Annotated in this window: 46 protein-coding genes and 3 pseudogenes (1 of these 49 running past the window's edge); 40 read left to right on the forward strand and 9 right to left on the reverse strand. The window is 63.1% G+C overall.

All coding sequences use genetic code 11. From position 1 onward, the window contains the following. The 9 genes from atpB to CQ019_RS16110 all read left to right on the forward strand — a co-directional run. A protein-coding gene (gene atpB / locus CQ019_RS16070) for a F0F1 ATP synthase subunit A (RefSeq protein WP_105554267.1) crosses the window boundary here: on the forward strand, positions 1-10 show its final stretch. Its footprint begins 782 nt before the window's first position; the window shows 10 of its 792 coding nt (coding positions 783-792); the start codon falls outside the window, past its left edge; it ends in the stop codon at positions 8-10. Positions 11-113: 103 nt separating this feature from the next. Continuing rightward, positions 114-326 carry an ATP synthase subunit C gene (locus CQ019_RS16075; RefSeq protein ID WP_013348621.1) on the forward strand — a complete coding sequence of 71 codons (213 nt, stop codon included), beginning with the start codon at positions 114-116 and terminating at the stop codon, positions 324-326. Between the two features lie 82 nt (positions 327-408). Next, positions 409-963: a F0F1 ATP synthase subunit B gene (locus CQ019_RS16080; RefSeq protein ID WP_096283894.1), complete on the forward strand. Its 555-nt coding sequence runs from the start codon at positions 409-411 to the stop codon at positions 961-963. Further along, a complete protein-coding gene (locus tag CQ019_RS16085) occupies positions 963-1,775 on the forward strand; it encodes a F0F1 ATP synthase subunit delta (protein WP_105554266.1) in 813 nt (270 codons plus the stop codon). Before CQ019_RS16080 ends, CQ019_RS16085 begins: the two co-directional genes overlap by 1 nt. 126 nt (positions 1,776-1,901) lie before the next feature. Then, positions 1,902-3,539, forward strand: a complete 1,638-nt coding sequence (gene atpA / locus CQ019_RS16090; protein ID WP_105554265.1) for a F0F1 ATP synthase subunit alpha — start codon at positions 1,902-1,904, stop codon at positions 3,537-3,539. Positions 3,540-3,614: 75 nt separating this feature from the next. Beyond that, positions 3,615-4,508: a F0F1 ATP synthase subunit gamma gene (locus CQ019_RS16095; RefSeq protein ID WP_096283888.1), complete on the forward strand. Its 894-nt coding sequence runs from the start codon at positions 3,615-3,617 to the stop codon at positions 4,506-4,508. Between the two features lie 35 nt (positions 4,509-4,543). Continuing rightward, positions 4,544-5,989, forward strand: a complete 1,446-nt coding sequence (gene atpD / locus CQ019_RS16100) for a F0F1 ATP synthase subunit beta (RefSeq protein WP_096283886.1) — start codon at positions 4,544-4,546, stop codon at positions 5,987-5,989. A gap of 2 nt (positions 5,990-5,991) precedes the next feature. Further along, positions 5,992-6,261, forward strand: a complete 270-nt coding sequence (locus CQ019_RS16105; RefSeq protein WP_096283884.1) for a F0F1 ATP synthase subunit epsilon — start codon at positions 5,992-5,994, stop codon at positions 6,259-6,261. An 8-nt stretch (positions 6,262-6,269) separates the two neighbouring features. Continuing rightward, the gene (locus CQ019_RS16110; RefSeq protein WP_105554264.1) at positions 6,270-6,698 is read left to right on the forward strand and encodes a DUF2550 domain-containing protein; all 429 of its coding nucleotides are present in this window, start codon (positions 6,270-6,272) and stop codon (positions 6,696-6,698) included. Between the two features lie 81 nt (positions 6,699-6,779). Here CQ019_RS16110 and CQ019_RS16115 read toward each other — a convergent pair whose 3' ends face one another. Then, the gene (locus CQ019_RS16115) at positions 6,780-7,988 is read right to left on the reverse strand and encodes an N-acetylglucosamine-6-phosphate deacetylase (RefSeq protein WP_105554263.1); all 1,209 of its coding nucleotides are present in this window, start codon (positions 7,986-7,988) and stop codon (positions 6,780-6,782) included. A gap of 9 nt (positions 7,989-7,997) precedes the next feature. Next, positions 7,998-8,693 carry an endonuclease NucS gene (nucS, locus tag CQ019_RS16120; RefSeq protein WP_105554262.1) on the reverse strand — a complete coding sequence of 232 codons (696 nt, stop codon included), beginning with the start codon at positions 8,691-8,693 and terminating at the stop codon, positions 7,998-8,000. 55 nt (positions 8,694-8,748) lie between these two features. On the opposite strand from nucS, the gene CQ019_RS16125 reads away from it, so the two are divergent. After that, positions 8,749-9,090, forward strand: coding sequence for an ATP/GTP-binding protein (locus CQ019_RS16125; protein ID WP_105554261.1), 342 nt, complete (start codon positions 8,749-8,751; stop codon positions 9,088-9,090). Here the strand turns inward: CQ019_RS16125 and CQ019_RS16130 are convergent. Beyond that, a complete protein-coding gene (locus tag CQ019_RS16130; protein WP_258133691.1) occupies positions 9,087-10,361 on the reverse strand; it encodes an AI-2E family transporter in 1,275 nt (424 codons plus the stop codon). The two genes, CQ019_RS16125 and CQ019_RS16130, sit on opposite strands and share 4 nt — an antisense overlap. Positions 10,362-10,520: 159 nt before the next feature. Between CQ019_RS16130 and CQ019_RS16135 the strand changes: the two genes are divergently transcribed. The 4 genes from CQ019_RS16135 (at position 10,521) to CQ019_RS16150 (ending at position 15,653) form a co-directional block, all read left to right on the forward strand. Next, entirely contained in the window at positions 10,521-12,287 is a 1,767-nt protein-coding gene (locus tag CQ019_RS16135) for a hypothetical protein (protein ID WP_105554259.1), read from the forward strand. After that, positions 12,287-13,195, forward strand: coding sequence for a tetratricopeptide repeat protein (locus CQ019_RS16140; RefSeq protein WP_105554258.1), 909 nt, complete (start codon positions 12,287-12,289; stop codon positions 13,193-13,195). The genes CQ019_RS16135 and CQ019_RS16140 overlap by 1 nt, the downstream gene beginning before the upstream one ends. Positions 13,196-13,347: 152 nt before the next feature. Next, on the forward strand, positions 13,348-14,106 hold the full coding sequence (locus CQ019_RS16145) for an ABC transporter ATP-binding protein (RefSeq protein ID WP_096283870.1): 759 nt from the start codon (positions 13,348-13,350) through the stop codon (positions 14,104-14,106). Further along, a complete protein-coding gene (locus tag CQ019_RS16150) occupies positions 14,088-15,653 on the forward strand; it encodes a transporter (RefSeq protein WP_105570116.1) in 1,566 nt (521 codons plus the stop codon). Before CQ019_RS16145 ends, CQ019_RS16150 begins: the two co-directional genes overlap by 19 nt. Before the next feature lie 159 nt (positions 15,654-15,812). Here CQ019_RS16150 and CQ019_RS18955 read toward each other — a convergent pair whose 3' ends face one another. Next, positions 15,813-16,796, reverse strand: coding sequence for a DUF222 domain-containing protein (locus CQ019_RS18955; protein WP_374954810.1), 984 nt, complete (start codon positions 16,794-16,796; stop codon positions 15,813-15,815). Between the two features lie 1,102 nt (positions 16,797-17,898). On the opposite strand from CQ019_RS18955, the gene CQ019_RS16160 reads away from it, so the two are divergent. From CQ019_RS16160 to CQ019_RS16190, 7 genes are all read left to right on the forward strand, one after another. Continuing rightward, positions 17,899-18,150, forward strand: a complete 252-nt coding sequence (locus CQ019_RS16160) for a DUF3039 domain-containing protein (RefSeq protein ID WP_105554255.1) — start codon at positions 17,899-17,901, stop codon at positions 18,148-18,150. 39 nt (positions 18,151-18,189) lie between these two features. Further along, positions 18,190-19,956: a DEAD/DEAH box helicase gene (locus tag CQ019_RS16165; RefSeq protein ID WP_105554254.1), complete on the forward strand. Its 1,767-nt coding sequence runs from the start codon at positions 18,190-18,192 to the stop codon at positions 19,954-19,956. Positions 19,957-20,483: 527 nt separating this feature from the next. Next, a complete protein-coding gene (locus tag CQ019_RS16170) occupies positions 20,484-21,377 on the forward strand; it encodes a TetR family transcriptional regulator C-terminal domain-containing protein (protein WP_258134038.1) in 894 nt (297 codons plus the stop codon). A 40-nt stretch (positions 21,378-21,417) separates the two neighbouring features. Next, positions 21,418-22,317: a 3-keto-5-aminohexanoate cleavage protein gene (locus tag CQ019_RS16175; protein WP_105570118.1), complete on the forward strand. Its 900-nt coding sequence runs from the start codon at positions 21,418-21,420 to the stop codon at positions 22,315-22,317. Positions 22,318-22,319: 2 nt separating this feature from the next. Next, positions 22,320-23,267, forward strand: coding sequence for a 3-hydroxyacyl-CoA dehydrogenase NAD-binding domain-containing protein (locus CQ019_RS16180; protein WP_105570119.1), 948 nt, complete (start codon positions 22,320-22,322; stop codon positions 23,265-23,267). Beyond that, positions 23,264-23,719, forward strand: a complete 456-nt coding sequence (locus CQ019_RS16185) for a thioesterase family protein (protein ID WP_105570120.1) — start codon at positions 23,264-23,266, stop codon at positions 23,717-23,719. The genes CQ019_RS16180 and CQ019_RS16185 overlap by 4 nt, the downstream gene beginning before the upstream one ends. 61 nt (positions 23,720-23,780) lie before the next feature. Further along, positions 23,781-25,721 carry a BCCT family transporter gene (locus CQ019_RS16190; protein ID WP_105570121.1) on the forward strand — a complete coding sequence of 647 codons (1,941 nt, stop codon included), beginning with the start codon at positions 23,781-23,783 and terminating at the stop codon, positions 25,719-25,721. A 116-nt stretch (positions 25,722-25,837) separates the two neighbouring features. Here the strand turns inward: CQ019_RS16190 and CQ019_RS16195 are convergent, their stop codons facing one another. Both CQ019_RS16195 and CQ019_RS16200 read right to left on the reverse strand, forming a co-directional pair. Next, positions 25,838-26,455: an isochorismatase family protein gene (locus tag CQ019_RS16195; RefSeq protein WP_105570122.1), complete on the reverse strand. Its 618-nt coding sequence runs from the start codon at positions 26,453-26,455 to the stop codon at positions 25,838-25,840. A 58-nt stretch (positions 26,456-26,513) separates the two neighbouring features. Beyond that, positions 26,514-27,812 carry a nicotinate phosphoribosyltransferase gene (locus CQ019_RS16200; protein ID WP_105570123.1) on the reverse strand — a complete coding sequence of 433 codons (1,299 nt, stop codon included), beginning with the start codon at positions 27,810-27,812 and terminating at the stop codon, positions 26,514-26,516. A gap of 117 nt (positions 27,813-27,929) precedes the next feature. Between CQ019_RS16200 and clpS the strand changes: the two genes are divergently transcribed. The 11 genes and pseudogenes from clpS to CQ019_RS16255 all read left to right on the forward strand — a co-directional run bounded on the left by clpS (position 27,930) and on the right by CQ019_RS16255 (position 35,524). Then, positions 27,930-28,214 carry an ATP-dependent Clp protease adapter ClpS gene (gene clpS, locus CQ019_RS16205; RefSeq protein WP_105570124.1) on the forward strand — a complete coding sequence of 95 codons (285 nt, stop codon included), beginning with the start codon at positions 27,930-27,932 and terminating at the stop codon, positions 28,212-28,214. A 5-nt stretch (positions 28,215-28,219) separates the two neighbouring features. Next, positions 28,220-28,798 carry a DUF2017 domain-containing protein gene (locus CQ019_RS16210; protein WP_105570125.1) on the forward strand — a complete coding sequence of 193 codons (579 nt, stop codon included), beginning with the start codon at positions 28,220-28,222 and terminating at the stop codon, positions 28,796-28,798. Positions 28,799-28,801: 3 nt separating this feature from the next. After that, complete coding sequence (gene murI / locus CQ019_RS16215) at positions 28,802-29,725, forward strand: glutamate racemase (protein WP_105554245.1); 924 nt, start codon at positions 28,802-28,804, stop codon at positions 29,723-29,725. After that, a pseudogene (locus CQ019_RS16220) lies at positions 29,722-30,516 on the forward strand (MBL fold metallo-hydrolase); the annotation flags it as partial. The gene murI and the pseudogene CQ019_RS16220, both read left to right, overlap by 4 nt. 223 nt (positions 30,517-30,739) lie before the next feature. After that, positions 30,740-31,192 carry a carboxymuconolactone decarboxylase family protein gene (locus CQ019_RS16225; RefSeq protein ID WP_105554243.1) on the forward strand — a complete coding sequence of 151 codons (453 nt, stop codon included), beginning with the start codon at positions 30,740-30,742 and terminating at the stop codon, positions 31,190-31,192. A 196-nt stretch (positions 31,193-31,388) separates the two neighbouring features. Continuing rightward, a complete protein-coding gene (locus CQ019_RS16230) occupies positions 31,389-31,829 on the forward strand; it encodes a PACE efflux transporter (protein ID WP_105554242.1) in 441 nt (146 codons plus the stop codon). A gap of 106 nt (positions 31,830-31,935) precedes the next feature. Beyond that, positions 31,936-32,670, forward strand: a complete 735-nt coding sequence (gene rph, locus CQ019_RS16235; RefSeq protein ID WP_105554241.1) for a ribonuclease PH — start codon at positions 31,936-31,938, stop codon at positions 32,668-32,670. Beyond that, positions 32,667-33,302 carry an RdgB/HAM1 family non-canonical purine NTP pyrophosphatase gene (gene rdgB, locus CQ019_RS16240; protein WP_105554240.1) on the forward strand — a complete coding sequence of 212 codons (636 nt, stop codon included), beginning with the start codon at positions 32,667-32,669 and terminating at the stop codon, positions 33,300-33,302. Before rph ends, rdgB begins: the two co-directional genes overlap by 4 nt. A 224-nt stretch (positions 33,303-33,526) precedes the next feature. Further along, a complete protein-coding gene (locus CQ019_RS16245) occupies positions 33,527-33,916 on the forward strand; it encodes a GntR family transcriptional regulator (RefSeq protein ID WP_258133683.1) in 390 nt (129 codons plus the stop codon). Further along, on the forward strand, positions 33,909-34,838 hold the full coding sequence (locus CQ019_RS16250; RefSeq protein ID WP_105554239.1) for an ABC transporter ATP-binding protein: 930 nt from the start codon (positions 33,909-33,911) through the stop codon (positions 34,836-34,838). Before CQ019_RS16245 ends, CQ019_RS16250 begins: the two co-directional genes overlap by 8 nt. A gap of 14 nt (positions 34,839-34,852) precedes the next feature. After that, positions 34,853-35,524: a hypothetical protein gene (locus CQ019_RS16255; protein ID WP_258134036.1), complete on the forward strand. Its 672-nt coding sequence runs from the start codon at positions 34,853-34,855 to the stop codon at positions 35,522-35,524. 87 nt (positions 35,525-35,611) lie between these two features. On the opposite strand, the gene CQ019_RS16260 is transcribed toward CQ019_RS16255, so the two are convergent. Continuing rightward, positions 35,612-36,142, reverse strand: coding sequence for a DinB family protein (locus CQ019_RS16260; protein WP_105554237.1), 531 nt, complete (start codon positions 36,140-36,142; stop codon positions 35,612-35,614). Positions 36,143-36,625: 483 nt separating this feature from the next. Here CQ019_RS16260 and CQ019_RS16265 point away from each other — a divergent pair, with 483 nt between their 5' ends. The 4 genes from CQ019_RS16265 to CQ019_RS16280 all read left to right on the forward strand — a co-directional run bounded on the left by CQ019_RS16265 (position 36,626) and on the right by CQ019_RS16280 (position 39,974). Further along, complete coding sequence (locus CQ019_RS16265) at positions 36,626-37,135, forward strand: SRPBCC domain-containing protein (protein WP_105554236.1); 510 nt, start codon at positions 36,626-36,628, stop codon at positions 37,133-37,135. A 449-nt stretch (positions 37,136-37,584) separates the two neighbouring features. Continuing rightward, positions 37,585-38,592: an exonuclease domain-containing protein gene (locus CQ019_RS16270; RefSeq protein ID WP_105554808.1), complete on the forward strand. Its 1,008-nt coding sequence runs from the start codon at positions 37,585-37,587 to the stop codon at positions 38,590-38,592. A gap of 51 nt (positions 38,593-38,643) precedes the next feature. Beyond that, a complete protein-coding gene (locus CQ019_RS16275) occupies positions 38,644-39,141 on the forward strand; it encodes a GtrA family protein (RefSeq protein ID WP_146113386.1) in 498 nt (165 codons plus the stop codon). A 101-nt stretch (positions 39,142-39,242) separates the two neighbouring features. After that, the gene (locus CQ019_RS16280; protein WP_105570127.1) at positions 39,243-39,974 is read left to right on the forward strand and encodes an SDR family NAD(P)-dependent oxidoreductase; all 732 of its coding nucleotides are present in this window, start codon (positions 39,243-39,245) and stop codon (positions 39,972-39,974) included. Between the two features lie 158 nt (positions 39,975-40,132). On the opposite strand, the gene CQ019_RS16285 is transcribed toward CQ019_RS16280, so the two are convergent. Next, the gene (locus CQ019_RS16285; RefSeq protein WP_181148561.1) at positions 40,133-41,074 is read right to left on the reverse strand and encodes an ADP-ribosylglycohydrolase family protein; all 942 of its coding nucleotides are present in this window, start codon (positions 41,072-41,074) and stop codon (positions 40,133-40,135) included. 135 nt (positions 41,075-41,209) lie between these two features. Here CQ019_RS16285 and CQ019_RS16290 point away from each other — a divergent pair. Beyond that, positions 41,210-41,449: pseudogene (locus tag CQ019_RS16290) on the forward strand (IS1380 family transposase); the annotation flags it as partial. A 370-nt stretch (positions 41,450-41,819) separates the two neighbouring features. Here the strand turns inward: CQ019_RS16290 and CQ019_RS16295 are convergent. After that, positions 41,820-42,761 carry a GlxA family transcriptional regulator gene (locus CQ019_RS16295; protein WP_062244175.1) on the reverse strand — a complete coding sequence of 314 codons (942 nt, stop codon included), beginning with the start codon at positions 42,759-42,761 and terminating at the stop codon, positions 41,820-41,822. Between the two features lie 108 nt (positions 42,762-42,869). Here CQ019_RS16295 and CQ019_RS16300 point away from each other — a divergent pair, with 108 nt between their 5' ends. From CQ019_RS16300 to CQ019_RS16310, 3 genes and pseudogenes are all read left to right on the forward strand, one after another. Beyond that, positions 42,870-43,181: a putative quinol monooxygenase gene (locus tag CQ019_RS16300; RefSeq protein WP_105570129.1), complete on the forward strand. Its 312-nt coding sequence runs from the start codon at positions 42,870-42,872 to the stop codon at positions 43,179-43,181. A 631-nt stretch (positions 43,182-43,812) separates the two neighbouring features. Then, on the forward strand, positions 43,813-45,138 hold the full coding sequence (locus CQ019_RS16305) for an ISL3-like element ISPfr2 family transposase (RefSeq protein WP_105570130.1): 1,326 nt from the start codon (positions 43,813-43,815) through the stop codon (positions 45,136-45,138). 5 nt (positions 45,139-45,143) lie between these two features. Then, positions 45,144-45,280, forward strand: a pseudogene (locus CQ019_RS16310) (IS1380 family transposase); the annotation flags it as partial.

Raw genomic sequence — 45,280 nt, forward strand, 5'->3', positions numbered from 1 at the left:
CGCCCACTAAGGCCAACACTTCTTCTAACCACTAAAGATCTTCCTTGAGTCGCTCAAGGAATACCTCACAACCTACCGGCAAAAGTTCGGTATCTTGAAAGGAACATAATCACATGTTGCATGGCTCCCTGAATATGATCGGCTACGGCCTGGCTGCAATCGGTTCGGCAATTGGCGTGGGCTTGATCTTCGCTGCTTACATCAATGGTGTTGCACGTCAGCCAGAAGCTCAGCGCATCCTGCAGCCAATCGCAATGCTTGGCTTCGCACTTGCCGAAGCACTTGCAATTTTGGGCCTGGTTTTCGCTTTCGTTATCGGCGCCTAGTCTTTTCGCGACTGTAGTAGTGGCCTCGCCACTGTTGCGAGGCGTACACACATGCGGAAACTAGTAGATAGGAATAGTGAGAATGAACAGCACTGAATTCATCCTCGCTGCGGGCGAATCGGTTAACCCGCTGTTGCCGAACCCGTGGGAGATTCTCGTCACGGGCGTTGGCTTCGCGGTATTGCTCTTCATCGTCATCAAGGTGATTGCTCCGAAGTTTGAGCAGTCCTATGAAGATCGCGTCACCGCGATCGAAGGTGGACTTGAGAAGGCTGAGGCCGCTCAGAAAGAAGCAGAGGAGACCTTGGCTCAGTACAAGGCCCAGCTTCTGGAAGCGCGCACCGAAGCTAACCGCATCCGTGAGGAAGCACGTAGTGAAGGTGCACAGATCCTTGCCGATCTGAAGACCAAAGCAACCGATGAGGCTACTCGTATCACCGAGCAGGCTCAGCGTCAGATCGAAGCAGAGCGCACCAGCGCCCTTGCTTCGCTTCGCAGCGATGTTGGCTCTTTGGCCACCGAGCTTGCAAGCAAGATTGTTGACGAAGCTCTGCAGGACGATACCCGTGCACAGCGCGTGGTTAATTCGTTCCTGACCGATTTGGAAGCTCAGCAGAATGCAGGTGCATCGAACTAATGGCAAGTGTATCGAGCGAGTCATTGGCAAAGGCCTTGGAGTTCTTGGAACCAAAGCTGGCGCAGGCATCTGTTGATCTGCCGAAGGATCTGTTCGCGGTCCTGGAAGTACTGGATGCAAATGCCGGTCTTCGCCGCGCATTGACTGATCCAGCACGTGAAGCTGCCGCTAAGGCAGGCCTTCTGGCCCAGCTGTTGCGCGGAAAGGTTTCGGCTGACGCCGAAGCAATCGTCGCAGAGTTGGCTTCGTACCGCTGGAGCTCGGAACGCGACATTAGCGATGCGCTCGAAACGCTGGCAGTCACCGCGGTCACCGCGGTGGCAGAGCAGCAGGACGGCGCTTCGGGGCTGGCCAAGCTGGAGCAGGATCTGTTCTCCTTCATCGAGGTAGTTCGTTCTAACCATGAACTACAGCGTGCGTTGGATGAGGCGCAGGCCCCAGCCGAAGCAAAGAGCGCCCTGGCGCTCAAGCTCGTGCCTAACGCGTCGCGAACCTCGAAGGTATTGATCCAGCAAGCGGTGGCAGCTCCTCGTGGGCTCAAGCCAATGGCCTTGGTGGAACGTTTCGTTGAGTTGGTGGCCAAGCGCCAGCAGCGCTGGATCGCTACGGTGACCAGCTCTGTCCAGCTTTCCGAGACTCAGCTTCAGCGACTTCAGCAGGGCTTGAACAAGTTCTACGCTCGCGAGCTGAACCTCAACACCTCCATCGACCCAAAGTTGGTCGGCGGATTGGTGGTCAAGGTTGGCGACGAAGTTGTCGACGCTTCCGTGGCATCACGCGTGGCCGATTTGCGCCGCGCACTGGCTAGCTAGGAATTTTCGGTGGGGGAGCGATCCCCGCATCGAAGTCCTAGCTAACCAGGACCACAACAGACTTCATTCATATTCGATTCGTAATCTTTTTCTACGGATCACAATTTAGGAGAGCAGGGACTGCAGATGGCCGATTTGACCATCAATGCCGACGACGTCCGTAATGCCCTAAACGAGTTCGCTACTTCCTACGAACCGGGTAAGGCAGAGCGTACCGAGGTGGGACGCGTCGTCAGCGCGAGCGACGGCATCGCCAAGGTGGAGGGTCTTCCTTCCGTCATGGCCAACGAGTTGCTCAAGTTCGAAGACGGAACTCTGGGCCTGGCCCAGAACCTTGACACCCGCGAAATCGGTGTTGTCGTGCTTGGTGACTTCACCGGCATCGAAGAGGGCCAGAAGGTTGAGCGCACCGGCGAGATCCTTTCGGTTCCAGTAGGCGACGCCTTCCTGGGCCGCGTGGTTGACCCATTGGGTGAGCCAATGGATAACCTGGGCCCAATCGAGGCCGAGAGCCGCCGTGCACTGGAACTCCAGGCACCAGGCGTCACCCAGCGCAAGAGCGTGCACGAGCCAATGCAGACCGGTCTGAAGGCTATCGACGCCATGATCCCGATCGGCCGTGGCCAGCGTCAGCTGATCATTGGTGACCGCCAGACCGGTAAGACCGCTATCGCGGTTGACACCATCTTGAACCAGCGCGCCAACTGGGCCTCCGGCGACGAGACCAAGCAGGTTCGCTGCATCTACGTAGCGGTTGGACAGAAGGCATCGACCATCGCTGCCGTACGTCAGACCCTCGAAGAGCAGGGCGCTTTGGAGTACACCACCATCGTGGCCTCCCCGGCATCCGACCCAGCTGGCTTCAAGTACCTCGCCCCATACGCAGGCTCGGCCATCGGCCAGCACTGGATGTACGGTGGCAAGCACGTGCTGGTAGTCTTTGACGATCTGTCCAAGCAGGCTGAAGCATACCGCGCCGTGTCGCTGTTGCTGCGCCGTCCACCAGGACGCGAAGCCTACCCAGGCGACGTGTTCTACCTACACTCCCGCCTGCTTGAGCGTTGTGCCAAGCTCTCCGACGAACTCGGTGCAGGTTCGATGACCGGTCTGCCGATCATCGAGACCAAGGCAAACGACGTGGGCGCGTTCATCCCGACCAACGTGATCTCGATCACCGACGGTCAGATCTTCTTGCAGTCGGACCTGTTCAACGCCAACCAGCGTCCAGCCGTCGACGTGGGTATCTCCGTATCCCGCGTGGGTGGTTCGGCACAGGTCAAGGCCATGAAGAAGGTCTCCGGTACGCTGAAGCTCGAATTGGCCCAGTACCGTGACATGGCGGCCTTCGCCATGTTCGCTTCGGACCTGGACGCCGCTTCCAAGCAGCAGCTCACCCGTGGTGCACGTCTGATGGAACTGCTCAAGCAGGGCCAGTACCAGCCGTACGCCGTGGAAGATCAGGTTGTATCGGTTTGGGCCGGCACCAACGGCTACCTGGACGATGTTCCAGTGGAAGACGTCCGCCGCTTCGAAACCGAGTTCATCGATTACCTGCGTCACCGCACTCAGGTTCTGACCGTTATCGGCCAGACTGGCAAGCTGGAGAACGAGACCGTGGAAGCCATGAAGGCTGCCGTCGTCGACTTCAAGGCTGGCTTCTTCGGTGAAGGCGATGACCAGCTGGTTGCAGCCGGCCACGAAGAGCATGACGCTCTGAACGCCGAGTCCGTCGACCAGGAAAAGATCGTCAAGCAGAAGCGCTGACATTTTCTTTACGCAGGGGTGGGGCGCTGCTAGCGGCGCCACGCCCCGATCGTAAGGATTAAGGAAAGGACACACATGGGAGCCCAGATTCGGGTCTACCGCCAGAAGATCGGTTCGACTTCGTCGATGCGCAAGATCTTCAAGGCGATGGAACTGATCGCTGCATCCCGCATCGGCAAGGCACGTGCGCGTGTTTCGGCTTCATTGCCGTATGCCAATGCGATTACCCGTGCAGTAACCGCCGTCGCGTCCCAGGCCGATGTCGATCACCCATTGACCACCGAGCCGGCGCAGGTTCGCCGCGCCGCGGTCTTGGTTATGACGTCGGACCGAGGCCTCGCCGGGTCCTACTCCGCCAGCGTTCTGAAGCAGGCAGAGCATCTCGTGGAACTCCTGCGTGAGGAAGGCAAGGAAGTCAAGACCTATTTGGTCGGCCGCAAGGCTCAGGCTTACTTCGATTTCCGTTCGCGCGAGTACGCCCGAGTGTGGACCGGGGACACCGATTCCCCGCGTTTCGAAACCGCACGCGAGCTGCGCGAAATCCTCCTAGAGGACTTCGCTACCGATTACGAGCAGGGCGGTGTGGAGGAGATCCACGTCGTATACACCCAGTTCAAGTCGATGGTCACGCAGGAACCGACGGTCATCCGTCTGTTGCCGTTGGAGGTAGTCGAGGATGAGACCGAGACGCCAACCGACGAGTTGTTGCCACTGTACGAATTTGAGCCATCGCCGGAGGAAGTGCTTGACGCGCTGCTTCCGCGGTACATCGATTCGCGATTGTTCAACGCCCAGCTGCAGTCCGCAGCCTCGGAGCTCGCTGCTCGTCAGCGTGCGATGAAGGCTGCTGGCGACAACGCTGGCGAACTAATCAAGAAGTACAAGCGATTGCTCAACAATGCCCGTCAGGCTGAAATCACCCAGGAGCTTTCGGAAATTATTGCCGGCGCAGACGCGCTGAACAGCTAAATTTCGAAACTCCGACCAGACAAGAAGTGAGAAAGATGACTGCCCAACTCAACGAGCAGGTTACCGCAGGGGCCACCGGTCGTATTGCCCGCGTGATTGGCCCGGTCGTGGACGTCGAGTTCCCTGCCGATGCACTGCCTTCAATCTACAACGCCCTCACCGCCGAGCTAACCCTCGCCGGTGTAACCAAGACCATTACCTTCGAGACCAGCCAGCACCTCGGTGACAACATGGTCCGCGCGGTATCCCTCCAGGCCACTGACGGCCTGGTACGCGGTACCCAGGTAATCGACACCGGCGCTTCGATTTCCGTCCCTGTTGGCGACGGCGTCAAGGGCCACATCTTCAACGTTTTGGGCGAAGCCCTGGACGTTGACAACTCGGAGATCCAGGTCACCGAGCGCTGGCCAATCCACCGCCAGCCACCTAAGTTCGCAGACCTTGAGGGCTCGACCGAGATGCTGGAAACCGGCATCAAGTCGATTGACCTTCTCACCCCGTACATCAAGGGTGGCAAGATTGGTCTGTTCGGTGGCGCAGGTGTGGGTAAGACCGTGCTGATCCAGGAAATGATCACCCGTGTGGCACGTAACTTCGGCGGTACCTCGGTATTCGCCGGTGTGGGCGAGCGCACCCGTGAAGGTAACGACCTCTGGGTCGAAATGGAAGAAGCCAACGTTCTGAAGGACACCGCCCTGGTGTTCGGCCAGATGGATGAGCCACCTGGAACTCGCTTGCGCGTGGCACTGTCGGCACTGACCATGGCGGAGTACTTCCGCGATGTGCAGAACCAGGACGTGCTGCTGTTCATCGACAACATCTTCCGCTTCACCCAGGCCGGTTCCGAGGTGTCGACCCTGTTGGGCCGCATGCCTTCGGCCGTGGGTTACCAGCCGAACTTGGCCGATGAGATGGGCCTGCTGCAGGAACGCATCACCTCGACGAAGGGCCGCTCGATCACCTCGATGCAGGCCGTCTACGTCCCGGCCGATGACTACACCGACCCGGCTCCAGCTGCAACCTTCGCTCACTTGGATGCAACCACCGAACTGTCGCGTGAAATCGCGTCGCGTGGTCTGTACCCGGCGATCGATCCGCTGACCTCGACCTCGCGAATCCTGGATCCGCAGTACATCGGTCAGGCGCACTACGACACTGCCATCCGCGTGAAGGCTATTCTGCAGAAGAACAAGGAACTGCAGGACATCATCGCGATCCTCGGCATTGACGAACTGGGCGAAGAGGACAAGATCGTCGTGTCGCGTGCACGCCGCATCCAGCAGTTCCTGTCGCAGAACACCTACACCGCAAAGCAGTTCACCGGTGTTGAGGGTTCGACCGTTGAAATCAAGGACACCATCGAAGGCTTCACGGCCATTTGCGATGGCGACTTGGACCACATCGCAGAGCAGGCGTTCTTCAACATCGGCGGTCTTGATGACGTCGAGCGCCAGTGGGCCGAAATCCAGAAGGCCAGCTAACCATGGCCGAACTTCAGGTCGAAATCGTTGCGGCGGACCACTTCGTGTGGTCCGGCGCTGCGAAGCTGGTCAAGGCACGTTCGGTTGACGGCGAGATCGGCGTTCTGCCCGGTCACGTTCCGATGCTGTCGGTGCTTGCCGCTGGGGATCTGGAAATCGATCCAGTTTCCGAAGCGCGCTTCTCGGTGCAGATCGACGGTGGCTTCTGCTCCGTCGATTCGGATCGCGTAGTGATCGTCGCCGATAACGCTGTGATTGGTACCGCAGCGTAGGCATTGAATTGATCGAGATAACCGCACCAGTTCTGATAGCGCTGCTGGTATTAACCTGCATCGTGTTGTTCTTCGGTGCCATGGGTGTGCGCCGCATTCAATTGCGGCGCACCCTGGGCACCTTCGACGCCTCCATCCGCACGCCCAAGGGCCGCTGGATGATGGCGATCGGCCGCTACGGCGGGGGACATCTGGACCTGTTGCGGTTTTTCTCTGTCTCCCCGGTGCCCAGCTACGTGCTGCAGCGCCGCGGATTAGAAATGAACGGTTGGCGTCGGCCCAGCGAGGATGAAGCGATGCAGATTCCTCCGGGGTTCGTCATCGTGCAGCTCACCCAATCGGGCGAAGAGCAGCTGCTTGCGATGGACTACCGCGACTACACGGGTTTCTCCGCCTGGCTTGAAGCCGGGCCGATCGCCGGCAGCTGGCAAATCTGAGCCAGCGCCGCAAAAACGCATCCCGCCGTGTCCACCCATTGGGTGGACACGGCGGGATGCGCTGTTTAAACCGGATGCGGGTTAGAGGACCTGCCCGTTGCGGATCACCTGCTGCAGCTGCAGCTTCGCGTCTAGCATCACCACGTCGGCGCAGAAGCCATAGTGCAGGCTGCCGACCTCGTCGGCCAGACCGATCAGCGCGGCGGGGATGGAGGTGGCGGACTCGATGGCCCGGGTCAGCGGGATGCCCGCGTCGACCGTGCAGCGCAGCACCTCAAGCAGGGTGCTGGTGCCGCCGGCCAGCGAACCGTCGGCCAGGCGGGCCTGCGAATCCTTGACCTCAACCTGCGCCGGGCCCAGCGAGTAGTGCCCGTCGCTCAGCCCCGTGGCGGCCATCGAATCGCTGACCAGCACCACATGGCGCCCGCCGATCAAGTTGAACACCAGGCGGACCGTATCGGGGGACAGGTGCACATCATCGGCGATGAGTTCCACGAAGGCGTTGCCGCGCGAGGCCTCCTCCAGGCAGGCGGCGACCGGACCGGGCTCACGGTGATGCAGCGGAGGCATGCCGTTGAACAGGTGGGTGACGGTGGGCTTCTCGGTGAAGCCGTCCACCCCGGCGTTGCTCAGCTGGTCGCGGGCGTAGCGCAGGGATGCGGCGGTGACCTCGGCGCTCGCGTTCGTGTGGCCCAGGGAGGGCACGACGCCGAGGATCACCAGCTGTTCGATCAGCTCCTCGCAGCCGGCCAGCTCCGGGGCGTAGGTCATGGTGCGCAGCTGGCCGCGGCTGGCGGCCACGAGCTCTTCGACAAATTCGGGGTCCGGGTCGGTGAGGTAGCGCGGATCTTGCGCCCCGCAGCGCGCCGCTGAAAGGAAGGGGCCTTCGGCGTGGATGCCGGCGATCTGGCCCGCCTCGGCGAATTCGGCCAGAATTTCGGCCGCCCGGGTCATCTCGCCCTGCTCGGCGGTGACCAGCGAGGCGAGCAGGGTGGTGGTGCCGGCGCGGTGCAGGTACTCCAGGGCGTCGGTGACCGGCCCGTGTTCCGGGGCGGCGAAATCGGCGCCGAGGGCCCCGTGGCAGTGCAGGTCGATCAGCCCGGGGATGAGGATGGTGCCTTCGGGCACCGGATAGTCGGTGAATTCTTCCGCCTCGGGCAGGGCGAGCCAGTCGTCGCGGTTGCCCGCGAAACGGATTCGATCGTCCTCGATGGCCAGCACGCCATCGCTGACTTCCTGTCCATCGGAGACGAGAGTGGCGAAAATGGCGTAACGCGAAGCGGTATTCATGTACCTAGCTTAGAAGAGTCTGCCCGCAGAGTCATCGACTCCGCGCATTGCATCGTAATCCAGGGTCAGGCAGCGGATCCCGCGGTCCTCGGCCAGGGTGCGGGCCTGCGGCTTGATCTGCTGTGCGGCGAACACTCCGGTGACCGGTTTGAGCAGCGGATCGCGGTTGAGCAGCTCCAGGTAGCGGGTGAGCTGCTCGACACCGTCGATGTCTCCGCGGCGTTTGAGTTCCACCGCCACCGCGGCGCCGGAGGAATCGCGCGCCAGGATGTCCACCGGGCCGATGGCGGTCATGTACTCGCGGCGCACCAGCCGGTGACCGTCGCCGAGCAGCCCGATCTGCTCCGCCAGCAGGCGCTGCAGATCGGCCTCCACGCCGTCCTTGATCAGCCCCGGGTCCACGCCGAGCTCATGAGCCGAATCGTGCTCGATCGAATGGAAGCTGATGGTCAACTTGTCATCGGTCTTCGCGCTGGTCACATGCCAGACGCTGAGCGCGCCGAGGGCGGCGGCGTCCTCATCGGGACTCGCCTCACGTAATACCAGCGGCGGATTCATCCAGTTCAACGGCTTGTAACTGCCGCCGTCGGAATGGATCAGCACCGAACCATCGGCCTTGACCATGATCAGCCGGGTAGCTAGGGGGAGGTGGGCTCGAAGACGGCCCTCGTAATCTACTGAACACTTTGCAACCACTAAACGCACCCGACCTACTTTACCGGTTCGTGCCGCCGGTGCGCGATACGGCATGATTAAAGGCATGCCACGTTCGAACCGCCCGCGCCGCAAACCAGGATCCGCACCGAATGCTCGTTCGCGGTCCAGCGCGCCGCAGGGCAATGACGAAGATTGGATGCAGCGCGCCCGCTATGGGGTGGTGCGCCTGCAGGATGCCCCGGACGGGCAATGGCATGTGCGCAAGGTGTCCCCGCTGAACGCGGTGAAAACCTATACCTGCCCGGGCTGCCATCGAATGATCACCCCGGGCGTGGCGCACCTGGTGACCTGGCGGGCCGATCATTGGTCCGGGGACGATGCGGCCGCGGCGAATCGCCGGCACTGGCATCCGAACTGCTGGGAATCGCGCTCCTACCGCTACTAGAGCCGGTCCTGGCGGGCGATGAACACCTCGCGCAGCAGGATCATCGCCGAGGCGGCGACCGGGATGGCCATCAGCGCCCCGGTGATCCCCACCAGCGTGCCGCCGGCGATCACCGAGATCACCGCGACGGCCCCGGGCACCGCGACGGCCTTGTTCATTATGCGCGGGGAGACGAAGTAGGCCTCCAGCTGCAGGTAGCCGAAGTAGCAGACCGCGTAGATCAGCGCCGTCTGCCAGCCCAGGGTGAGGGTGACCAGGGTGACCAGCACCCCGGCGATCACCGCGCCGACCAGCGGAATGAAGGCCAGCATCGCGACCAGCAAGGTCAGCAACGCCGCGAAGGGGACCTCCAGCAGGGTCATCAGCGCCAGCGCGACGAGCGCGTTGAGCACCGCCACCGAGGCCTGGCCCATGACGTAGTTGCCCACCGAGCGGGTGATGCGGGTAGCGATTTCGCTGGCGCGCGTCCGCTTGGAGCGCGGGACCAGGCGCATCGAAAACGACATCATGCCCGGCAGCGAGGCGAGGAAATAGATCGCCAGGACCAGCACGATCAGTACGCCGAACATCGACTGGGCCACCGTCTGGGAGACGCCCAGCACGCCGCCGAACACATTGGTGACCGCGCCGGAATCGCCGAAGAAGCGCTGCACCTCGGTATTAACGCGCGCCGAGAGCGCATACTGCGCATCGATCTGCCTGACCCACTGGCTGTTGAGGAAGTTGTCGGTGATTTCCGGGGCGCGGGAGATGAATTGGGTGATCTGCGTGACCAGCGTCGGGATGATCAGCGCCATGAACCCCGCGAAGATCGCCAGCAACCCGACCATTGTGGAGGTGACCGCCAGCGGCCGGTTCAACCCGCGGCGCATCAGGAACCGCACCACCGGGTCCAGTCCCAGGGCGATGAACAGGGCGATCGCAATCCAGGTGATCAGCGAGCCGACATTGGTCAGCAGGTAGTAGCCGGCCAGCGCCATTCCCACGCCGATGGTGCCCAAGAAGCCCATGGAGATCGGGTGCAGGGCGGGGATCGGCTCGGGGGTCCCCTGATCGGTGGCCTCCGGGAGCTCACCGAACGCGTTGGGGCGGCGCGGGGACTTCAGCAGTGCGTTCACCTTGGCGGAAAGCCGGCGCGCCCACTGCGCGGTGGGGGATTCGGGCTCGGTGGAACCCTGCTCGGGCTGCCCGGCGGACGGCTCGGTGGCGGAGGGGTGCGCGGGGTTGGTTGCCGGGTCCGGAAGTTCATTGGGCGGCTGATTACTCTCCATGGCACCGAGCATACCGCCGGAATGGGTTCTGAAAGTGCTCTATGACACTCCGACATGGTCATTTGAGCCACTTCACAGGTAGATCGCGGAACCATTGGGGCAATGGACTCGTTAGACTTGTGAAAGAACAGCTGTGACCGTTGGCGAATAGGTGAAGTCGTGCGAAAAGTTATCTCCGTGATCGCGATCCTGCTTGGGGCCGTTGCCCTGGTGGTAGGGATCGGACAGAAGACCTTTTGGGCTCCGCCCGAAACGGTCACCGCAAGCATGCCAGAATTTGAATCCGAGGCGCCGCTGACGGTTATCCAACCGTCGGTGCAGAATGCCAATGCCGAACCGGTGGAGCTGGTGATCAGCGGAGACGGCGAGTTCACCGCCTCGCTGGCGCGCAGCTACGACGTCGAGGCGTGGGTCGACAACGCCTCCCATGTCGAGCTGACCGGCGTGGACCGCGAAAACCACCAGCTGGTCGCCGAACTGATCGACGGGGAGAAGAAGACCCCGAACCCGGCTGGCGATGACCTGTTCTTCGACTCGCAGAAGGCCGATGGCACGATGACCTACCGCTGGACCGCGCCGGATAACGGCGACTGGTCGCTGCTGCTGGCCGCCGATGGCACCAAGGCGGCGCCAACCGATATTTCGGTCACCTATGCCAACGACGATGCCATGCCATGGGCGCTGCCGCTGATCATCATCGGCGCGCTGCTGCTCGTCTTCGGTGTGGCCCTGCTGCTGATGCGCGTGATCAAGCCTTCCAAGCCTGCACGCCGCGGAGAAGCTGCCTCCCCGAGCGCCAAGGGCGGCTCGACCACGCAGAACTCGCTGGCCATGGCCGCGGTGCTCGCCTTGGCCGTGGGCGGGGTCAGCGTGCCGATGGCACCGTCGGAAGACAAGCCAGCCGAATCGGCCAAGGCATCGGACTCCGCGAAATCCGAGGAATCGGAGAAAGCGGAGGAATCCAAGCCCGCCGACGACTCGAAGCCGGCCGACGAATCGACGTCCGCGGAAGCCGAACCCGATAGCTACCCGGTGCTCACCGAGGAGCAGCTGCAGCGGATCCTGGGCGACGTGGAGAAGCAGATCGGCAAGGCCGACGAGAAGAATACGAAGAAGGACCTGGATGCCCGTACCTCCGGTGCCTTCAAGGACCTGCGCACCAAGCGCTACGACATCCTGAATGACGACATCAAGATCGCCAAGCCGCTGGCGCTGAAGACCGCGGTGATTCGCTCGGCCGCCGTGCCAAATAGCTCCGAGGCGAAATTCCCGCGGGTGATCTCGGTGGTGACCGCAAAGGACTCGGATCCGGCCACCTTGCCGATGGCGTTGACCCTGAAGCAGGACAGCGCTCGCGAAAACTACAAGGTCAGCTTCGCCGCGCAGATGCTGCCGAACTCGACCTTCCCGGGCATCGCGGTGGGAGACCCCTCGATCCAGCAGCTGGGCAGCAATGCCGAAGGGCTGAAGGTCAAGCCGGAAGAGGCGCTCGATCAGCTCGCGGACGTGTTGACCAACGAGAAGTCCAAGCACAAGGGCAACTTCGCGGAATCCGAATTCATCAAGGCGATCCACTCGGGGCAGAAGAAGGAAAAGGAAGAAGCCAACGAGGCGAATGTGAAGTACTCGCGCTCGGTCAACAAGAAGGACACGCAGGTGATCTCCACCCCCGATGGCGGTGCGATCGTCACCGGCCGGCTGAACCAGAAGGCAGTATTCGAGCGCACCGAGGATGCAGATCCGCTGGAGAGCGCCGACGAGCTGACCAAGAAGTTGCTTGGATCGAGCACCTCTACCGGTAACGTAGAGATCACGTACGCCGAACCGGTGATGATGTACATCCCAGCGTCCGGCAATGACGACAAGATTCAGCTTGTCGCCAGCGAGGTAGTGTTGCTGAGCGTCAAGCAGGCGGAGGAGAACTAATGACCGAACCACATATTCCCTCGGCGCGCGGAGCCATCGATTTAGGCTCCCTGGCCGCCCACGGCCCGCAGGCCACCGAGGAGAACGCACCCGGCGCGGCGGCTAGCTGGACGCTGACCCTGGACGAGGCCGCATTCCAGCAGTTTGTCGGGCTCTCCCAGCAGGTGCCGGCGATCGTCTCCCTGGGTTCGCCTCGGGTGCAGGTCTCCGCAGACCTCGATGCCGCGCTGAAAACCCTCGTGGATCGCCGCGCCGGCAAGATGGTGCTCGGCCTGGTGGACGCGGAGAAGTACCCGAATATCGCCCAAGCGTTCAAGGCGGAGCAGATCCCGATGGTGATCGCGTTGGTCAACGGCCAGCCGGTCCCGCTCTTCCAAGGCCCGGCAGCTGCCGAGCAGATCGACCAGGTGCTCAACCAGCTGGCCGAACTGGGCGTGCAGCAGGGCTTGGCCGGGAGCGTTCCGGCGTTCTCCGGCGGAAGCGAAGAGCAGCCATTGCCGCCGCTGCACCAAAAGGCGGTGGATGCGATCGACGCCGGTGACTACGCCGCCGCCGAGGCAGCCTACCTTGAGGCGCTCAACGAAAAGCCCAACGATCAGGACGCCCAGGTCGGCGTCTACCAGGTGCGTTTGCTCTCCCGCACGCAGGCCCTGGAGCTGAACGAGGCGCGAGCCGCCGCGGCAGAAAACCCGGATGATCTCACCGCGCAGCTGAACGTTGCGGATCTGGACCTGGTCGGCGGACATGTGGAAGACGCCTTCGCCCGGCTGGTCTCGCTGATCTCGCGGTTGGCCGATGAAGACCGCGAACGGATCCGCCGCCGGCTGATCGAGCTCTACGCGGTGATCGGCAACGCGGATCCGCGTGTGGCGGCATCGCGCCAGAAGCTGGCCCGCGTGCTGTTCTAAGCACCCGCAGCCCATGACGGCCCACTTTCATTGCTCAGGCGATGAAAGTGGGCCGTTTTAATCTGCCCGGATGCTCCTACGACGGGCCTGGGCTGCGAGATTAACTCCAAAGGATGATGCGTCTTGACTTGGCAGGTTGATATTCTCGACACATGAATAGCATGGCGCTCGAAATAAGGAACCTTGCCAAGCAATTTGGTGACAAGGTGGCGGTGAACAATGTCAGCCTCCAGGTGCCCGCCAAGTCCTTCTATGGACTAGTCGGACCCAATGGTGCAGGCAAAACGACGATGCTTTCAATGGCGACCGGATTGCTGCGCCCGGATCAGGGCAGCGCGCTGGTCAACGGGGTGGACATCTGGGCGGAGCCGCACACCGCCAAGCGGACCCTGGGCGTGCTCGCCGACGGGGTGCGCCAATTCGACCGGCTGACCGGCCGGCAGCTGGTGACCTACGCCGGCCTGCTGCGCGGCATGGACCGCGAGGAGGTCACCACGCGCACCGAAGACCTGCTGCGCGTGATGGATTTGAGCGCGGACGGCGACAAACTCGTCGTGGACTACTCCGCGGGCATGACCAAGAAGATTTCGCTGGCGACCGCGATGATCCACTCGCCGAAGCTGCTGGTGCTCGATGAGCCCTTCGAAGCGGTGGACCCGGTTTCCGCGGCGAATATCCGCGACATCCTCAACGACTACGTCGCCTTCGGCGGCACCGTGATCGTTTCTTCGCACGTGATGGACCTGGTCCAGCGTATGTGCTCGCATGTGGCGGTCATCGACGGCGGCGTGCTCAAGGCCTCGGGCACGGTGGACGAGGTACGCGACGGGATGTCCTTGGAGGACCGCTTCGTCGATCTGGTCGGCGGCCGTGGCACAAGTGAAGGGCTGTCATGGTTGCGTACATCCTAAAGCTGAAGCTGCGGCTGCTGGCCAACGGCTTCAAGCGCAGCCCGTGGCAGCTGGCGGGCGTGATCATCGGTGGGCTTTACGCGCTGGGCATGGTGGTGATGCTGTCGCTGGCCATGTGGTTTAGCGCCGACAACTTAGAGGCGCGCGGCTGGGTGAGCGTGCTGGTCGGTTCGGTGATTGTGCTCGGTTGGGCGGTGATCCCGCCGATGATCACCGGTGTGGACCTGACCCTGGAGCCACAGCGCTTCGTCCACTTCGGCATCGAGGCCAAGACGTTGGCCCGCGGGCTGATCCTCGCCGGGTTCATCTCGGTTCCGGCCTTTCTGACGATGCTTGCGGTGCTGGGCTTTTCCACGATCTGGCGACTGGATCCATTGGCGCTCATCGTTGGGCTGCTCTGTGCGATCGGCACCTGGGTGATGGCGATTCTGCTCTGCCAGTACCTGACGATCATGGCCACCGCGCTGCGCGCCAAGCGCCGTTTCCGCGAGCTGTCTTTCGGTGTGCTGTTCTTGCTGTTGATCAGCCTGGGCCCGATCATCACCACGATCGCCACCAACGTCGAATCGATCTTCGACCTGCTGATCCCCGCCACCAAGGTCCTTGCGTTCACCCCGCTCGGTGCCTTTGCAGCCGTGCCAAATGACTTTGCCACCGGTCAGTTCGCGGCCTTGGGGCTGCACCTTGCGTTGGCGCTGGTCTACCTGGCCGGGCTGTATCTCTTGCTGACCCGAGCCACCGGCAAGGCCACGGTCACTCCGCCGGCCGCGCAGCGTGCATCGAGCGCGAAGGGATTGGGGTTCTTCAAAATCACCCCGGCTACGCCCAGCGGCGCGGTGGCCGCGCGCGCCCTGACCTATTGGTTCAAAGACCCGCGCTATGCGTTGAGCGTGATCATGGTGCCGATGCTCCCGATCATCTTCTACTTTGCCAGCGGAACCACGGGAAACTACTCCATGATGCTGCTGCTCGGTCCGTTGATCGGCATTCTGATGGGTTTCTCGATCTCCGCGGATGTCTCCTATGACAACACCGCCTTTGCGCTGCATGTGCTCACCGGTGTGACGGGCAAGGACGATCGTTTGGGCCGCGTGCTGGCGTGCTTTGCACTGGTCATCGTGCCGCTGATCCTGGCCGCGGTCTTGCCGGCCTCGCTGACCGGTCAGCCGTGGCGTATTCCCGGCGATCTGGGAATGTCCTTAGGAGCGTTCCTGATTGCGTTGGGCGTCGCCTCGATCGCTTCGGCGCGGTACACCTACGCGGTGCCGCTGCCTGGGGACAATCCGATGAAGACTCCGCCAGGCAATGGTGCCCGCGTGGCGCTGACTCAGCTGGCGACCTTTGGCATCATGGGTGTGCTGCTGATTCCAACGCTGGTGCCATATATCTTCGGTTGGGTGACTCAATCGATGCTGGCCGGATACATTACCGTCGCGGTCGGCCTGATCACCGGTTCCATCATGCTGTTCCTTGGGATCAGGATTGGCGGCAAGACCATGGACGCGCGTCAGCCGGAGCTGATGCAAGCGGTGCTGGTCAACCGCTAGACAGCAAACCCTGCAACGCCCGCATCAACCGGGTCGGATTTTCTCCGACCCGGTTGATGCGGGCGTTGTCTTAACTCACGAACTAACCGAATTGATGCCCTGGTCTCCTGCGCCTTGCGCGGTCACGGTCGTGGGCGGAGTTCTCCCGCTCACCGGTGGCTAGTCCCAATACGTATTACGCCGCGGCTGCTGCTCCGGATCAACATGCTTCGGCAAAATCACATGCGGCAACCCATCCACCAACACCACCTGGATCCGCCCCGCATCGGCATCCATATGCGCACCACGGCACAAAGCCCCCAAATTGCCCAGCTTCGTCTCCCCGCCCTTCCACCACGGATCAATATGGTGGAACTCCACCTTCTCTGGCGGCTCCGTGCAGCCGGGCACAATGCACCCGCGATCGCGGGCCAGCACCGCCCGCTTGAGCTTCTCCGGCACGATGCGTTGGGCTCGGCCGTAGTCGAGCAGTTCGCTCTTCGAGTTGAACACCGCCGGTATGATCTCGGCCTGGCACAAGAGCCGTCTTAGCTCTCCGGGCGGCAGATGCACCCCGTGCGCGGTCCGCGCATCCCCGGCAGCCAAATCCTGCAGGTTCTCCAGCTTCAGATGCACGATCACCTCGGGCCGGATCCGCGCCCCTCCACCAGCAGTGGTGGTGGTGGTGGTGAGGATGTCCAGCAGCGCGTTCAGCGCCCGTTCGGGCACGGTGGCGATGGTTTCGGTCTCTTCGGGGTCCCAGCGCGCTTCGTTGCCCACCCCTTCGGGAAGGAAATCCGGGAAGCCCGGACCCGATGCGGCTTTGGTGCCGGCTTCCGGTGAAGGGGCTTCACGATCTGCAGCGCTTTGAGTGTCAGCGACAACGGCTTCCGGTACCACCGGATCGTTCGCAAGATCGGCGTCCGCTGTGGAACTGTTTGGCTCCGCGTCCTTGTCGGTGCCGTTTTGTTCGCCGCTGGTCGGGTCGATGGTGCCGGATGCTTCTGCTTCGTCGTGGGACGGTGCAGGGTCACCGGGGTTCGTGCGCACCGCCTGCCCCACCCGGGTACGCGGATTATTGGCCTGCGCGATCAACGAATCGAGCACCTCGCCCTCCAACGTGCTCACCCGCAAGAGGAACTCCCGGCTCAGCGCATTGCGCACCGGCAACGCATACAACCCGCGCCGCACCGACGCTTTGGTCGCGGTGCCCGGCGTGGTGGCGGCGCTGCTGATCAGCTGCGTCACGTGCTTCTCGGCTTCCTTCACGCTCTGCGCCCCGCGCAGCACGTCGGCGGCGTGTTCTTCCACCGCCCGCCCGTCAGCATGGCGCAGTGTTGGTTCGGTGCCGGTGCCGGTGCCTTCGAAGGTCAGGTCCTTCGGTTCGCGTTTGGCCAGCTTGCGGCTGGTCTCCTGCACGAGGGACGGATGCAGCACCGGGGTTCTGGTGGGGTCCGGGGTGGTGAACAGTGCACCGAGGTGGGTGAAGCGCGGCGGGACCGACTGGCCTGCCGGGTTCCGGCGGCCGATGAGGTCACTGGCGTCCTGGACGAGGCCGGCCGCTTCGGCATAGGGCAGGTGCAGCCAAGACGCGAGCAGGGCGGCGGGGTCCAGGAAGCTGGGCCGCCCGGTGCAGCGCTGCGCGTCCCGGCTGGTGTCGGCGCCGGTGGTACGCAGTGCGTCCAGTTCCTCCGTGTGGAGGGTGTGGGCGTTGGTGGCCGCGAGGCGGTCCGCGGCGGTCACGCGCATGCGGGCGGCTTCATCGGCCAGCGCTTGTCCGGCAGAAGCCAGTTCCAGGGCGAGGCGTGGGTCCTCGGTGCCGGCCAGGTGTTCGCGCAGGGTGCTAAGCAGCTGTGTGGTGCCGGTGAACAGGGCCCGCAGGTCGGTGCCCGCCAGGCTCGGGGACAAGCCCGGGCCGGTGAGCTCGGTGAGCTCCCGGTCCAGCTGGCTGAGGGTGTCCCCGAGGGCGGTGGTGTTCATGGGTTCGAGTATGCGCCCGGACAAACAGGGGGTGGGCGTGCGGAGCGCGGACTGTGGATAAGCCTCCGCGCAATTGGGCGCGCAGACACACCCGGTGGCATCGGAGGTTTGGAAGGCAGCGAGCTCAAGTGGGTGGGACGCCGGCGAGGGGAGGCAAAAGCGCTGGTTGTGCGGGTATTCATGCGCGTCCTGCCGGGGCAGCAGACGAGTCAAGGGGATGGCAGTGTGGACAAGCTCCCATCGTCGAGGGTGCCGTGCTGCGCCGTGGCGTACTAGAATTGGTGGCATGGTGGAACAGTCTGAAGAAACCCGTGGTGGAACATCAACGATCGAACGCACGGAGACGACGCATGGCGTCGAGGCCGGCGATCATGAGCGCTTTGCGCACTATGTGCAGAAGGAAAAGATCATGGAGTCGGCGTTGTCCGGCGAGCCGGTGATCGCGCTGTGCGGCAAGGTGTGGACGCCGGGCCGTGACCCGAAGAAGTTCCCGGTCTGCCCCGAATGCAAGGAAATCTACGAATCCATGATGGGTTAAGTAGCGGGACAACCAGCAGGAACCATCGGGAAAAGGTAAATGACCGAGACACTTTTTGATTTTGGTGACAAGCTTCCGCTGGAAGACAAGCTCCCTCCGGCGTATCCGGAACGGGCTGCCTGGGGAACCGGGCCGAAGCTTCGTGCCTGGCAGGCCGAGGCGCTGGCAAAATACTTTGACGCCGAACCACGGGACTTCATGGCCGTGGCGACCCCCGGTGCGGGTAAAACTACCTTCGCGCTGCGCCTGGCGAAGGTGCTGGTCGATTCGGGCAAGATCAACCGGATGATCGTCGTCGCGCCCACGGACCACCTGAAAAAGCAGTGGGCCGATGCCGCGGCACGTGTGGGAATCGCGCTGGATCCGAACTACAAGAACTCCGATGGGCGGCACGGCTCGCACTACTTGGGTGTCGTGGTGACCTATGCGCAGGTGGCGCAGAAGCCAGCGGTGCACCGGGCGAAAACCGAAGGCGCGCGCACGCTGGTCGTGATGGACGAGGTGCACCACGCAGGCGACGCGCTCTCCTGGGGCGATGGCATTCGCGAGGCCTTCGAGCCGGCCACCCGCCGGCTGGCGCTGACCGGTACTCCGTTCCGCTCGGACGCGGCGCCGATTCCCTTCGTGCAGTATGTGGACGAGGGAGATGGCATCCGCCGCTCGAAGGCGGATTACACCTACGGCTATGGCAAGGCGCTGGCGGACCACGTGGTGCGCCCGGTGCTGTTCATGGCCTATTCCGGGGCGATGCGTTGGCGCACCGCGGCTGGCGAGGAGATGGAAGCCGAGCTCGGCGCCGGATTCACCAAGGATGTCACCGCGCATGCGTGGCGCACCGCCTTGGACCCGCACGGCGACTGGATTCCTTCGGTGCTGCGTGCGGCGGATCGCCGGCTTTCCGAGGTGCGGCGCACCGTGAAGGATGCCGGCGCCCTGGTGATCGCCACCGACCATGAGGACGCGCGCGGTTATGCCACCCAGCTGGAGGCGATCAGCGGCGAGAAGGTCACCACCATCCTCTCGGATGACCCGAAGGCCTCGCAGAAGATCGACGATTTTGCCGCCTCGGATTCGCGCTGGATGGTCGCGGTGCGCATGGTGTCCGAGGGTGTGGACGTGCCCCGGCTGTGCGTGGGCGTGTATGCCACTTCCACCTCGACCCCGCTGTTCTTCGCGCAGGCCGTCGGGCGTTTTGTGCGCAGCCGAAAGCGTGGCGAGGTCGCCAGCGTGTTCCTGCCCTCGGTGCCGGTGCTGATGGCGCTGGCCAACGAGATGGAGATCGAACGCGACCACGCGCTGGACCGCGAAGGGGAGAAGCTCGAAGACGGACTGGACGACGCGTTCCTCGAAGAGGCGAATCGCGAGGAGAAAGCCAGCGACGAGCTGAACAAGGCCAAATTCGAGGCGCTGAATTCCCAGGCCTCCTTCGACCGGGTGCTCTTCGATGGCGGCGAGTTCGGCACCGGTGCGGAGCTGGGCAGCGATGAGGAGCTCGGCTTCCTCGGGATTCCCGGCCTCTTGGATACCGAGCAGGTGTCCGCGCTGCTGCGCGAGCAGCAGAACAAGCAGATTTCGCGCGGGGCCACGAAGCCCGAACCGGTCAGCGACCACCGGCGGATGATGGACTTGCGCTCGAAGCTGTCCAAGAACGTCTCGGCCTGGGCTTCGCGCACCGGCGTGCCGCATGGGCAGGTGCACAACAAGCTGCGCAGCGTATGCGGCGGTCCGGCGGTGCCGCAGGCGACCGCGGACCAGCTGCAGGCGCGCATCGACAAGCTGCAGGATTGGTTCGTCGGGCGCAAATAGGTCCGGCGATCCGCCGACGGCGCCCCGCATCATGCGGGGCGCCGTCGGCGTTTAACGAAGGCTCAGGGCGCGGGGCTGGCCGCTTCCAGGCCCGTGGCCAGCGCCGTGAACCGAACGGAATCCGAGCGGCGAGCAGTTGTTATTTTCGCTCTTGAAAGTCGCCATTCCATGCAGCCTGCCCGCCAGGATCCGGTAGGACCCGGCTTCGGGCACCGCTTGCTTTCCTCGCATTGCTGGACAGGGTCGCCGAGCGCATGACGCAAACATCGTCTCCGCGGCCGGCGGAGTTGAGCCCAGCTGCGGGATGCACCTTTGGCGTACTTGCTTCCGGCCGCTCGCAAGGAGCTTTCCCAGAGCGGCTCGGCCTACGTACTGCTGGGAACCGTTCCGTGTCTTGCGCCGTTGCTCCCGGGCTCGCTTCTGTCACGGCATGAATCGCCAATGCGACGCGGTTCCCAAAATCGCAAGTTCTGACTAAATATCAAAATACTTTGCGATTCATGAAAGTTGCATATAGGCTAGCTGGCATGCCAAGTACCACAGCGATGGGCCCGATCGGCGAGCGAATCCGGACCGCAATCAAAAAGAGCGGCAGTTCGCAGCGGGAGATCGCCGCGCAAATTCGCATCGATGAAACGAAGCTCTCCAAGTCTTTGAAAGGATTGCGGCGGTTTACCGCCGACGAGCTGCTGCGCCTTGCCACAGCTACCGGGGTGACGGTCAGCTGGATCATGGGCGAGGAGAGCTCTGCGGTTTCCGCCGCCATCCCGAGACTGGAGGGTGCCGCTGAGCGTCTCCCGTCGGCTGATCAAAAGTTAGGCCATCGCAAAATTATCGAAACGGCTTGGCGATTATTTGCCGAGCAGGGCTTTGAATCGGTGCGGATTGCCGACATCGCGGCCGAAGCCGGAGTATCCAGCGCGACGGTCCATTATTACTTCCCGACCAAGCAGGAACTGTTCGGCGCGGCGATGAACTACTCGGTGAAACTGGCCTATAACCGACAAGTCGCGTGGCTGAGCGAGGTAACCGACCCGGCCGAGCGGTTGACCAGGCTGCTTGAGCTGCAATCTCCCGATGGGCGAACCGCGGAGCTTGAATGGTCGATCTGGGTCCAGATGTGGAACAAGATCACCGTGGATGGACGCTACGACGAGGCCTATGTCGAGAGTTACCGGCGCTGGGTAGCGACCGTACGCAGCACGATCGAGGATGGCCAACGCCAGGGGCTGTTCCGGGCGGGCGACCCCGACAGCATGTCGCTGGAACTGACCTCGCTGATGGATGGATACGGCATCAAGGTGCTGACCCGGGTGATCGACAAGCCGGCCATGGCCCGCGGATTGCGCGACTATCTCCGGCGCTGCATCGCGTTGGACGGATCCCGGGCCGATTCCCGTTGGGCCGCGGAATCCCGGTAATTCGCAGACCGGGCAAAAGAGCTACAAAAGGAGTTTAGAGATGAACCGAAAAATAATCTTGACCTGCGCCCTGACCGGAGCAGGCGACACCACCGCAAAGAGCGAGTTCGTTCCGGTGACTCCGGAAGAAATCGCCAACGATGCGATTGCCGCGGCACGGGCCGGTGCCTCGGTCGTCCACATCCACGTGCGCGATCTGCAGACCAGGCTCAGCTCGCGCAAGGTCGAATACTACCGCGAGGTCGTTGAACGCGTCCGCGCCTCGGAGGTGGACCCGGTCATCAATCTGACCGCCGGAATGGGCGGGGACCTGGTCCTCGACCCGCAGAACCCGACCGCCCAGCTGCCGGGCACCGACTTGGTCAGCGGCCTGGAACGGCTGCCCCACGTCGAGCAGCTGCTGCCGGAAATCTGCACGCTGGACTGCGGTTCGCTGAACTTCGGCGATGGCAGCAACCTCTACGTCTCCACTCCGGACATGCTGCGCGAAGGCGCGGCACGGATCCAGCAGCTGGGGGTGCGCCCGGAGCTGGAGATTTTCGACACCGGGAACCTGTGGTTCGCCAATGTCATGGTGCAGGAGGGATTGATCGACCCGCCGCCGCTGTACCAGCTGTGCATGGGCGTGCCCTACGGGGCCCCGGTGGACCCGGGCCTGCTCCACGCGATGGTCAACCTGCTGCCCAAGGGCGCGGAATTCACCTCCTTCGCCATCGGCGCCAACCAGCTGCCCTGGGTGGCCCAGTCGGTGCTGGCCGGCGGCCACGCCCGCGTCGGCCTGGAGGACAACCTGTACCTGTCCAAGGGAGTGAAAGCCACCAACGCGCAGCTCACCGACCGCGCGGTGGGCATTATCGAATCCCTGGGCGCCGAAGTGGCGACCCCCGACGAGGCCCGCGAAATCCTCGACCTCAAAGTCCAGATCCCGGCAGGAGCCTGAGCATGGAACGCATTCGCGCAATCAACGACATCGACACCATCGCCTGCATCGGTGCCGGAACCATCGGCGGCGGCTGGGCCGCCTACTTCCTGGCCCGCGGCTACCAGGTCAAGGTCTGGGACCCGGCACCCGACGCGGCCGCGAAACTGGGACGGCTGATCGAGGCGGCCTGGCCGGCCCTGGAACAGCTGGACATGGTCCACGGAGCGGACAAGAACGCCTTCAGCGTGCACACCGATTTGTCCGAAGCGGTCGCCGGGGCGGGGTTCGTGCAGGAATCGGCCCCCGAACAGCTAGAGCTCAAGCGCAAGCTGTTCGCGGAGCTGGACGCGGTGGTGGATCCGGACGTGGTCATCGGTTCCTCCACCTCCGGCTACCCGATGACGGATATGGCCGCGGCGCTGGCGCACCCCGAGCGTTTTGTGGTCGGCCATCCGTTCAACCCGCCCTACCTGATCCCGCTGGTCGAGGTGGTCGGCGGCGAGCTGACCAGCAAGCGGGCCGAGGCATGGGCCGCCGAATTCTACGAGCAGATCGGCAAGTCGGTGATCCTGATGGACCGCGAGGTCCCCGGATTCATCGCCAACCGCCTGCAGGAGGCGCTGTGGCGCGAGGCGCTGCACATGATCGACAACGGCGAGGCCACGGTCGAGCAGATCGACCGTTCGATCACCGACGGCCCGGGGCTGCGCTGGCCGATGCATGGCCCGATGCTCACCTTCCATCTGGCCGGCGGCGAAGGCGGCATGGCGCATATGCTCGACCATTTCGGACCGTCGCTGAAGTCGCCGTGGACGCGCCTGGATGCCCCGGAGCTGACCGGTGAGCTGCGCGATTCGGTGGTGGCCGGCTGTGACACGGCCGCCGGCGAACGGAGTTTCGGGCAGCTGGTCGCCGAACGCGACGCCGGGATTATCGCCATCCGCAAACTTGCCGGAGGCCGGGGATGAGCGCCCAACAGCCGGGGCTGCTGAGCAGCTACGAAACGACGGTTGACGCGGCCTGGATCGATTACAACGGGCACATGTCCGAGCCCTACTACGTGCTGGTCTTCGGATACGCCACGGATGCCGCGATGGAGTCGCTGGGCCTGGGGGAGGACTACCGGGCCGCCAGCGGCTGCTCGCTCTACACCGTGGAAGCCCATGTGCGCTACCTGCAGGAGGTTTCGCTCGGCGAACCGCTGAGCGTGCGCACGGTGCTGGCCGGCTTCGGCGCGAAGAAACTGCATCTGGCTCACGAGCTGTACCGCTCGGGGCAACTGGTGGCGACCGAGGAAATCCTCGGGCTGCACGTGGACCAGGCGGCCGGGGCCACCGTGCCGTTTGGGCCCGGCATCCTGTCCGCGGCCCGGCGCGCTGCCGCGGACCCGCCGCCGTGGTGCGGGCGCAGGATCGGGTGAGGAACCGGATCCAGCCCGCGCCGGCAAGGCAGTGACGACAAAGCGACCTCAGGTGGAAAACATGGCAAAGCAGAATACCCCGCGGGAACCGCACCCCGCCCGACCCCGGCCTCCGATGCGCAAGCTGCTCAAGGAATTCACCCAGCCCGGGCTGGTGCATCCGGCCCTGATTCCGGGCATCGGCGTAGAATCGACCAGGCAGGATTTCCGCACCAATAAACTAGTCTTCGCCTTATCCGGCGCGTTGATTGTGGCGGTGATTCTCTGGGCCGTGCTGGCACCTGATACCGTCGCCACGCTCGGCGGCACGGCGCTGTCCTGGGTGACCACGAACTTCGGCTGGATGTTCGGGCTGCTCTCGATCGCGATCGCCGTGTTCATGCTGGTGGTCGGCTATTCGCGCACCGGCGGCATCCGCTTGGGCGCCGACGATGAGAAACCCGAATTCTCGACCGTGTCCTGGGTGGCGATGCTGTTCTCGGCCGGCATCGGCATCGGCTTGCTGTTCTATGGCCCCTATGAACCGCTGGTCTACTTCCAGGATCCGCCCTACGGGTTCGAGTCGGCCGCCGGAACCCCGGATGCCATGCACGATGCCATGGCGCAAACCATGCTGCACTGGGGCCCGATCGCCTGGGCCTACTACGCGCTGGTCGGCGGCGCCATCGCCTACAGCGCCTACCGGCGCGGGCGTCCGCCGCTGATCTCCTCGATCTTCGAACCGATCTTCGGCGCCCGCACCCACGGTCCGATCGGCATGGCCATCGACATCTTCGCCATCCTGGTGACGCTGTTCGGCACGGCCATCTCGCTGGGCATCGGCGCCCTGCAGATCGGCCGCGGCTACCAGATGGTCAGCGGGGCCGGGCCGGTGGGCAACACGTTCCTGATCGGCTCGATCGCCGTGCTGACGGTGCTGTTCATCCTTTCGGCGGTCTCCGGGGTCAAGCGCGGCATCCGCGCCCTGTCGAACCTGAATATGGTGCTGGCCGGGATGCTGGCGCTGTTCATCTTCATCGTCGGGCCGACCCTGTTCATCTTGAACTTCATGCCCGCCAGCATGGCCGCGTTCTTCGGCGAGCTGTGGACCATGCTGATGCGCAACCCGAACCAGAGCCCGGAAGCGGCCGAGTTCATGGGCGGCTGGACCACCTACTACTGGGCCTGGTGGGTGACCTGGACCCCGTTCGTGGGCCTGTTCATCGCCAAGATCTCCCGCGGCCGCACGCTGCGCGAGTTCGTGACCGTGGTGATCATCGTCCCCGCGCTGGTCTGCTTCTTCTGGTTCTCCATTTTCGGCGGCACCTCGATGTGGATGGAGCTGACCGGCCAGGGCATCAGCGATGCCGGTTCGCCGGAGGCGATGCTGTTCGCGGTCCTGGACCAGCTGCCCGGAGGCACCGTGCTGTCGATCATCGCGATGGCCTCGATCATCGTCTTCTTCGTCACCTCGGCCGATTCGGCCTCGATCGTCATGGCCTCGATGTCGCAGCGCGGCCGGCCCGAGCCTTCGCGCTGGGTCACCGTGGTGTGGGGGCTGCTGCTGGGGCTCACCGCGGCCTCGCTGCTGCTGGCCGGCGGAGCGGAGGGGCTGGCCGGACTGCAATCGCTGATGGTGGTCTCGGCACTGCCGTTCGCCTTTGTGGTGATGGGCATCATGATCGCCTGGTGGCGCGATCTGCGCACCGATCCATATATTCTGCGGGTCAAGTTCGCCCATGCGGCGATCGCCCAGGGCATCCGCCGCGGCATCGAGGACTTCGGCGATGACTTCGTGTTCAACGCCACCGAGGTGCGCAAGGAGGAAGGAGCCGGTGCCGGGCTGGGCACCAAGGATCCGCTGCTGACCGACTGGTACCTGCAGGCCACCGGGGAGATCGACCTGGTCAACCCCGCGGATATCGCCAGCAGCCGGCAGCCCGGAGCGATCCAGCGCGAGCGCCAGGCGGAGCCCACGCCTACCGCATCCGCGGATGCTTCGCTGTCCGTGGGCGAAAAGTAGCCGGTGCGGCGGCGCAGCGACAGGCTGCAGGATTGGTTTCTCGGGTGCAAATAGGTCCGGCCAACGACCGACGGCGCCCCGCATAAAGCGGGGCGCCGTCGGCGTTTAACGAAGGCTCAGGGCGCGGGGCTGACCGGTTCCAACCCCAGGGTGAGCACGATGGCTCCGGCCTCGCGCAGCTGGGTGTAGACCGCCGGCAGGTTCTGCGGGCTCACCGCCGCGGTCAGCGGGGCGAGCACGGTGGTGCTGAATCCGGCGCGGGCGGCATCCAGCGCGGTGGCGCGCACGCAGTGATCGGTAGCGATGCCCACGATGTCCACCGTGGTGATGCCGCGCTCGCGCAACCATTGATCCAGCAGGGCGCCGGACTCATCCTCCGGGGCCGCGCCCGGATCCAGGACCCGGGCCTCGAACCCCGAGTAGGCGGCGGTGAAGCGGCCCTTGGCGAAGTGCGCGTCGACCTCCAGCGCGGCGATGCTTGGGTGCAGCTCCGCGCCTTCGGTGCCGGCGACGCAGTGCACCGGCCAGGAGTCGGCGAAGTCCGGGGCCTCGGAAAAGTGGGCTCCCGGATCGATATGCCAATCCTGGGTGGTGATGATCGCGCTGTAGGACTCGCGGCGGGCCATCACATCCTCGGCGATCGCGGCAGCGACGGCGTTGCCGCCGGCCACGGCCAGCGGGCCGCCTTCGCAGAAATCCGGTTGGACATCGACAACTAGCAGGGCTCGAGTCATGTTTTGCTCCTAATCATTGCGAGTGAATAGGGTTTTAACCATAATACTGCTTCGGCGCTCAGTCCTCGCGGATGATCGTCGGGATGACCGGCTCGCCGCGCTGGAGCTTGCGTGCCACTCCGGGCATTTCCTGGATCGAGGCGTGGTGGCGCGCCCGGGCCTTTTCCACGCCGGCCGCGCCGATGAAGGACTCATCGATCCGGCCCGCGGTGACGAAGGGCACCGAAAGCTGGCGCTCGGGCCCGCCGGTGCTGTACTCCTCGAGCGAGACGATCTCCGCGGTGGCACGGTTGCGTTCGTTCAGCTGGCGGACCGCGTGCTTGCGCCCGCCGACGCTCGCCTTGTTCGCCGAGGCCTTCGCCACCGGAATCCAGCTGCCGGCCGAATCCTGCCGGGCGACGAGCTTGTAGACCATCGAGGCGGTCGGGTGCCCGGATCCGGTGACCAGGGCGGTGCCTACGCCGTAGGAATCCACCGGTGCGCTGCCCAGGGCCGCGATCGCGTATTCGTCCAGATCAGAGGTGACGGTGATCTTGGTGTTCCAGTTGCCCAGGTCGTCGAGCAGCTCGCGCACCCAGCCGGCCTGCTGGACCAGGTCGCCGGAGTCCAGGCGCACCCCGCCGAGCTCGGGACCGGCCACCTTGACCGCGGTGCGCACCCCGGCCTCCACCTCGTAGGTGTCCACCAGCAGCGTGGTGTCTTTGCCCAGCGACTCGATCTGCGCGGCGAAGGCCTGCTCTTCGGTGTCGTGCAGCAGGGTGAAGGAGTGCGCGGAGGTGCCTACCGTCTTGATCCCGTAGCGTGCGCCGGCCGCCAGATTGGAGGTCGAATCGAATCCGGCGATGATCGCGGCGCGGGCCGCGGCCACCGCGGATTCCTCGTGGGTGCGCCGGGAGCCCATCTCGATGCACGGACGGGTGCCGGCCGAGGCGATCATGCGCGAGGCGGCCGAGGCGATGGCCGAATCGTGGTTCAGGATCGAGAGGATGTAGGTTTCGATCACGCAGGCCTCGGCGAAAGTGGACTGCACGGTGAGGATCGGGGAGTGCGGGAAGTAGAGCTCGCCCTCGGCGTAGCCGGTGATGTCGCCGGTGAACTTGAAGTTCTCCAGGTAATCCAGGGTTTGCTTGTTCACCACCTTGGTATCCGAGAGGAAGCGCAGCTGCGCGTCGCCGAAGTGGAAGTCCTTGAGGCCTTCGAGCAGGCGCCCGGTGCCGGCGACCACGCCATAGCGTCGTCCCTCGGGCAGTCGGCGCGAGAAGGCTTCGAACACCGAGGGGCGGTGAGCGGCGCCGGAGGCGAGGGCCGCCTGCAGCATGGTCAGCTCGTAGTGATCGGTAAAAAGGCTGGTGAGCATGTGGTGCTCCTGATCGAAAAGTGGATGGACCGGCCTTTACTGTATAACGCCTCACGCTTGCGGTGATATTCACAACGCACCGCGCCTCCTGGCAAGATGGGGCGTAAAATGAGAATTATGACCGCTATGCCCGATGTAATGACGAACCCCGAGACCCTCAAGGCGCAGGATAAGGCCTGGCGCCTGATCGTGTGGAACGACCCGGTGAACCTGATGAGCTATGTCTCCTATGTGTTCCAGTCGTATTTTGGCTTCACCCGCGAGCGCGCCGAACAGCTGATGCTGCAGGTGCACAACGACGGTTTTTGCGTCGTGCGCAGCGGTGCCCGGGAGGCGATCGAGTCCGACGTGCATGCGATGCACGGCTTCGGATTGCAGGCAACCATGACCCAGGAGGCCTAAGCTACGTGGCAAAGGCCTTTAAAAGTGGCGCGCGCGGAATCACCGGTTCGCTGCACGCCTCGGAACGGAAATTGCTGCGCGAACTCTTCGGCGACGTCATCAAGGTGCTCGAAGAACGCGCCGCGGTGCATGAGCTGCCCGAGGATATCGATCCGCTGTACGCGCTGACCGGGATGCGCCCGAAGAGCGCGGATCTTCCCGAACCATCCGATGCCGCGGTCAAGCGGCTGCTTCCGGATGCCAGCGAGGACAAGGCGGTGGCCGCGGAATTCCGCCGGCTGACCGAAGCGGATCTGATCGCCGAAAAGACCTCTTTATTACGCGAGGCCCAGCTTTTGCTGGAGACCGAGAAGCTGGTGCTCCAGGTCCCGGCCGCGCAACGCTTCGCGCGGGCGTTGAACGATGTGCGCCTGGTGCTCGCCGAGCGGCTGGACATCCGCGACGAGGCGGATTCGGAGCGGATCGCCCAGCTGGTCGATGCCGCGGCCGTGCAATCGCCGCAAGAGTATCTGGGATTGGTGTACAACTTGGTCTCCTGGGTGCAGGACACCTTGATGCAGGCACTGATGAATGCGGAGCGCTAGGCGATGAACTCCTACTTCGCCAGTTCTCCGCTCAGCGCGCCGAATGCCAATACCCCGATCGGGATCTTCGATTCAGGGGTCGGCGGACTGACCGTGGCCCGCGCGATCATCGACCAGCTGCCGGGCGAATCGTTGATCTACGTCGGAGACACCGCGAACTCGCCCTACGGCCCGTTGCCGATCGCCCAGGTGCGGGCCAATGCGCTGGGCGTGATGGACGAGCTGGTGGACGCCGGGGTGAAGCTGCTGGTGATCGCCTGCAATTCGGCCTCCTCGGCGGTGCTGCGCGACGCCCGCGAACGCTATACCGCGCGCTACGGGATCCCGGTGGTCGAGGTGATCCAGCCGGCGGTGCGCCGTGCGGTCGCGGCGACGAAGAATGGGAAGATCGGGCTGATCGGCACCCAGGCGACGGTGGGATCGCGCGCCTACGAGGACGCTTTTGCCGCCGCGCCGTCGTTGAAGGTGCACGCGGTGGCCTGTCCGCGGTTTGTCGAATTTGTGGAGTCAGGGATTACCGCAGGTGCCGAGCTGCTGGCGCAGGCCGAGGAATACCTGGCCCCGCTGAAGGCCGCCGAGGTGGACACGCTGATCCTGGGCTGCACCCACTATCCGCTGCTCACCGGCGTGATTTCCTACGTGATGGGGGAGTCGGTCACCCTGGTCTCCAGCGCCGAGGAGACCGCAAAGGATGCCTTCCGCGCCTTGACGACCCATGAATTGGTACGCGAGGACCAACTGGCGGCGCGTCACGAATTCCTTGCCACCGGGAACGCTGATAGTTTTGGGGTATTGGCTCGCCGATTCCTCGGACCGGAAGTATTGCAGGTGCGCCATGTGGACCATGTGGCCGCCCACTATCCCACCGGTGCGATCACCAGGCTAACCCCGGAACTGATTGCCGCGGCGAAAGCGAGTAAGCAATGAAGCTGACCATTATCGGGTGCACCGGGTCGTTCCCGGGCCCGAGCTCCCCGGCGTCCTGTTACCTGGTCACTGCCTTTGATGGCACTCGCGACTGGAAGATCCTGCTCGATCTTGGCTCCGGCGCCCTGGGCGTCCTGCAGCGCTATACCGATATCAAGGACCTCGATGGGATCATGATTTCCCATCTCCACCCGGATCACTGCATGGACCTGTGCGGCATGCACGTGGCCATCCGCTGGGACCCAAACGGCTGGAACCGCGAAAAAATGCTGGTTCATGGGCCGGCGGATACCGCCAATCGGATCGAGACCGCCTACGGCCTGCCCGAGGGCGACACCATGCACAAGGACTACGACTTCCGCCAGTGGACCGCGCTGCAGCCGGTGAATATCGGCCCATTCACCATCACCCCCTACCCGGTGCGCCACCCCATCGAAGAGTCCTACGCCTTGCGTGTCGAGGCCCGCGAGCCTGGCCCCGACGGGGAACTGCTGACCAGTGTGCTGACCTACTCGGGGGATACCGATACCTGCCAGGGGCTGGTGGATGCCGCCCGGGGTTCGGATATCTTCCTCTGCGAAGCGGCCTTCGAGGAGGGCCGCGACGACGCGATCGACGGGGTGCACCTGACCGGCAAGCGTGCCGGGCAGATGGCCACCGAGGCGGGCGCCGAGCGCCTGCTGCTGACCCACATTCCGGTGTGGACCGATATCAACAAGGTCGTCGACGAGGCGAAGGAAACTTATGACCGCGGGATCGCCGTGGCAATTTCCGGGGTGACCTACGGGGTCTACTCCGGCTCCCTGAAAGAGGACAAGCACCCGACGCTGTTCAAGGGCGACCGCGGAACCGACTACCTCAAGTCCCGCACCGGCTCGCTGCCGAAGATCAACTACGAGAAGGTCCGCAAGTTCCCGCTGCTCAAGCGCAAGAAGTAGCGGGCAGGGTTTTGCGGCACGGGTAGGCAACCGAACCCGCCGCACCCACGGGCCAACCCAACAGAGGAACTGAACTATGCCATCGGCACCGCGACGCAGCGTAAATCTGGGCAAGCAACATCCCGAGGCCTACAAGGCCCTGATCGAGTTGAATGCGCAGGCCGAAGCGGCGCTGGTGGCCTGCGGTCTGGACCCGCTGCTCGGTGAGCTGGTCAAGATCCGTGTTTCGCAGCTCAACGGCTGCGCCTTCTGCCTGCGAATGCACACTCGCGATGCGCTGAAACTCGGGGAGACGTCCGACCGCTTGGCTGTGCTGGCCGCGTGGTGGGAATCGCAATACTTCAGCGAGGTGGAGGCCGCGGCGCTGGCCTTGGCCGAAGAGGTCACGCAGCTTGAGGTGCCGCCGTCGCGCGCCGGGGACACCGCGGTGCTCAGCGCGGAGCAAGTCTCCGCGATCAGTTGGCTTACCATCGTGATGAACAGCTGGAATCGGATCGCGATTCGCAGCCAGTACCCCGTCGCACCTTGATCACCGGAAATCGCCGTTCGGCTGAGGGATCAGCCAGCCAGACCGGTGATTTCGCTCACCGAACTCTAGCGAGCAGAATTGCCGCGTGCTAGCTTGGAAAGCACACCCCGCTGAGGACTCGCGGGGCAATTAACTACCTACACCATGGACGCGAACCCGCAAGGACTTCCTATGGACTACTTCTAAGGAGTACCTCGTGTCCTCGGTTCTTCGACGCATCATTTACGTCTTTTCCTATGAGCTCTTCGCCATTGTGCTGACCTCCGTGGCCTTGGTCCTCTTGGGTTTTGGCGGCGGGCATTCCGGTATTGTCGCCGTGACTTCTTCGGTCGTGGCCCTGATCTGGAACTACATCTGGACCTCCCTGTTCGAGGCATGGGAAAAGCGCCAGGAGTCCCAGGTGCGCACCGTGGGGCGCCGGATTGCCCACGCGCTCGGGTTTGAAGGCGGATTGGTGCTGATTCTTGTGCCGATTCTCGCCTGGATCCTCTCGGTTACGCTGCTCGAGGCGTTGGTCCTGGAAGCAGGATTGCTGGTGTTCTTCCTGATCTACACCTTCGTCTTTGCCTGGCTCTTCGACCGTGTCCTACCGGCCAAAAAATGCCCATCTGCCGAGGTCGAAGAATCGGTGATTTAGCACCGCCCGCCAGCCAAGTCGAGTTGGCACCCTGTTGGACTAAACACCCTGGCTTCTGGTGCCGTCACAGACCCGGAAGCCGGGGTGCTTTCGTTAGGATGGAAGCATGACTTTACGTGCCGACGGCCGCAGCGCCGCGCAACTTCGCGACATCACCATCACCCGTGGATGGTCCACCCAGGCCGAAGGCTCGGCTCTGATCGAATTCGGAAATACCCGCGTGCTGTGCACCGCTTCCTTCACCCAGGGCGTGCCGCGCTGGCTCAAGGGCGAGGGGACCGGCTGGGTTACCGCAGAATACGCGATGCTTCCACGTGCCACCAACACCCGTAACTCCCGCGAAGCGGTCAAGGGCAAGCTGTCGGGCCGCACCCATGAGATTTCCCGACTGATCGGCCGCTCGCTGCGCGCGGTGGTTGACACCAAACAGCTGGGCGAAAACACCATCGTGCTCGACTGCGACGTATTGCAGGCAGATGGCGGAACCCGCACCGCCGCGATCACCGGCGCCTATGTGGCGCTGGCCGAAGCGCTGGAATGGGCCCGCCGCGAGGGAATCCTGAAGTCCAACGCGAAGGTGCTCTCCGATTCTGTCGCGGCGATCTCCGTGGGCATTATCGACGGTACCCCGATGCTCGACCTGCCTTATGAGGAGGACGTTCGCGCGGAGACCGACATGAACGTTGTGGTCACCGGTTCCGGTGACTTCGTCGAGGTGCAGGGTACAGCGGAGGGCGCACCGTTTAAGCGTGCAGAGCTCGACGCATTGCTGGACCTTGCATTGATCGGGACCACCGAGCTGGCGCAGATCCAGACCGAGACCCTGCGAAACGCCAAATGAGCGAGGCAGTTCTCGTCCTAGCCTCACGCAACCAGGGCAAGCTGCGCGAACTGCGCGAGCTGCTGCGCGGCCAGGTGCCTGGCCTGGATGTCGACACCCAGGTCATCGACGCGGCCACCGCCGGCGCCCCGGACCCGGTCGAGGATCAGGTCACCTTCGAGGGCAATGCACTGAAGAAGGCCAAGGAGATCAGTGCCGCTACCGGGCTGATCGCGCTGGCCGATGATTCGGGATTGAGCGTTGATGTCTTAGGCGGGGCACCCGGGATCTTCTCGGCTCGCTGGTCTGGATCGCACGGTGACGACGAAGCGAATATCGACCTGTTGCTGGGGCAGCTCGGCGATATCTCCGAAGAACACCGTGGCGCCGCGTTCGTCTGCGCCGCGGCACTGGCTACTCCGAGTGGTGCGCAGCAAGTGGAACTCGGCAAGCTTGTAGGCCGGCTGCGCCGCGAGCGTGCCGGCGAGCATGGCTTCGGCTACGACCCGGTCTTCCAGCCCAAAGATTCCAACCGTTCCTTGGCTCAGTTCTCGGCAGAGGAAAAGAACTCGATCTCGCATCGCGCCCAGGCATTCAAACTGTTGCTACCAGCGATTATCACTGAGGTCAGCAAGGCATTAGCCGTCAAATAAGCGCCAGCGTGACTTGGCGCAGATAGCCACCGGGCTTCTGGTGAACCGGCCGGCTCTCCGCATTTCCCCGATATGGGAAATACGGAGAGCCGGCCGGTTTTTTCGTGCGCGGAAGGCAGTGGTATTGCATAATTTTCGCCCAGGTTCTATGGTTAGTTACATGAGTAATGAACCAATGAACTGGTTGGGAGATTTGGTTCCACAAACGAGGGGAAGTGCATGGCGTGATCGATGATTCGAAACCGATTTTCATGCAGATCGCCGAGCTGATCGAAAATGATATTTTCGCTGGCGTGCTTGCCGAAGAGGCCCAAGTGCCATCGACAAACGAATTCGCCGCCTTTTACCGGATCAATCCGGCAACTGCGGCCAAAGGAATTAACAAGCTCGTTGAAGAAGGGCTGTTGTATAAGAAGCGGGGGATCGGGATGTTCGTAGCACAGGGCGCGCCGGAACGGCTGAGGCAAAAGCGTCGACAGAAATTTAATGACCTGTACGTCCAGCCGCTGACGGCCGAAGCGGGGAAACTTGGCATCGGAGTTGAGGAGCTGATGGACATGATCAAATCCGCACATCCATTGGATTCGACCCACGGAGGTATGAGTGATGTCTGAGAAAATCGCAGTTTCGGCGCAACGGCTGACTAAGACGTTTAAGGACGTCAAGGCGCTGGATGACGTTACCCTGCAGCTAGAATCCAACAAGATCTACGGTCTGCTCGGCCGCAATGGCGCTGGCAAGACGACCCTGATGTCGATCCTCACCGGTCAGGGGTACCCCGGCAGTGGCGAGATCGAGATCTTCGGGCACGCGCCCTTCGAGCATGATGCAACCCTGTCCCGCATCTGCTTCATTCGTGAATCGCAGAAGTACCCCGATGAGTACAAGGTCTTTCAGGCGTTCAAAGCAGCGTCCCTCTTCTTCGAAAATTGGAACGAGGCGCTAGCCCAGGAGCTGATCGCAGACTTCAACTTGCCGGTCAAGCGCAAGATCAAGAAGCTATCCCGCGGCCAGCTTTCGGCCGTTGGAGTGATCATTGGCCTGGCTTCGCGGGCCGAAGTGACCTTCTTCGACGAGCCATACCTGGGCCTGGATGCGGTGGCTCGGCAGATCTTCTACGACCGACTGGTGGAAGATTTTTCGCTGTATCCACGCACGATCGTGCTCTCCAGCCACCTGATCGACGAGGTCGCAAATCTCCTCGAACACGTGATCATCATCGACGGTGGTCGCATTGTGATGGACAGCGATGCTGAATCCCTTCAAGGGGCCGCGGTGACGGTCAGCGGCAACTCGAGCACGGTGCACGAGTTTATCGAGGGTTACCCGGTCATTCACCGGGATTCTCTGGGAACGCTGGCGAGCATCAGCATCCGAGCGCGACTTTCGGAGAGGCAACAAACCGAAGCGCGAGAACTGGGTCTTGATCTCAGCCCCGTTTCACTACAGCAACTGGTCGTACGGACTGCCTTGGGGCAGCCGGTTCAAAGCGAAACAACCGAAGGCGATGAGGAGGCAAAGCAATGGAGCGTGTAATAAAGGTAGTTCGCATGCAACTGATCAACAAATGGGTCTTTATTGGCCTCCCGCTGTTGATTCTCGGCTGCTCTTTTATTTTCTCGTTGGCGATCTTCTGGATAGTCCGCGAAGCCGGAGCCGAGGGAGCCGTTTATGGCGGCGGAGCCCAAGCGCCCATGTGGTACTTTTTGGCGTTGGGTATCCAGGCACTGACCTTAACCTTCCCCTTTTCTCAGGCCATGAGCGTCTCGCGACGCAGTTTCTACCTCGGAACGGTCCTATTGTTTTCGGCCTGCGCACTGGCGCTATCGATCTTCTACTACTTGATGGGACTGGTGGAGAAGGCAACCGGTGGTTGGTGGCTGGATTCCCGGTTCTTCGCCTTGGAGTGGATCGCGGATAACAACGCGGCGGTTCAGGTAGGTTTCTACTTCGTGCTGATGGTACTGCTGTTCATGATCGGCTTCTTGATCGCCACGATCTACATGCGTTGGAAGACGACCGGCATGGTGGTCTTCTTCATTGGACTAGGAGTTGTGCTCCTCGGAGTTGCCGCGCTGATGACCTTCAGCGATTTTTGGGACAATTTCTGGAGCTGGGCGCTGACTTGGACTGCTGCCGGGGTGACCTTGTGGGGTGGTGCCGTAGCGGTGGTGATGGCCGGCGGTTCGTATCTGACCTTGCGTAAGGCAACAGTGGCCTAGCCGCCCGATAGATGGCCTGATACCCGGGGAGCGAATCACTCGCTTCCTGGGTATTCTGCTACCCGGAGACCCAGCGCAGCGCGATCCCTATCCCATCGACTTCGCACCGTCGATGGACTCGCGGATGATGTCGGCGTGCCCAGCATGCTGCGAAGTCTCTGCACCGATGTGAAGCAATGACCGGCGCACGCTAAGGCTCGCACCAGGTTCGTTCCATGGAGCCGGCGGTAGCTCGAAACGTCGATCAAGATCCGCAAGGGTAGTCACTATCTCCTCGGTGCGTGCGGCGCAGGCATCGTAATCAGCAATGATTTCCGCCAGAGTCTGATCTGCTCCCATTTCAAACTGAGCCTGCCGAATCGCGTATTCCTCCGCTCCCCACTGCGCAAAATGCTTCCCATTGACCGACTGGGCCTCCATGCCTTCGACGACAAATCGCGCCCAGGAATCCTCGGTGGCGGTAACGTGCTTAATGATTCCTCCTAAGCAGAGGGCACTGGCCGTGGGGCGAAGCCTGGCCTGATCATCGCTCAGCCCGCGGGTCGTATTTTTCAGGAAGAAACGGGCCTCCGCCAGCAGCCCCAAGATGTCTTGGCGTTCGGGAGATAGCGAAACCATGGTGCTCCTTGGAAAGGTCAATGCTTGGATGGGAAGTGCTGTGCCCAACGATACGACGCTCCGCAGCTGGGCCACAGCCTTCGAATTGAAACAGGTCGGGCCGAAAACTCAAAGACTAGGCGAATAATTCCTGTCCCAAGCCAGGTCGAATCGGGTCTATCGAGAGCTGCATGGAGCAACAGATGGGCTTGAAATAGCACTTTTCCCGCAGTGGTTTTGGTCGCCAGGGTGGGGAAGAGGCGAATTGCCCACGGTCGGCAAAATCAGCCTGCCGACGCCGGGGCGGTCGCCAGATGATGAGGGCTTGGCCGGTCAGGGTTAGCCGAACAACCATAAATCATGTCTCGATCGTGACCGAGCATGGCAAGGCGTTTCTTTTCCAATGACGGATGGCACCTTTCTTGCTACCCTACATACACCGCTGTCGAGCCCGATGGATACTGAATCCACCTCGGCAATTCATGGAGAATCAGGAGAGTGGCCATGAACGCCCTGCCGACCGGAACCCGCGCACCCGATGGCGCCTTGGAGCTGCGCAGAGTTTTCACGGTGCCAGCCGCAGAGCTTTGGACCTACCTTGCTGTTTCGGATCGAACTGCTTTGTGGTTCGGCAGTTGGCGGGGTGACCCCAGCAGCGGGGAAGTGGAAGTGGCTTTGACCGCCGAGGAAGGAACGCCCCGCGAGAAAGTCGAGATCCTGAGCTGTGACCGGGCTGCTTACCTGCTTAGCGTCAGCACCGGGGAAGGCGAGGAAGTTTGGCGGTTGGAATTATCGATCGAGGAAGTTTCGGACGGCAGCAAGCTGGTGTTCAGGATGCCGGGGCTCGATCCGAGCATGGCCGGCTCGGTGGGTCCTGGGTGGGATTACTACCTGGACCGGCTGGTGGCAGCCGTTTCCGGTGCCGATGCCGATGAAATCCGATTCGAACCGGATTATTACCCAGCACTTAGCGGCTACTACGAGTCGCTCTTCCCATCCGCGCCCCGGGAGTAATCGCTTGCGTATATCGGCTTTACGGGCGACGCGAGCATCCAATGCCGTGTTCGGTGCAGCTCTGGGCCTTTCGCTGTTTTAACCCGAAAATCCGATTGTCGTCCTGTGGACGATGGATCCTTGCAGGGGCTAGGGGCTAGGGGCTAGGGGCTATGGGCTATGGGCGAAGGGAGGCAGCTAGTGGAAATGGCCTGCGCATGCTGAGCGGTTCGCCATCAAAATGCGTAATCCATTACGGCGTGAATCGCGGGAACTGCAGTGCCTTCTGATGTGAGCTGTCTTGCTCTTCCTATTTTGCGGCGAATCGAATCGATTGTTAATAAACGCAGGTCAGATACGTGTTTAATGAGATACGCAACGCTGTAGTAAAAGGGAGTCTTGCAGCCGAGAAAGGCCGTCGAGGGGACACCGATGACGTTGATTTAGCGAAAGGGAGTAAACTGGCAGGCGTGTCATTGGACTTCACAGCGCTAGATTTTGAAACGGCGAACGGATTTATCGGCTCGGCCTGCTCGGTCGGCCTAGTAAAGGTCCGTTCCGGACGTATCGTCGAAACCGAACAGTGGTTGCTTCGGCCTCCGGAGGGTTTCGATCATTTCGACCCACGGAACGTCTCGATTCACCACATCACCGAGGATATGGTCACACACTCGCCACGGGTCGGCGAGAAGCTCGGCGACCTGCTGGAGTTCGTCGGTTCAGATGTTCTCGTAGCCCACAACTCGGCTTTCGACTCGGGCGTCATTCGGGCAGCTTCCGAAGCAAGTGAGCTATCGGTACCGCAACTTGCTCACCTTTGCACGGTCAAGCTTTCGCGCAAGGCCTATGATCTGCCGAGCTATTCGCTGCCGTTCGTCGCCGAAGAGGCCGGGCACCCAATCGAAAACCACCACGAAGCCTTGGCTGATGCCGAGGCCTGCGCGTGGGCGATGATCGACATAGCGCAACGCAGCAATGCGAGCACTGTCTTGCAGGCAGCCGATCATTACAAAGTCGGGCTTGGATTGACCGCCGCGTGGAACCCAGGCGAAGAGTTTTCCCGCGCTACCCGTGACGCACAAGGCTGGATAGCCAGCGGCCAACCGCTGCCGCCCCAAGACGCCTTCGGCTCATGGCCGCAGGAAGGCGATAATCCCGAACCGAATTCGAGTGCCGATCCCACGCATCCGTTATACGGACAGGTGATGGTCTTTACCGGCAATCTCGCCGTGCCTCGCCCCAAGGCAAAGCAATGGGCCGCTAACTACGGTGCGCAGACCGCCTCGCGGGTCACCCGGGCAACGACCGCGCTGGTTGTCGGAGATGGGTTTGTGCCGCAGGATCTCTCCAACGGGCGGCTGACCAACAAGGCAAAGCACGTGCTGAAACTGCGTGACAAGGGGCAACGCGTGGAAATCATCTCCGAAGGTGAATTCATGCAACTGGTCGAAGGCTTCGGAATGGCCGTCCAGGGTTAAGCACGGCCAGCCGCAACAACGTCTTCAGCCACTAACAACCACGGAGCAACTGTGAGCGATAAAAATCGCGTGCTAACAAGACTCATGCGCTTCGTCGGCGTGGGCGGGTTCTGCTTTGTGGTGACGCTAGTGGTCAACTACGGTCTGAAATTCACCGTGCTCGAAGCGCACCCGACGACCGCTTTCATCATTGCCAACGGTGTTGCGACAATCGTCTCCTTCGTCCTCACCCGGCAGTACACCTTCCAGCATCAGAACGATGCCTTCCGCAAGCGCGTCCAGGCGATCGGATTTTTCGCGGTTTCACTGATTGGCATTGGCATCAACTCGGCCCCACTGTATGTGTCCCGGTGGATCCTGGGATATCACTATCCGCAAGTCTCCTTCCTGAGCCAGGAAATCGCCGACTTCGTTTCAGGGCCGATCATCGGCACCGTACTGGCCATGGTTTTCCGCTGGTGGGCGCTGCACAAATTTGTCTTCCCAGACGCGGAGCAGAACTCCACCACCGGTGAGGAACAAGAGCTAGCTTCATCGTCTAGTGGTTAACGAGCCGGGATCAAGCCAGGAATAACCTCGCGCCAGTAACTTGCATGAGTGTTCAGGTGCCCAGATTTGGCGCGCCCGCCTGCCGCGTTTAAGCTCGGTGAATGAACTCTTCTGGAATGGTGGTCGCGGTCACCGGCGGGTCACGGGGCATTGGCGCTGCCATCGTCCAACGCGTTGCAGCCGCGGGGCATAATGTTCTCATCGGCTACCGCTGCGATGAGCAAGCCGCAATCTCCTTAGCGAACAATGTCCGCCAGCAGGGCGGTCATGCGCTCGCCTCCCGCGTCGATGTCACCGATCCGACGTCGTTGGAAGAATTCTTTCGGTCCAGCGAGGCCCTCGGTCCGCTAGCGGGTGTGGTTGCGTCGGCCGGCGCCGTCGAGGCTGTCGGAGCATTGGACGATCTCGACCCCGAGGCGATCCGGCAGGATCTCGAGGTCAACCTGCTTGGCCCGGTGCTGACCGCACGCGCCGCAATCCCGCGCCTCAAGGCGACGCGCGGTTCACTGGTGCTTATTGGTTCCGCAGCCTCCACGATTGGCAGCCCCGGTTCCTACGTGCACTATGCTGCCGCGAAGGCAGGCGTGGCCGCCCTTGCCGTCGGGTTGTCAAAAGAGGTCGCCTCGTATGGCGTCCGTGTCAACTGCGTCGAGCCCGGGACTGTCTGGACCGACTTCCACCAGGACCCGCAGCGGCCAGCGAAAGTGGCCGCTGCGATCCCACTAGGGCGCGCCGGAGATCCGGCAGAGATTGCCGGAGCCGTCGCGTGGCTGCTCTCCGAGGATGCCGGGTACACCACCGGGGCGACGCTGCGCGTTGCCGGCGGAATGTGAGAACCCGAGAGTGTTCGCGTCGACATCCCGCTGTGGCGTGTACGGCAGGTTTGCCTAGAACCTTGAGAAGTCTGCTCACCTGGTCCCGGCACCAATCTTCCGGAATCCGGGACCAGGCGAGCCAACGATTATGTCGGCACCGTCGCAGCGATACGCGTTTAGACGAGCAGGGCCATCCAACGGTCATGCAGCTCGGAGATGATGTCATCCAACGCGGAGGCAGGGCGGTCGCCCACTGCATCGGAACCATAAACGGCAGCCAACAGGGCTACGGCGTAGGCATCGGTTTCTGGGTCGCGTACGGTGGTCTCGTCGTCTGCTGGCGCCTCTTCGGCTTCGACATCGGATTCTTCTTCGGCCTCGGCGGGTCCCTTGTCGGCGAAGTAGGCAGCGTAGGCATCGGTCGGTGACAGGTGCAGCGAATCCCGGACGATCGAAACGACTTGGCGCAGGGCCTCGGCCGAAGGGCCTTCCAGCCCTTCAAGCATGCCTTCCCATTCGCCGGCGGAGCCTTCGGAGCGTTCCATGGCCGAACGAATGATCTTTGCGGCGGCGATGGCCGTGTTGGCAGCCTGGGTATCGTGCGTCAGGAATGCGGCCGAGCGGGCCACGGCAACCGTGGTGTCCACGGGTACGCGGGCCAGCAGTGCGGCAACGGCCGCACGCGGAAGCACTCCGGTTGAATCGGCGTTGGGGCCCGTGGGGCGAACGCGCTGACCCATATCGGCGGAGTTCAGTCCGGCGACATTTTGCGGGTCGCCGGGCAGGATGCCTTCGTGCAGTTCAACCTTGGCGAACTCGGCATCGATCCAGCGTTTCAGCGGTTCGGGCGCTCCGGTAGGGAAAGACCCGGTCAGCTGTGCGTAGCCGCGCAGCGAGGCAAGCCACATACAGGCCGCTTCATCGCTGCCCACACCGTCGTTGGCCCATTCGAGGGCTTCGAGCAGCCCGTCGGCCATATACAGCGGGAGCAATTCGGTGGCGCCGGGATCGATATCGTCGCGGGCGTGGGTTGCGCCGTCGGCTATGCCGAGCAGGATCGCGAACACCTTGTCTGAGTAGTTCTCTGGCAGGAGTGCAATTTCACCGGTTTCATTCACACTCCACATTCTAACCCGGGTATTTCATGAAGGCCGGTAGTCATTAACTGACTTAAAAGATGAAAAGGTGACCTGAACAGGGAAAATGGGAGTGTCTAAGCTTCCAAAATACCCGTTCGAAGGATCACCTTTTCTGTGAACCATTCTACTCACGTTTTCCCTGCTATCCCGACCCAACTCACCGGTCAATCTCTGGTCTCCCATGCAGGGTTGTCGGTGCTGACCAGCTTCCTGAACGCGGTGGACTTCCGCAGGGTATGCGAGGACCGGTTCAGCCAGTTCGTACCCGCTACCGCAACGCACCGGCCAGGCAAGATCCTCGGCGCGCTGGCCCTGTCCTTGGCGGCCGGCGGTGAACAAGCCACAGATATTGACGGCTCTTCCCAGATGAGGGTGTAGGTCGGCCGGGCGCGTCGGTCCGCAGATAGACGTCGAGGTCTCCCGACGATGGAGGTTCCTACGCCATCCATCCGAAAGACCTCGACGTGACCGACGCTACCCCGCCGGCCGGCTTCGGCCGCCCTGACCTGACCGCCTTCGCGTCTCATCCCAATCGACCCTGATCGGGTCTGCTGATCCTCTCGACGAGAACGCAGCGACATCATAGCCACCCAACCCCGACCGTCCGGGAAGCCGGGGCACGTCGCATGGCCTGTGCTGCGGGCGTGTCGAGTGGGGCGTCCAGGGGCGACGCAGGAGCGTCGACGCGACGTGCTGAGAGGTGGTTCTAAGGCATGGCGATAGGTCAGGAACGGCGTCGCTCCCTGCGCAGGAGGGAGCGCAGAGTCTCGGCGTTCGCGTAGCCGACCCGTAGCGCGATCTCGGCGGAGGTGAGGTCCGTGGTTGCTGAGAGGTGCCGAGCTCGTTCGATGCGAAGCCGTTGGACGAAGCCGAGCGGAGTGAGGTTGAGCGCCGCACGGACTCGTCGTTCGAGGGTGCGCCGGCTGGTGCCGAGCGACTGCGCGACGAAGGCGACGTTGAACGGTTCGTCCAGGCGGGCGCGCACGAAGCGTTCGAACTCGACGACGATCGGGTCCTCGTGCCGGAGATGTTCGTAGGCGACGAAGGCCGCCTGCGACGGACGCTCGTCGATGATGAGGAGCTTGGCGACATGTTGGGCCAGGTCGGGGCTGATCGATCGCACGAGTGAGAGCGCGAGGTCGATGTGGGCGAAGGCGGCGCCGGCGGTGACGAGGTTCCCGTCGACCACGACCATGGTGTCGAGATCGAGGGCGACGGTCGGATAGCGCTTCAGGAACTCCGGCCCCAGGAACCAGCTGGTCGTCGCCCGCCGATGATGCATCCGTCCGGTCTCGGCGACGGCGAACACGCCGGTGCACGCCGCGGCGATCCGGGTGGTCGCCTCGTCGAGGCGCCCGAGCGAGGCGATGACCGAACGAGCATCTCGGCTCTGGAGGGCGTCGTTGGTAGCGGCGGCCGTAAGGGTTCCAAGCGCAGGGACGACGACCACGTCGAACTCTGCGGACTCCGACAGCGGGTGGTCCACCGACAGGGTCATCGATGCCGTCGTGGTCACTCGCCGTTTCGGTCCGAGGATGGCGAGTTCGATCGGGTCGATCCGCGGGTCGACATCACCGCGGGCTCCGTCGGCCACCCGCACGATGTCGATGATCGACGCGATAGCCGAACCGAAGCAGCCGTCGATCGCAATCAGTCCGATACGCATGACGTAAACAATAGCAATACTGCCGTATACGCCACTTCTCACATGCCCTTTTTCGTCATAGACTGAACTCGCTTCACCAAGAAACCTCGACACCTAGGAGAACCCCTCATGTCAACACCCGCATCACTTCCGTATGCCTTCGTCGCCAAGATCGTCGCGGCCGATGGACAGCACGACGCGCTCGCCGATCTGCTCGCCGGAGCTGTCGCGCTCGCCAACGAAGAAGTAGGAACGATTGTCTGGTTCGCGGTCAGGACCCACACCGACACCTTCTGGATCTTCGATGCATTCCCCGACGAGGCCGCTCGCGACGCCCACGCCAACGGCGCCATCGTCGCAGCCCTGATGGCCAACCAGCACCTCCTCGGCGCAGCACCCGAGATCCTGGCGGCCGACGTCCTCGCGTCCAAGCTCCCGTAGTCCGCCAACGCACGAGACCATCGCGCCCCGCCGAGCCGTCGCCAGGTCGCGACGCAACGCCACGCTGCGTTGCCGAGCGGTGCGAGGCCTATCGGCACACGGACAGGATGCCGGCCGCGAGCGCTCAGCCTGCGAGGGGTCCGTCGCAGAGGAGAGCGACGTCGGTGTCGGGCAGAGCCGTGAGGCCAGCGCATCGCGCGACCACCAGAACCGAACAGCCCCTGCCCTGCGTTTCCGCAGGTCAGGGGCTGTTCGCCGGAGCCGTCTGTCGGAATCGAACCGACGACCGAATCACGTCGGCTTTGCGTCTATCGCTTGATGCGCCCACTGGGCGAACGAGCCGCTGACCTGCGCAAACGCCGAGCGTGGGGGACGCCGCCATCCGGTGGTGACCGACGACGACCGACCAGTACCGACCGTTTCACCGGAGCTTGCGGCGGCGTCGAAGCCGAGTTAGCTCCATTCCTTTAGCTCACCGCGCCCTCATCCTCGCCGGTCCCGTCGTCGTCGAAGACGTTTCAGGGGTCTTCTCAGATGACGGTGTAGGTCGGCCGGGCGCGTCGGTCCGCAGATAGACGTCGAGGTCTCCCGACGATGGAGGTTCCTACGCATCCATCCGAAAGACCTCGACGTGACCGACGCTACCCCGCCGGCCGGCTTCGGCCGCCCTGACCTGACCGCCTTCGCTCGACTCGACGGCCTCGGTCTGAGCGTGACCGGACAACGACTTGAACCGGATCGCGCGGTCCTCGCGTGCCGCGTGGTGGAACCAGATCAGTGGTGCCGACGGTGCGGCAGCGAAGGCGCTGCTCGTGACACCGTGATCCGGCGGTTGGCCCACGAGCCGCTGGGCTGGCGACCGACCGTGCTGGAAGTTGTAGTGCGCCGCTACCGCTGTGCCGACTGCGGGCACGTGTGGCGCCAAGACACCAGCGCCGCGGCGGAGCCACGCGCGAAGCTCTCGCGCACCGGGCTGCGGTGGGCGCTGGAAGGGATCGTGGTCGCACACCTCACCGTCGCCCGTGTCGCCGAGGGACTCGGGGTCGCGTGGGACACCGCCAACAACGCGGTCCTGGCTGAAGGCAAGCGGCTGCTGATCAACGACCCCACGCGGTTTGAGGGCGTGAAGGTCATTGGCGTCGATGAGCACGTCTGGCGCCACACCAGGCGTGGCGACAAGTACGTCACCGTGATCATCGACCTCACCCCGGTCCGCGATGGCGCCGGCCCAGCAAGGCTGCTGGACATGGTCGAGGGCCGGTCGAAGGCGGCGTTCAAGACCTGGCTCGCCGACCGCGACGACGCCTTCCGTGACGCGGTCGAGGTGGTCGCGATGGACGGCTTCACCGGGTTCAAGACCGCCGCTGCAGAGGAGATCCCGGACGCGGTCACGGTGATGGATCCCTTCCACGTCGTGCGCCTGGCCGGTGACGCCCTCGACAGGTGCCGGCGCCGGGTCCAACTCGCGATCCACGGGCACCGTGGGTTCAGGGACGACCCGCTCTACAAGTCGCGGCGCACGCTGCACACTGGCGCGGACCTGCTCACCGACAAGCAGAGCGACAGGCTACGCGCGCTGTTCGTTGATGACGCTCACGTCGAGGTCGAGGCGACCGGGGGTGTCTACCAGCGCATGATCGCCGCCTATCGCCACGAGGACCGGCAACGTGGCCGCGAGCTCAAGGAGAAGCTGATCACCGACCTCAGCGCCGGCGTCCCCAAGGTGCTCACCGAGGTCACCACCCTGGGCCGGACCCTGAAGAAGCGAGCCGCTGACGTGCTCGCCTACTTCGAACGACCCGGCACCAGCAACGGGCCGACCGAGGCGCTCAACGGACGGCTCGAACACCTGCGCGGCTCCGCACTCGGGTTCCGCAACCTGACCAACTACATCGCCCGAAGCCTGCTCGAGACCGGCGGCTTCAGACCCCAACTCCTACACCCCCGATTGGGATGAGCCATATTGACCAGCTACGAGCCGCACCAGAACTCTTTGGCTCAGTAGCGTCGGATGCCACGGTTAGCCGATTCATGGGCCGGATCAAAGAACAGCCAGAAGCTTTCTCCTACGGGTTCGCCACCATGACCCGCAGCCTGCG

It is taken from the genome of Arthrobacter sp. MYb229 (assembly GCF_002975405.1).
Taxonomy (GTDB): domain Bacteria; phylum Actinomycetota; class Actinomycetes; order Actinomycetales; family Micrococcaceae; genus Glutamicibacter.

Excerpts from the sequence above, each read along its gene's own strand:
- CQ019_RS16075 (WP_013348621.1), top strand. The coding sequence starts at position 114 with ATGTTGCATGGCTCCCTGAATATGATCGGCTACGGCCTGGCTGCAATC.
- CQ019_RS16080 (WP_096283894.1), top strand. The coding sequence starts at position 409 with ATGAACAGCACTGAATTCATCCTCGCTGCGGGCGAATCGGTTAACCCG.
- CQ019_RS16085 (WP_105554266.1), top strand. The coding sequence starts at position 963 with ATGGCAAGTGTATCGAGCGAGTCATTGGCAAAGGCCTTGGAGTTCTTG.
- atpA (WP_105554265.1), top strand. The coding sequence starts at position 1,902 with ATGGCCGATTTGACCATCAATGCCGACGACGTCCGTAATGCCCTAAAC.
- CQ019_RS16095 (WP_096283888.1), top strand. The coding sequence starts at position 3,615 with ATGGGAGCCCAGATTCGGGTCTACCGCCAGAAGATCGGTTCGACTTCG.
- atpD (WP_096283886.1), top strand. The coding sequence starts at position 4,544 with ATGACTGCCCAACTCAACGAGCAGGTTACCGCAGGGGCCACCGGTCGT.
- CQ019_RS16105 (WP_096283884.1), top strand. The coding sequence starts at position 5,992 with ATGGCCGAACTTCAGGTCGAAATCGTTGCGGCGGACCACTTCGTGTGG.
- CQ019_RS16115 (WP_105554263.1), bottom strand. The coding sequence starts at position 7,988 with ATGAATACCGCTTCGCGTTACGCCATTTTCGCCACTCTCGTCTCCGAT.
- CQ019_RS16125 (WP_105554261.1), top strand. The coding sequence starts at position 8,749 with ATGCCACGTTCGAACCGCCCGCGCCGCAAACCAGGATCCGCACCGAAT.
- CQ019_RS16130 (WP_258133691.1), bottom strand. The coding sequence starts at position 10,361 with ATGGAGAGTAATCAGCCGCCCAATGAACTTCCGGACCCGGCAACCAAC.
- CQ019_RS16140 (WP_105554258.1), top strand. The coding sequence starts at position 12,287 with ATGACCGAACCACATATTCCCTCGGCGCGCGGAGCCATCGATTTAGGC.
- CQ019_RS16145 (WP_096283870.1), top strand. The coding sequence starts at position 13,348 with ATGAATAGCATGGCGCTCGAAATAAGGAACCTTGCCAAGCAATTTGGT.
- CQ019_RS16150 (WP_105570116.1), top strand. The coding sequence starts at position 14,088 with ATGGTTGCGTACATCCTAAAGCTGAAGCTGCGGCTGCTGGCCAACGGC.
- CQ019_RS16160 (WP_105554255.1), top strand. The coding sequence starts at position 17,899 with ATGGTGGAACAGTCTGAAGAAACCCGTGGTGGAACATCAACGATCGAA.
- CQ019_RS16165 (WP_105554254.1), top strand. The coding sequence starts at position 18,190 with ATGACCGAGACACTTTTTGATTTTGGTGACAAGCTTCCGCTGGAAGAC.
- CQ019_RS16170 (WP_258134038.1), top strand. The coding sequence starts at position 20,484 with ATGCCAAGTACCACAGCGATGGGCCCGATCGGCGAGCGAATCCGGACC.
- CQ019_RS16175 (WP_105570118.1), top strand. The coding sequence starts at position 21,418 with ATGAACCGAAAAATAATCTTGACCTGCGCCCTGACCGGAGCAGGCGAC.
- CQ019_RS16180 (WP_105570119.1), top strand. The coding sequence starts at position 22,320 with ATGGAACGCATTCGCGCAATCAACGACATCGACACCATCGCCTGCATC.
- CQ019_RS16185 (WP_105570120.1), top strand. The coding sequence starts at position 23,264 with ATGAGCGCCCAACAGCCGGGGCTGCTGAGCAGCTACGAAACGACGGTT.
- CQ019_RS16190 (WP_105570121.1), top strand. The coding sequence starts at position 23,781 with ATGGCAAAGCAGAATACCCCGCGGGAACCGCACCCCGCCCGACCCCGG.
- CQ019_RS16195 (WP_105570122.1), bottom strand. The coding sequence starts at position 26,455 with ATGACTCGAGCCCTGCTAGTTGTCGATGTCCAACCGGATTTCTGCGAA.
- CQ019_RS16200 (WP_105570123.1), bottom strand. The coding sequence starts at position 27,812 with ATGCTCACCAGCCTTTTTACCGATCACTACGAGCTGACCATGCTGCAG.
- clpS (WP_105570124.1), top strand. The coding sequence starts at position 27,930 with ATGACCGCTATGCCCGATGTAATGACGAACCCCGAGACCCTCAAGGCG.
- murI (WP_105554245.1), top strand. The coding sequence starts at position 28,802 with ATGAACTCCTACTTCGCCAGTTCTCCGCTCAGCGCGCCGAATGCCAAT.
- CQ019_RS16225 (WP_105554243.1), top strand. The coding sequence starts at position 30,740 with ATGCCATCGGCACCGCGACGCAGCGTAAATCTGGGCAAGCAACATCCC.
- rph (WP_105554241.1), top strand. The coding sequence starts at position 31,936 with ATGACTTTACGTGCCGACGGCCGCAGCGCCGCGCAACTTCGCGACATC.
- rdgB (WP_105554240.1), top strand. The coding sequence starts at position 32,667 with ATGAGCGAGGCAGTTCTCGTCCTAGCCTCACGCAACCAGGGCAAGCTG.
- CQ019_RS16250 (WP_105554239.1), top strand. The coding sequence starts at position 33,909 with ATGTCTGAGAAAATCGCAGTTTCGGCGCAACGGCTGACTAAGACGTTT.
- CQ019_RS16255 (WP_258134036.1), top strand. The coding sequence starts at position 34,853 with ATGCAACTGATCAACAAATGGGTCTTTATTGGCCTCCCGCTGTTGATT.
- CQ019_RS16260 (WP_105554237.1), bottom strand. The coding sequence starts at position 36,142 with ATGGTTTCGCTATCTCCCGAACGCCAAGACATCTTGGGGCTGCTGGCG.
- CQ019_RS16265 (WP_105554236.1), top strand. The coding sequence starts at position 36,626 with ATGAACGCCCTGCCGACCGGAACCCGCGCACCCGATGGCGCCTTGGAG.
- CQ019_RS16280 (WP_105570127.1), top strand. The coding sequence starts at position 39,243 with ATGAACTCTTCTGGAATGGTGGTCGCGGTCACCGGCGGGTCACGGGGC.
- CQ019_RS16295 (WP_062244175.1), bottom strand. The coding sequence starts at position 42,761 with ATGCGTATCGGACTGATTGCGATCGACGGCTGCTTCGGTTCGGCTATC.
- CQ019_RS16300 (WP_105570129.1), top strand. The coding sequence starts at position 42,870 with ATGTCAACACCCGCATCACTTCCGTATGCCTTCGTCGCCAAGATCGTC.